57 protein-coding genes, 1 tRNA gene and 1 riboswitch (1 of these 59 cut by a window edge) are annotated in these 56,637 nt (G+C 35.6%); of the genes, 34 read left to right on the top strand and 24 right to left on the bottom strand.

Annotated elements, in window-relative coordinates; translation table 11 throughout:
• Positions 1–444: 444 nt before the first annotated feature.
• From P278_RS02590 to P278_RS02575, 4 genes are all read right to left on the bottom strand, one after another.
• A complete protein-coding gene (locus tag P278_RS02590) occupies positions 445–2,823 on the bottom strand; it encodes a glycosyltransferase (protein ID WP_200909592.1) in 2,379 nt (792 codons plus the stop codon).
• Positions 2,804–3,844 (bottom strand): glycoside hydrolase family 130 protein, encoded by a 1,041-nt coding sequence (locus P278_RS02585; protein WP_038261696.1) that lies wholly within the window; start codon positions 3,842–3,844, stop codon positions 2,804–2,806. Before P278_RS02585 ends, P278_RS02590 begins: the two co-directional genes overlap by 20 nt.
• A gap of 659 nt (positions 3,845–4,503) precedes the next feature.
• The gene (locus tag P278_RS16720; RefSeq protein ID WP_235444234.1) at positions 4,504–5,028 is read right to left on the bottom strand and encodes a cupin domain-containing protein; all 525 of its coding nucleotides are present in this window, start codon (positions 5,026–5,028) and stop codon (positions 4,504–4,506) included.
• Between the two features lie 94 nt (positions 5,029–5,122).
• Positions 5,123–7,093 (bottom strand): aconitate hydratase, encoded by a 1,971-nt coding sequence (locus tag P278_RS02575; protein WP_038261693.1) that lies wholly within the window; start codon positions 7,091–7,093, stop codon positions 5,123–5,125.
• A gap of 719 nt (positions 7,094–7,812) precedes the next feature.
• Between P278_RS02575 and P278_RS02570 the strand changes: the two genes are divergently transcribed.
• Positions 7,813–8,796 carry a fatty acid desaturase family protein gene (locus tag P278_RS02570; RefSeq protein WP_055725799.1) on the top strand — a complete coding sequence of 328 codons (984 nt, stop codon included), beginning with the start codon at positions 7,813–7,815 and terminating at the stop codon, positions 8,794–8,796.
• 337 nt (positions 8,797–9,133) lie between these two features.
• Here the strand turns inward: P278_RS02570 and P278_RS02565 are convergent, their stop codons facing one another.
• From P278_RS02565 to P278_RS02550, 4 genes are all read right to left on the bottom strand, one after another.
• Positions 9,134–9,493 (bottom strand): cupin domain-containing protein, encoded by a 360-nt coding sequence (locus tag P278_RS02565; RefSeq protein ID WP_038261691.1) that lies wholly within the window; start codon positions 9,491–9,493, stop codon positions 9,134–9,136.
• A 259-nt stretch (positions 9,494–9,752) separates the two neighbouring features.
• On the bottom strand, positions 9,753–10,313 hold the full coding sequence (locus P278_RS02560) for a helix-turn-helix domain-containing protein (RefSeq protein ID WP_038261689.1): 561 nt from the start codon (positions 10,311–10,313) through the stop codon (positions 9,753–9,755).
• A gap of 1,228 nt (positions 10,314–11,541) precedes the next feature.
• On the bottom strand, positions 11,542–12,792 hold the full coding sequence (locus P278_RS02555; RefSeq protein WP_038261687.1) for a site-specific integrase: 1,251 nt from the start codon (positions 12,790–12,792) through the stop codon (positions 11,542–11,544).
• A 215-nt stretch (positions 12,793–13,007) separates the two neighbouring features.
• A tRNA-Pro gene (locus tag P278_RS02550) sits at positions 13,008–13,082 on the bottom strand.
• Between the two features lie 156 nt (positions 13,083–13,238).
• On the opposite strand from P278_RS02550, the gene P278_RS02545 reads away from it, so the two are divergent.
• Positions 13,239–14,351: a PQQ-dependent sugar dehydrogenase gene (locus P278_RS02545; RefSeq protein WP_038261684.1), complete on the top strand. Its 1,113-nt coding sequence runs from the start codon at positions 13,239–13,241 to the stop codon at positions 14,349–14,351.
• A gap of 1 nt (position 14,352) precedes the next feature.
• Here the strand turns inward: P278_RS02545 and murQ are convergent, their stop codons facing one another.
• A complete protein-coding gene (gene murQ, locus P278_RS02540) occupies positions 14,353–15,165 on the bottom strand; it encodes an N-acetylmuramic acid 6-phosphate etherase (protein ID WP_038261682.1) in 813 nt (270 codons plus the stop codon).
• 73 nt (positions 15,166–15,238) lie between these two features.
• Here murQ and P278_RS02535 point away from each other — a divergent pair, with 73 nt between their 5' ends.
• The 9 genes from P278_RS02535 to P278_RS02495 all read left to right on the top strand — a co-directional run bounded on the left by P278_RS02535 (position 15,239) and on the right by P278_RS02495 (position 25,915).
• Positions 15,239–16,315: an anhydro-N-acetylmuramic acid kinase gene (locus P278_RS02535; RefSeq protein ID WP_082436064.1), complete on the top strand. Its 1,077-nt coding sequence runs from the start codon at positions 15,239–15,241 to the stop codon at positions 16,313–16,315.
• Positions 16,316–16,358: 43 nt separating this feature from the next.
• Positions 16,359–16,970, top strand: coding sequence for a uridine kinase (udk, locus tag P278_RS02530; RefSeq protein WP_038261677.1), 612 nt, complete (start codon positions 16,359–16,361; stop codon positions 16,968–16,970).
• 23 nt (positions 16,971–16,993) lie between these two features.
• A complete protein-coding gene (locus tag P278_RS02525) occupies positions 16,994–17,314 on the top strand; it encodes an FtsB family cell division protein (protein WP_038261675.1) in 321 nt (106 codons plus the stop codon).
• A 98-nt stretch (positions 17,315–17,412) separates the two neighbouring features.
• Complete coding sequence (locus P278_RS02520; protein ID WP_038261673.1) at positions 17,413–18,780, top strand: methylmalonyl-CoA mutase subunit beta; 1,368 nt, start codon at positions 17,413–17,415, stop codon at positions 18,778–18,780.
• Positions 18,781–18,827: 47 nt separating this feature from the next.
• Complete coding sequence (scpA, locus tag P278_RS02515; RefSeq protein ID WP_038261670.1) at positions 18,828–20,948, top strand: methylmalonyl-CoA mutase; 2,121 nt, start codon at positions 18,828–18,830, stop codon at positions 20,946–20,948.
• Between the two features lie 231 nt (positions 20,949–21,179).
• Positions 21,180–23,423, top strand: a complete 2,244-nt coding sequence (locus P278_RS02510) for a nitric-oxide reductase large subunit (RefSeq protein WP_038261668.1) — start codon at positions 21,180–21,182, stop codon at positions 23,421–23,423.
• Positions 23,420–24,151, top strand: a complete 732-nt coding sequence (gene ric, locus P278_RS02505; RefSeq protein WP_038261664.1) for an iron-sulfur cluster repair di-iron protein — start codon at positions 23,420–23,422, stop codon at positions 24,149–24,151. The genes P278_RS02510 and ric overlap by 4 nt, the downstream gene beginning before the upstream one ends.
• A 98-nt stretch (positions 24,152–24,249) precedes the next feature.
• Positions 24,250–25,482, top strand: a complete 1,233-nt coding sequence (locus P278_RS02500; protein WP_038261661.1) for a hypothetical protein — start codon at positions 24,250–24,252, stop codon at positions 25,480–25,482.
• Positions 25,454–25,915, top strand: a complete 462-nt coding sequence (locus P278_RS02495; protein ID WP_038261659.1) for a hemerythrin domain-containing protein — start codon at positions 25,454–25,456, stop codon at positions 25,913–25,915. The genes P278_RS02500 and P278_RS02495 overlap by 29 nt, the downstream gene beginning before the upstream one ends.
• Before the next feature lie 13 nt (positions 25,916–25,928).
• Here P278_RS02495 and P278_RS02490 read toward each other — a convergent pair whose 3' ends face one another.
• Genes P278_RS02490 through nirK form a run of 4 tightly spaced genes read right to left on the bottom strand, consistent with a single transcriptional unit; the run spans position 25,929 to position 30,234 of the window.
• Positions 25,929–27,188: an alginate export family protein gene (locus P278_RS02490; protein WP_038261654.1), complete on the bottom strand. Its 1,260-nt coding sequence runs from the start codon at positions 27,186–27,188 to the stop codon at positions 25,929–25,931.
• Positions 27,189–27,224: 36 nt separating this feature from the next.
• A complete protein-coding gene (locus P278_RS02485; protein ID WP_038261651.1) occupies positions 27,225–27,953 on the bottom strand; it encodes an SCO family protein in 729 nt (242 codons plus the stop codon).
• Between the two features lie 11 nt (positions 27,954–27,964).
• Positions 27,965–28,741, bottom strand: a complete 777-nt coding sequence (locus tag P278_RS02480; protein WP_038261648.1) for a formylglycine-generating enzyme family protein — start codon at positions 28,739–28,741, stop codon at positions 27,965–27,967.
• Between the two features lie 11 nt (positions 28,742–28,752).
• Complete coding sequence (gene nirK / locus P278_RS02475; protein ID WP_051413363.1) at positions 28,753–30,234, bottom strand: copper-containing nitrite reductase; 1,482 nt, start codon at positions 30,232–30,234, stop codon at positions 28,753–28,755.
• Positions 30,235–30,471: 237 nt separating this feature from the next.
• Here nirK and P278_RS02470 point away from each other — a divergent pair, with 237 nt between their 5' ends.
• The 8 genes from P278_RS02470 to P278_RS16715 all read left to right on the top strand — a co-directional run bounded on the left by P278_RS02470 (position 30,472) and on the right by P278_RS16715 (position 37,098).
• On the top strand, positions 30,472–31,353 hold the full coding sequence (locus tag P278_RS02470; RefSeq protein WP_038261645.1) for an SDR family oxidoreductase: 882 nt from the start codon (positions 30,472–30,474) through the stop codon (positions 31,351–31,353).
• Positions 31,354–31,458: 105 nt separating this feature from the next.
• Positions 31,459–32,232 carry a ParA family protein gene (locus P278_RS02465; RefSeq protein ID WP_038261642.1) on the top strand — a complete coding sequence of 258 codons (774 nt, stop codon included), beginning with the start codon at positions 31,459–31,461 and terminating at the stop codon, positions 32,230–32,232.
• Positions 32,232–33,131, top strand: a complete 900-nt coding sequence (locus P278_RS02460) for a ParB/RepB/Spo0J family partition protein (RefSeq protein ID WP_038261638.1) — start codon at positions 32,232–32,234, stop codon at positions 33,129–33,131. Before P278_RS02465 ends, P278_RS02460 begins: the two co-directional genes overlap by 1 nt.
• A gap of 32 nt (positions 33,132–33,163) precedes the next feature.
• Complete coding sequence (locus tag P278_RS02455) at positions 33,164–33,784, top strand: DUF5683 domain-containing protein (RefSeq protein ID WP_235444233.1); 621 nt, start codon at positions 33,164–33,166, stop codon at positions 33,782–33,784.
• Between the two features lie 4 nt (positions 33,785–33,788).
• On the top strand, positions 33,789–34,490 hold the full coding sequence (gene dapB, locus P278_RS02450) for a 4-hydroxy-tetrahydrodipicolinate reductase (RefSeq protein ID WP_038261633.1): 702 nt from the start codon (positions 33,789–33,791) through the stop codon (positions 34,488–34,490).
• A gap of 52 nt (positions 34,491–34,542) precedes the next feature.
• A complete protein-coding gene (gene lepB / locus P278_RS02445; RefSeq protein WP_038261629.1) occupies positions 34,543–36,135 on the top strand; it encodes a signal peptidase I in 1,593 nt (530 codons plus the stop codon).
• Positions 36,136–36,150: 15 nt separating this feature from the next.
• Complete coding sequence (locus P278_RS02440) at positions 36,151–36,771, top strand: WbqC family protein (protein ID WP_038261626.1); 621 nt, start codon at positions 36,151–36,153, stop codon at positions 36,769–36,771.
• Positions 36,772–37,098, top strand: coding sequence for a DUF6122 family protein (locus P278_RS16715; RefSeq protein WP_316930395.1), 327 nt, complete (start codon positions 36,772–36,774; stop codon positions 37,096–37,098).
• Here P278_RS16715 and P278_RS02430 read toward each other — a convergent pair.
• The 7 genes from P278_RS02430 to P278_RS02400 form a co-directional block, all read right to left on the bottom strand.
• Complete coding sequence (locus P278_RS02430; RefSeq protein WP_038261623.1) at positions 37,088–38,110, bottom strand: endonuclease/exonuclease/phosphatase family protein; 1,023 nt, start codon at positions 38,108–38,110, stop codon at positions 37,088–37,090. The genes P278_RS16715 and P278_RS02430 overlap by 11 nt on opposite strands.
• A 3-nt stretch (positions 38,111–38,113) precedes the next feature.
• Positions 38,114–38,980 carry a rhomboid family protein gene (locus P278_RS02425; protein WP_038261620.1) on the bottom strand — a complete coding sequence of 289 codons (867 nt, stop codon included), beginning with the start codon at positions 38,978–38,980 and terminating at the stop codon, positions 38,114–38,116.
• Position 38,981: 1 nt separating this feature from the next.
• Positions 38,982–39,785 (bottom strand): rhomboid family intramembrane serine protease, encoded by an 804-nt coding sequence (locus tag P278_RS02420; RefSeq protein ID WP_038261618.1) that lies wholly within the window; start codon positions 39,783–39,785, stop codon positions 38,982–38,984.
• Between the two features lie 3 nt (positions 39,786–39,788).
• A complete protein-coding gene (gene mutL, locus P278_RS02415) occupies positions 39,789–41,639 on the bottom strand; it encodes a DNA mismatch repair endonuclease MutL (RefSeq protein ID WP_038261615.1) in 1,851 nt (616 codons plus the stop codon).
• Complete coding sequence (locus P278_RS02410) at positions 41,639–41,932, bottom strand: hypothetical protein (protein ID WP_038261614.1); 294 nt, start codon at positions 41,930–41,932, stop codon at positions 41,639–41,641. The genes mutL and P278_RS02410 overlap by 1 nt, the downstream gene beginning before the upstream one ends.
• 120 nt (positions 41,933–42,052) lie before the next feature.
• A complete protein-coding gene (gene ribH / locus P278_RS02405; protein WP_038261611.1) occupies positions 42,053–42,535 on the bottom strand; it encodes a 6,7-dimethyl-8-ribityllumazine synthase in 483 nt (160 codons plus the stop codon).
• Entirely contained in the window at positions 42,535–43,299 is a 765-nt protein-coding gene (locus tag P278_RS02400) for a tetratricopeptide repeat protein (protein ID WP_038261608.1), read from the bottom strand. The genes ribH and P278_RS02400 overlap by 1 nt, the downstream gene beginning before the upstream one ends.
• A gap of 201 nt (positions 43,300–43,500) precedes the next feature.
• Here P278_RS02400 and recF point away from each other — a divergent pair, with 201 nt between their 5' ends.
• The 3 genes from recF to P278_RS02385 are packed head-to-tail and all read left to right on the top strand — an operon-like array spanning position 43,501 to position 45,289.
• A complete protein-coding gene (recF, locus tag P278_RS02395) occupies positions 43,501–44,580 on the top strand; it encodes a DNA replication/repair protein RecF (protein WP_038261605.1) in 1,080 nt (359 codons plus the stop codon).
• Complete coding sequence (locus P278_RS02390; RefSeq protein WP_038261603.1) at positions 44,577–44,996, top strand: hypothetical protein; 420 nt, start codon at positions 44,577–44,579, stop codon at positions 44,994–44,996. Before recF ends, P278_RS02390 begins: the two co-directional genes overlap by 4 nt.
• Positions 44,996–45,289: a DUF721 domain-containing protein gene (locus tag P278_RS02385; RefSeq protein ID WP_038261600.1), complete on the top strand. Its 294-nt coding sequence runs from the start codon at positions 44,996–44,998 to the stop codon at positions 45,287–45,289. The genes P278_RS02390 and P278_RS02385 overlap by 1 nt, the downstream gene beginning before the upstream one ends.
• Here P278_RS02385 and P278_RS02380 read toward each other — a convergent pair.
• Positions 45,286–45,930: an LON peptidase substrate-binding domain-containing protein gene (locus tag P278_RS02380; RefSeq protein WP_038261596.1), complete on the bottom strand. Its 645-nt coding sequence runs from the start codon at positions 45,928–45,930 to the stop codon at positions 45,286–45,288. The genes P278_RS02385 and P278_RS02380 overlap by 4 nt on opposite strands.
• A gap of 156 nt (positions 45,931–46,086) precedes the next feature.
• Here P278_RS02380 and lysA point away from each other — a divergent pair, with 156 nt between their 5' ends.
• The 4 genes from lysA (at position 46,087) to P278_RS02360 (ending at position 49,316) form a co-directional block, all read left to right on the top strand.
• Positions 46,087–47,331 carry a diaminopimelate decarboxylase gene (lysA, locus tag P278_RS02375; RefSeq protein ID WP_038261593.1) on the top strand — a complete coding sequence of 415 codons (1,245 nt, stop codon included), beginning with the start codon at positions 46,087–46,089 and terminating at the stop codon, positions 47,329–47,331.
• A gap of 237 nt (positions 47,332–47,568) precedes the next feature.
• Positions 47,569–48,096, top strand: coding sequence for a thioredoxin family protein (locus P278_RS02370; RefSeq protein ID WP_038261881.1), 528 nt, complete (start codon positions 47,569–47,571; stop codon positions 48,094–48,096).
• A 113-nt stretch (positions 48,097–48,209) separates the two neighbouring features.
• On the top strand, positions 48,210–48,722 hold the full coding sequence (locus P278_RS02365) for an SRPBCC family protein (RefSeq protein WP_161808331.1): 513 nt from the start codon (positions 48,210–48,212) through the stop codon (positions 48,720–48,722).
• Between the two features lie 9 nt (positions 48,723–48,731).
• On the top strand, positions 48,732–49,316 hold the full coding sequence (locus tag P278_RS02360; RefSeq protein WP_038261587.1) for an NUDIX domain-containing protein: 585 nt from the start codon (positions 48,732–48,734) through the stop codon (positions 49,314–49,316).
• Here the strand turns inward: P278_RS02360 and P278_RS02355 are convergent.
• Positions 49,311–50,045 carry a class I SAM-dependent methyltransferase gene (locus P278_RS02355; protein WP_038261584.1) on the bottom strand — a complete coding sequence of 245 codons (735 nt, stop codon included), beginning with the start codon at positions 50,043–50,045 and terminating at the stop codon, positions 49,311–49,313. The genes P278_RS02360 and P278_RS02355 overlap by 6 nt on opposite strands.
• 95 nt (positions 50,046–50,140) lie before the next feature.
• Here P278_RS02355 and P278_RS02350 point away from each other — a divergent pair, with 95 nt between their 5' ends.
• The 4 genes from P278_RS02350 (at position 50,141) to P278_RS02335 (ending at position 52,568) form a co-directional block, all read left to right on the top strand.
• The gene (locus tag P278_RS02350) at positions 50,141–50,707 is read left to right on the top strand and encodes a 2'-5' RNA ligase family protein (RefSeq protein ID WP_038261582.1); all 567 of its coding nucleotides are present in this window, start codon (positions 50,141–50,143) and stop codon (positions 50,705–50,707) included.
• Positions 50,700–50,879, top strand: a riboswitch (cobalamin riboswitch). It overlaps the preceding gene by 8 nt.
• 107 nt (positions 50,880–50,986) lie before the next feature.
• Positions 50,987–51,481: a PAS domain-containing protein gene (locus tag P278_RS02345; RefSeq protein WP_051413361.1), complete on the top strand. Its 495-nt coding sequence runs from the start codon at positions 50,987–50,989 to the stop codon at positions 51,479–51,481.
• A complete protein-coding gene (locus tag P278_RS02340) occupies positions 51,459–51,851 on the top strand; it encodes an acyl-CoA thioesterase (protein WP_051413360.1) in 393 nt (130 codons plus the stop codon). Before P278_RS02345 ends, P278_RS02340 begins: the two co-directional genes overlap by 23 nt.
• 51 nt (positions 51,852–51,902) lie before the next feature.
• Complete coding sequence (locus tag P278_RS02335; RefSeq protein WP_038261580.1) at positions 51,903–52,568, top strand: DinB family protein; 666 nt, start codon at positions 51,903–51,905, stop codon at positions 52,566–52,568.
• Between the two features lie 51 nt (positions 52,569–52,619).
• On the opposite strand, the gene P278_RS02330 is transcribed toward P278_RS02335, so the two are convergent.
• Positions 52,620–54,320 carry a sodium:solute symporter family protein gene (locus P278_RS02330; RefSeq protein ID WP_038261578.1) on the bottom strand — a complete coding sequence of 567 codons (1,701 nt, stop codon included), beginning with the start codon at positions 54,318–54,320 and terminating at the stop codon, positions 52,620–52,622.
• Between the two features lie 5 nt (positions 54,321–54,325).
• Complete coding sequence (locus P278_RS02325) at positions 54,326–54,589, bottom strand: DUF4212 domain-containing protein (protein ID WP_038261870.1); 264 nt, start codon at positions 54,587–54,589, stop codon at positions 54,326–54,328.
• Between the two features lie 285 nt (positions 54,590–54,874).
• Here P278_RS02325 and P278_RS02320 point away from each other — a divergent pair, with 285 nt between their 5' ends.
• The 4 genes in view from P278_RS02320 to P278_RS02305 are tightly spaced (at most 49 nt apart) and all read left to right on the top strand, a layout consistent with a single transcriptional unit that may run on beyond the window.
• Positions 54,875–55,318 carry a nucleoside deaminase gene (locus tag P278_RS02320; protein ID WP_200909591.1) on the top strand — a complete coding sequence of 148 codons (444 nt, stop codon included), beginning with the start codon at positions 54,875–54,877 and terminating at the stop codon, positions 55,316–55,318.
• A 49-nt stretch (positions 55,319–55,367) separates the two neighbouring features.
• The gene (locus P278_RS02315) at positions 55,368–56,174 is read left to right on the top strand and encodes a cyclase family protein (RefSeq protein WP_152973873.1); all 807 of its coding nucleotides are present in this window, start codon (positions 55,368–55,370) and stop codon (positions 56,172–56,174) included.
• A gap of 15 nt (positions 56,175–56,189) precedes the next feature.
• The gene (locus P278_RS02310) at positions 56,190–56,606 is read left to right on the top strand and encodes a hypothetical protein (protein ID WP_038261572.1); all 417 of its coding nucleotides are present in this window, start codon (positions 56,190–56,192) and stop codon (positions 56,604–56,606) included.
• Positions 56,607–56,631: 25 nt separating this feature from the next.
• Positions 56,632–56,637, top strand: partial view of a class I SAM-dependent methyltransferase gene (locus tag P278_RS02305; protein WP_038261569.1) — the beginning only. The gene runs 612 nt beyond the window's last position; 6 of the gene's 618 nt are visible here — the first part of the coding sequence; it begins with the start codon at positions 56,632–56,634; the stop codon falls past the right edge of the window.

Here is a 56,637-nt window from a genome sequence, read left to right as displayed (position 1 = left end):
CGGGCTTAAATTAAAACCTCCTTACACCCTATTCTTACTGTTATTCTTTAACTTTCAACTGTTTATGCACACCTAATTGCACACTAAAACCTAATAAAGAACTTAAGAGATATAATTTGATCTCTTTCAATCTTATAAAGATATGAAAATTATTAAATAGTGGTTTTATTCAAATATGTCTGTATTCGCTTTATGATTAAGAGGCTTTACTGAATTTATCAGTTCTTCGAAAAATAAAGTTGCATTTTGTATTGATGTTCAAATATTTATAAATCAAAACCTTAAAAGTTAGGGCAAAAACCTGACTTAGATTTTTTAATTTAAATCTTTAAATTATGCTCCAAACAGAAGCTAATACAAAGACATATAAGATGCTACACAACAAGGTTAAATCTGGAGGAATTGTATCTACGGTCTCAAAATCAATATCAATTCGACAAAGGTTTAGCGATTCACTTGCATAAAATATTCTTTTTGATACTGTTCTGCAGTGGTATCATCAAACGCTTTTGAAATTGTCAACCGAGCCAGTAAATAGCTTACGGTAGATTCAGCCCCTTGATTTAAGTTAACACAGGTTTGCTCTAAACCGTCATAACATCCCCCTGTGTGTGGATTATAAATAATCTGGCGTAGGTGATTTGCTCCCAAGAACCAATTGAAGGCTATTATCATTTTACTATAATATTCTTCTTCTTCAAAAACTTCATAAAACTTACTTAAAGCCAAAATGGTGTACGCAATATCAATGGGTTGCTCCGCACCAAACTTGTCTAAAACAAGTTCATCAGTTTTATTGATCCAACTCTTATTTGAAATTACCCTAATACTCTCCTTCTTAAATATATATGATATAAGAAAATCAAACGAAGACTTAGCTATTTCTTTATATATCGGATCTTTAGTTATCATCCAACTACATAAAAGAGCCTCGGGTATTACACTATTCGCATAAGAGAAATAGCTTTCAAACCAAAACCAACCGTCTCTTGATTCATGTCTATACATTTGAACCAATCTATCAGATAGTTTCCGTATAATCTCAACAGATGATAAATCTATATGCTCTGAATTACTATAATACAATCCCTTAATAATAAACGCCATAGATCGAGTTGATTTAATCTCAATTGCATTGGCTATCGCTTCTCTAAAAATCTGTTCTAATCTAGGACGTAAAATTTGGTAATTTGAAGGTAAAAGATGAATCATAGACATAAAATATCCCAAAGTCCATATTGCCCTCCCATTGGCATCATCCAGATTCTCAGTTTCATTTTGTTTAGAAAAAGTTCTATTGTACTTTACATAATTTAAAAACCGCCCATTTTTCTGGAAACAAAATTCAATGAAATTGAAATATATTTCAATTAAGTCTAATACTTTTTTATCAGAGCTTAACTTAAAGTATTGACATAGTACCAGTAAAGCCCTTGCGTTATCATCTAATGTATAGCCGGAAGTACTATCAGGTTTATTCATTATTGAAAATTGCAACATTCCAAAGTCAGTAGTCATCTTTTTAAGATGCTTTAAATTGATTGGTGGTATATTATAAATAAGTGAAATTTTATCTGAATCTATTTTTTCAAAAAGAAGAGCATGTTTAATAGCCGAATTTTCCCAAGCTGTAGATGCCATCTCATGTAATCCGTATGAACTGTAACTATCTCTTAGTTTTCTATCATCTAAAAGAGAAATCACGGCATTAGCCAATTGAGCTGGACTTTCAAAATCAACTATAATTCCCCCTCCACCTTTTAAGACCTCTTTAGCATGTGGTATAGGAGTCGAAACTATAGGGCATCCGCAACTGATGGCATAAGAGAAAGTACCACTTACAGCCTGAAATGGATCATTAGAAGTAAATAAATAAACATCTGTAAGTTGTAAATATTCAAGTAATTGATTTAAGTGTAAAAACTCATTTATAAACTTTACATGCCTGTGAATTCCAAGAGCAGAAACTTTCTTTTCAAGCATCAAACGATAATTGTCTCCCTCTTGCATTAAAACTGAGGGGTGTGTTTTTCCTATAATCAGAAAAATTACATCATGGTGAGTATTTATAATAGACGGAAGTGCCTCTAAAGTAGACTCTATATTTTTCCCCCTGCCCAAAAGTCCAAAAGTAGAAAGAACTTTTTTCCCTTTAAGCTCATATCTCTCTTTTAAAAGCTCCTTGTCAATATGATCTATTAAATGTGTTCCATGTGGAATAATCAATATTTTAGTTTGCATTAATCCATAATCACTTTGAAGAGTCTTTTCAGAAAATTTTGTCATTACAATAACCCACTCTGCCAATGATGCTATTCGTTTGACATTATTCCTTCGTATTTTATCCGGATTTGGCAAGACAGTATGAAAAACTACAATAATAGGTTTTGAAATTTTGTCTAATAGACGTATAAATTTTTCTTCCCTTTCACGAAATAAGCCAAACTCATGTTGTATAACTACAATAGAAACATTTATGTCCTTATTAATAGTTTCTGCCAAATTATTGAATGATGAATCTTCATGTGTATTAAGTTTATATTTAACATCAGAAGAATATCTGAATTTTTGATCTAATGTTTCTAAAGCACAAACACTTACAGAAAATGATTTATCAAACTTCCTATTTAAGGTTTGAACCAAATCTTTAGTATACGTTGCAATACCACATTCCCGAGGTGGGTAGGTTGATATAATTAATACTTCAGGAGGAATTGTCTTTTTAATAGAAGGATCAGTTATATTTTTTGACTTCATCCAGTTTAAATTATGACCTCTCTGATGTGATAGTTTATTTTTTTTATTAGTTGCTGTCGTTTTCATGATTCACTGTATTTAATAAAAGTTCATTTATCAATTGGGATAATTCAATCGAGGCAGTTGCTATTCTTTCATCAGCAGCACCGTAATAAATATATAATGTGCCATTTATAATTAAAGAACCAGATGGAAAGCATACGTTATTTACATTACCTTCCCTTTCCCAATCCAACTCCGGTTTAAACAATGGATAAGGAAGTCTAGCAATTTCTTTTTTGGGATTATCTATATCTAAAAGACTTGCACAAACCGTGTAAACATATCCGTTAATTGTATCGTAAACACCGTGATATATTACTAGCCACCCAAAATTAGTTTCTATTGGCGGACATCCCCCTCCAACATAACAAACCTCATGTGCATATTTAGGAGAAATAACTATAAATTCTCTAATATTCATAATGTAATACTTCCAAAATTTTTCAGCTAAATCTTCTATATTTTTTATTTCAACTATTTGTATATCTGGTTTTATACGATGTAAGAAGCATATTTTCCCATGAATTCTCCTCGGAAAAAAAACCACATTTTTATCCCACAAGTAATTTCTTTTGTGAACATAATCGAATTTATTATACCGAAAATACTTTTCATTAATGATTGCTTTAAACTTTATTAATTGGGTAAATAGATCGTAATTAATTTTTGGTACAATTATCCCTCTTTTAACCCATGTTTTCAAATCTTTAGAAGTAGCCAAAGCACCAAGAGCATTAATTCCATCATAAGCAGTATAAGATATATAATAAGTGTTTTTCAACTTCACAATTCTTGGGTCCTCTACACCATTTGACTCATACTGAAAGTTTGGTAAAATAATAGGGGTTTTCCTCCTTCTTTCTACTATTATTGGACTTCTTAATTTACAATATCCAATTGTTGAGTAATTAAATTGGTTTACTGCCCTGTAAAAAAGATGTATGCCTTTTTGATCTTGAATTACCGCTGGATTCATTACTCCTTTGTTTTCAAAATCAAGCGATGATTTTTCTAATAAGACACCCTCCCTTTTTACAGTTAACATGATTCGTTAGTTTTAAAATAACTTATAAATGTTACTTGGCTGGGAAGAAATTTGCCAGACTAAAACTCGTCATAGCTTGATTATTAAACAATTAATAGAGCCTGATCATATTTTTAATAGAACTTCAATCACTAAAAGATATTTCTGACATCTATCGCCTTTAATTTAGAACATCTCTTTCAAAACCAATTTTACTACACTTTCAATTTACCTTATGCGTTTTACATTCTTCGATGAAAACGTTCTTTTAATTTAATTTTCGAATCTTACTATTTTTATTGGGCTAACTAGCTTAAATTAATAACTATCAAAGGGGCCAAGTAGATATATAGATAGGCTTAACTCAATAATAGGGAAACACTCGCGCCTAACATGCATGCCTGAAAATCAATTAGTTACCAACAAAAACATTCAGATATCTATAATTTATATTCATTTACTTAAAGATCGGTAAAAAGATGTTCAAATTATTATATAATCTCGCAAATAAATTACATAACTAACTGATTTTTAACAAACTTAATCATTCTTTCCCTTTATGGGATATAACCGAACCAAACATGTCTAATCAATTAAATAACAGATGAATTTTTATCCATTTTAGCATGATTTTTTTATTAAGCCCTAGCATGAATGACACTTATATATAAAAAAAATGCTTAGGTAGTTAGTTCTCTTTCAAAATATACCTCTTCCTTATCCTCAGGAGAATCCTTTACAAAACAATAATATATTTTATTAAGAAAAGCTCGTACAATTAAAGGTTTCGTTGGATTAACTTTAGAATAAACTGTTTGCCCGGCTTTATAGCGTTTATTTTCAGTAGATTTTTTATTTAAATGTAATGTATTTAGCTCCAGGTTTAAATCAATAAAGAGCATTTTGAACCTTTGGGTTGCAATTATTAGGTAATCTGTATGTTTGGGTATCACCATAGTGTCTCCTAACTTCAAAAAAGTCACTTCATCATCTATTATTATTTTAGCATTTCCTTCTATAATCTGAAAAAATATGGAAGACGCAGACTTCTCTCCGGCCAATTCCATTCCTATATCAAAAGACATGGCTTTGATCTCCCCTGTTTTTTTCTTTAACACTGTAATCTTAGATATAGCGTTTGAAGTGTAGGTTAGTTTTTCTGCTATATCAAAAGAAATTAATTTTTTAAACTGTGAATCATTCATGACGTATATATTAAAATTAAATTATAGAACCATCCATGAAAACTGGTATAGCTACTATTTAAGGACTCTTTTACAGAGCCCCTGCTTACATTATTTAGCGGTTAAACTTTTCTTTAAACTCGCTAATAATCCCTCCCTTCAAAAGAATTTCTACCTGACGATTACTCATACTATGTCTGGTTTCAAATTCAAACAATTTTCCGGATACACTACTCACACTTATCAGAATCTCACTTCTGTTTCTTATAGAGGTTCTTAAATTTTTAAAACCTAATATATTTCCTTGTTCCATCCTACTATAATCTTGTTCATTTATAAATTCAAGGGGAAGTATTCCAAAGTTTATCAGGTTTTGCCATGCGATTCTTGCATACGACCTGGCTATCACACACACTTGACCTAAATATTTCGGGGCTAAAGCAGCATGTTCCCTACTCGATCCTTGTGCATAATTTTCTCCTGCTATTACAACATGTCCACCATATACAGGCTTAGACTTAATTGCTCTATTATAAAAAGTAACATCTATAACCGAATAAGTATACTTGCTTATTTCCGGTATATTACTCCGAAATGGCAAAACATCTGCTCCCGCTCTAAGAATTTCATCTGTGGATATATTATCTCCCATTTTTAATAATACAGGGATGTTATATTCATTCAATATAGATGAAAAATGAGGTAACTCTTTTATATTAGGACCTTTCTTTAACTGCACTTCAAGGCCGTTTTCTAAAGGAGGTGCCAAAAGATCTGTATTTATGATTTCTTTTTCCGGGCTTGTATATTTAGAATATGGTATGTTAAACAATTTGCCAAGATCTCTGGGGTCGGTAATCTTTCCTGTTAATGCTGATGCGGCTGCTGTTTCAGGACTACACAAATACACCTGATCATTTTCTGTTCCAGATCTGCCCGGAAAATTCCTTGGCATAGTTCTTAAACTTATGGTATTTGAGGATGGGGCTTGCCCCATTCCGATACATCCCATACATCCTGATTGGTGAAATCTAGCTCCTGCTTTAATTAAATTAGCAAAACTATGGTTCTTGATCATGTTTTGAATAAGCTGTCTCGATGTCGGATTTATATCCAATGATACCTGATTATTAATTGTTTTGTCCTTTACGATATACCCGGCTATCCAGAAGTCTCGTAACCCGGGGTTAGCAGACGACCCTATAACAACCTGATTTACAGATCTTCCGGAAACTTCTTTTACAGCAACTACATTTCCCGGACTGGAAGGTAATGCTATTAACGGTTCTAAATCATCTAGGATAATTTCTTCATTAAGATCGTATTCACAACCTTTATCTGAAATAATTTCAACCCAGTCTTCAGCCCTTCCTTGGGCTTTTAAATAACGGTATGTCCTATTATCGCTGGGAAAAACGGTACTGGTGGCACCTAATTCTGCTCCCATATTAGCAATAACATGCCTATCCATTGCACTAAGACTTTTTAATCCATCTCCATAATATTCTATTATCTTGCCAATACCTCCCTTTACTCCATGTCGCCGTAACATTTCTAAAATAATATCTTTAGCACTTACCCACTCGGGAAGTTTTCCTGTAAGTTTCACTCCCATAATTTCCGGCATTTTCACATAATAAGGTTCACCGGCGATGACTGAAGCCACATCTAGCCCTCCTGTACCAATGGCGAGCATTCCTAGGGATCCGGCTGCACAAGTATGGCTATCTGAACCTAGCAATGTTTTACCGGGGATTCCGAAGCGCTCCATATGAACAGGGTGACTTACACCGTTGCCCGGACGACTATACCATAATCCAAATCTTTGAGCAGCTGATAAGAGAAATAAATGATCGTCGGCATTTTTATGATCGGTTTGTAACAAATTATGATCTACATACTGAACTGCTATTTCTGTTTTAGCCTTTTGTAACCCCATCGCTTCCAATTCAAGCTGTACAAGGGTTCCTGTTGCATCTTGTAAAAGAGCTTGGTCTATCCTTATCCCAATTTCCTTTCCGGGAATAAGTTCACCTTTAATGAGGTGATCCTTGATTAGTTTTTGAGTTACATTGTTTGAATACATGCCTATCGATTTTTTTAGCAGATTGAATGTACAGAGAAAACTCTTCTTAGTAATTACTCCATAAACAAATGGATATACTAAAATGAGAGTGAAGGGCTCCTTTTAAAGTTAAGCAAAGTATATGAATGTAAATAATTTATTACCAGATATTTAGAAACAAAAACCAATCTTTTAACAAATTATTACACATAACCCTGTAAGAACCTTTATATTCTGAACGTAACTGTAATTTATATAAATCATTTCAGGAAATATATAACACTATTTATATTTTGTCTTTTAACTTTGTTAAGCATCTACTAATAAATAAAACCTCTTCAATTAAGCCAAAGAAGCCTTATATTGTTAAAATTTGGTCAGAATAAAAGCCCTTTGGTTGAATATAATAATGCGCTGAATTGATTTTAAATTTGTAATTGTAAATATCTTCTAAACATCAAACCTCTCTATTATCATAACAGAGATCAATTCAATCAATTTGTTGAACACACTCCTTGTTAAGAAAAATGTATCCACGATAGTTATCCAGGTATTTTAAAGCCAATTCAAGCACAGGATAACCATTTAAAAATATAATAATTGATTAATTCTTAAAACGTAATATTGTGAAAACTCCAAAATTCTATACAAATAAACCATCTCACTTTTCAAAAGTACTTAGAAAGAGGGTTAACCACTATTTTAATACTAATGATATAAGTAAACACGCAAACCATAGTATGGTATTCAAAACTATATTAATGCTTTCTCTTTATATAATTCCATTGACATTAATAAGTTTAGGATTTATCCATCAGGTATACTTCTTATTCATAATGTATATCATTAGTGGATTGGGAATGGCAGGTATAGGAATGGGGGTAATGCACGATGCTATTCACGGTTCGTATTCAAAAAAGAAAAAAATTAATAAATATCTGGGATACACCATGAACTTAATAGGGGCAAATATGACCGTATGGAGAATTCAGCATAATGTTTTGCATCATACTTATACGAACATACAGGGGGCTGATGACGATATAAATGTTCCGTTTTTTTTAAGGTTTTCACCTCATACAAAGAGAAATTGGCTGCATAAATTTCAATTTATCTATGTATGGTTTTTTTATAGCATATCTACTTTATTATGGATTACTGTTAAGGATTTTATTAGGATATATAGGTATTACAAAAAAGGCTTACTAGGCTCAAAAAAGGAATATCATAACGAACTATTTAAATTAATTTCATGGAAAATTCTATATTACTCTTATGCCCTAATACTACCAATTTTATTCACCCCACTACCTGCATGGATTGTTTTAATGGCTTTTATTTCCATGCACCTTGTTACAGGCCTTTTAATTAGTTGTATATTTCAGGTTGCTCATGTTATGCCTGATACCGCATATCCTATAGCTGACGAAAAAGGAATTATGGAAAATGACTGGATTGTGCATCAATTAATTACAACTAGTAACTTTTCTCCACGGAGCAAACTATTTTCTTGGTTGATTGGCGGATTGAATTACCAAATTGAACACCATTTGTTTCCCTACATTTGCCATATTCATTATCGAAAAATTTCGCAGATAGTATCAGACACGGCAAAAGAGCACGGACTCCCATATCTTACAAAAAAGACCTTTATAGCAGCCATTAAAGATCATATTAAAATGCTCCGTAAGCTAGGTGGTAAAAGTTTTGTTAGTCATTCTTAGTCATAAACAAGCTTAATATGCGGCTAAAAAAAAGGTCGCCAGTTTTTTTTACAAATCTAAAGTTCTTTTTTCCACATATTTTTCTTTTTAAGAACAACACCCAAAACCCCACATATTACACCATTCAAAAATGAAACATGAAAAATCATCTCAACCTTATAAATAAAAACACCTAAACACCATACTGATAAAAAAAATAGCGATAATAAATAAAAAAGATAACGCATAATTTTAGTGTTATTGTATTAAACATAAAGCTTAAACACTTTAACTGTCACATTGAGCATTGTGTCATTTTCTTGCAATAGTACATTTTGTCTAAACTGCTTTTTTTGAATTATTCGTACCCACTTTTAATTACAGTCATAATCATTTTAAAGCGTCCGTTTGGTCTTATGAGATTTGGTTTATGAGCCGGAATAATTACAGATTCTCCTGTATTAAGGGTTAAAGGTATTTCATCAATTATTATTTTGGCTTTCCCCTCTATAACTTGCACAAAAGTATCGAATGGGGACGTGCTTTCCATGAGCCCCTCCCCGTTGTCAAAAGACATTACACTAATATTTCCTGTCGTTTTTTTTAATATAGTTTTAATAACAACAGAATTAGGTATATACTCTATAATTTCCACGGTAATATATACTTTTGATCTTTCAATCTCCTGATTATCCGAAAAAGTTTTCTGGTCGTTCATTTTTGTGTTGTGAGTTACGAAAGAATTGGAAGTCTAAATCGAATATTCTATGTTGGTTGAGTAAATATGTAATCTACCCTATAAACAAAAAAGTCTTCTGATAGTCAGGCTGTAATTCTATATTTCTTAGAAAATACTTCCCTGGTTACTTAAATTAAAAGTGAGGATGTTTTTGGTAAAAAGTATCTAATACAAAGTTCAGTTATAAGAACTAAATACTATTACACTTTCCCTGAAATATATTATATAATTATGTGAATTACAGATCTTCTAACGGAATTCGCTTTTTTCGTTTTAACTTTTTGAAAAATGTGGGGGTCAAACCAGTAACTTTTTTAAACTGCGCAGATAAATGGGCAACACTGCTATAATTCAATTTATATGATATTTCAGTTAGATTAAGTTCATCATATAACAATAATTCTTTTACCCTTTCTATTTTATGTGCTATTATGTACTGTTCAACTGTAATTCCTGTAGCTTCAGAAAAAAGATTCGACAAATAAGTGTAATCATAATTTAACTTCTTACGTATATAAAGGGAATGTTTAATTTTCGGAAACTCCTCTTCGTAATGAACCATTTCAATAATTACTTTTTTTAGCTTTTCAATCAAAATAGATTTTTTATCGTCCATTATTTCCAACCCCGCTTTCAATAGAATGGCTTTTAACTGATTAAGCTTTTCTTTCTCTATAGAACCTATGATATCTACCTCTCCCAAATGAATTTGCCCATAAAGAATTCCTAAATTATCTAATTCTGCTTTTACAAGCATTTTACATCGAATGGAAACCATATACTTAATGAATAGTTTCATCTTTCAAATTTTATTATTTTTCTAACGCTGATCTAGATATATTAACAGACAAATAGTTTTTCAAACTAATTTCACGCTATTATTGGGTTCTTTCACCTTTAGCATTGCCATTGAAAATCTATTCACTAAATTCAATCTTAATCGCTTTACTTCTGAGTTTTAGATCTCATTGGATTCAACATGTTGATCATGATTTTTTCACAAAAAACCTTCAATGAATCCAACTCCGTCTATGTACATTTCGTAATAAAAAGGGTGTTTATCTTCCTTCTAAATGTAACAATATTTACTTGAAAATCATACTTTATTGATCAGATTGGCTAAAATCTGAAAAACTTAGCTGTCTCTTAAATTGGGTAAGGCTACACTTTTAGGGAAAGCTACAAACCGACATGGTTAAGAGGGTGCTTGTACACCCGCAAGGTGAGGTTACAATAACACTCACTAAATGCCATGAGCATATACAACAAGTGTCCAATTTAGAAATATAGGTGGGATTGGTAACAACCATTCACTAAATGCAAAAAAATTATACAAAGGTCGGGCTTCCTTATTTTGATTTTTCAGCACTCTTTTAATAAAAAAGAGCCCCCAAATCCTTACCGAAATAAACTGATCGCTAGGATATTCGCAGCCGTCAATCGCGGGACACCATATGTCAACGTATACGGACACGCCTCCTAACTATTATTTTTTCCTTCAATATTACCCCCCCACAAAATGACGGGGTATATTGATAGGGAAAAATAATACACAATATTGATCAAATTTAATTTGGAAAATTCATAGAATACTAATACTGCTTTGCTTGGTGAAATATCATTTTTCCGTGAAAAACTCGTTGATTTCACTGAGCTGAACATACTTTTCCGTGAAAAAGGTGGTATGATTTCAGCTACTTTAAAACCAAAGTGCTTGTGTTTTTTGATGCCATGGAATAACGTAGGTCACCATCCTAATTATGTTTTTTAGTAAAAAATGATCCATTTTTACTGGGCTCACGATGCTTTTTAGTAAAAAACATGAGAATTTCCATAATTTAAAATTTGTCCAAATCTCCTATTCACAAAGGGATTTGCGAAGCAAAATAAACTAGTAGCGCCGCATTTGCGCGCTACCCTCTTGCTATTCATTATAATCAGTCCCTACTAGTCATAACTCATACTAACTAGCTCAAAAATTTCATGCTTAACGGGTGCTTTTTCACACATATCACAATTATCAATTGCTAACTATTTATAGCCTTGTCCATTTCTTTTTCTTTAAACCGCTCCAACAATCTGTCAATATCGTCACTTATTTTAGTCTCGACAATCCTTGCATATATTTGAGTAGTAGTAAGCTTAGAATGTCCTAGTAATTTAGAAACCGTTTCTATCGGTACGCCATTTGATAGCATTACGGTAGTTGCAAAAGTATGTCTGGCTACATGGAAAGTCATATGCTTATAAATTTTACACATTCCTGCGATCTCTTTCAGGTATTTATTGGTCTTTTGGTTGGAACTTAAGGGCAATAAAGAATCTTCAAAACCTGCACTATTTAAGCCACTATACTTTTCAATAATTTCTAATGCCTTAGGTAGTAACGGAACTTTAACAGACTCATTGGTTTTCTCCCTTTTTGTATAGATCCAATACCTCCCGTCGATACCCTGAACTATATTGCTTAAAGTAAGATCCTTTACATCCACATACGACAAGCCTGTATAGCAAGAAAAAACAAAACAATCTTTTACCCGTTCCAACCGCTGACTTTTAAACTCCGTTCCTTCTAACAATTTTAATTCCCTATTAGTTAAATAAGCTCTATCGTACTTGTTATACTTTAATTTAAACTGACTAAAGGGATTCTTTGGCATCCATTCCAACTTCACCGCCAAGTTCAGTATTTTCTTGAAGCGTTCCAGATGCTTCATAACGCCATTATTAGACATCATTAATTCCTGTTTGGAATTTTTATAATGACGTAGATAATACTCAAAATCGGTAATAAGCTCATAATTTAATTGTTTTAGGTAGATATCCTTTGTCCTTCGCTTCCTTTGTAAAAACTTATAAAGATACTTTTCGGTGGTATAATAATTCTTCATGGTTCCTGGTTTGAGTACCATTCCCATTTTATCATGATGATAAGTTATCAGCTCCCGAAGTGTTTTACTAGTATTGTCCTCTCCCAGGAAACGAGACTTAATTGCTTCAGAAGATATGAGAGCCTCTTCAGACAACAATTCCTTATAACAGTTTAATAGTTTACTAAAAACTTCATCTAAATAAGCATTTAAAGCCCTTGATGTCGATGAACTACCTCTTGCCCTACTCCTATGACTATCCCAATCTTTAAAGTGAATAGAGCGTTTTAAACTAATTTCTGAACGTTTACCACTAACAGTGATTCGTGCATAGATAGTAAGTTGATTTGGATTACTTCTTGATTTTCTGGTAAAGAAAATGACGGTAAAAGTCTGTTTTGATTTCATTTTTAATGACTTTAGGTTAACAATGATTTGTTAAATCGAAAGCCAAATCATACCCGAAAGTCCTTTAAAGATAGTACAATTCCAATGAAACATTGCACACCGAATTGCACACCTATTATATGATTTTAAATGATATCAAATGAATGCATAAAAAACAAAAAACACTGAAAATCAAAAGATTAACAGTGTTTTGTCGTGACCTATTTCTAGGTTCGTCGGGGTGGCAGGATTCGAACCTGCGACCTCCTCGTCCCAAACGAGGCGCGATAACCGGGCTACGCTACACCCCGAAAAAATTTCAATATGTTGGTATTAATTTAATAAGGATTTAAACCATACCCCCGAGTCATTTTCGGAGTGCAAATATAGTACATTAATCGATAAAAAAAACTTTTCTGTTTAGTTTTTAAGAGACATTATTTGTAATTTTCCAAAAAAGCTTGGTTATGAATAAATTCCACCAATATATCATTCTGGGAATTACCCTGGTATCTTGCGCCCAAAACAAGGACACCGAAATAAAAACACCTGAGAATATTAACTATAAAACTGAGTTGGTAGTCTCCGACCTCACCAACCCCTGGGGTATGGCATTTCTTCCCGATAATAGCATCCTGATCACCGAAAAATCAGGAGAATTAATTCATTTTAAAAACGGAGAAAAAACCATCATAAATAACACCCCTACCATATACAACCGAGGACAGGGAGGCTTATTAGATATCGCTCTGCACCCTGATTACAGTGAAAACGGATGGATCTACCTATCATACGCATCTGAAATGGGAGAAGGTTCCGGTGGAAATACCGCGATTTTAAGAGCCAAACTACAAGGGAATTCTTTAGTAGAAAATCAACTCTTATATAAAGCTGAACCAAACTCCACAAGAGGACAGCACTTTGGATCCAGAATTGAATTCGATAATCAAAATTACCTATATTTCTCCGTTGGAGACCGAGGTAACCGAGATGTAAACCCTCAGGATATTACCAGGGATGGCGGTAAAATATATCGCCTTAACGATGACGGTTCAATCCCTACTGACAATCCTTTCTATGAAGACCCTACCGCTAAAAAAGCAATATTCAGCTATGGCCATAGAAATCCACAGGGCATGATTAAACATCCGCAAACCGGTGAGATATGGACCCATGAGCATGGACCCCAAGGAGGTGATGAAATCAATATCATTAAAAAAGGCGCTAATTATGGTTGGCCCGTTATCAGCTATGGTATCAACTATGATGGTTCGTCCTTTACCGATATTACCGAAAAAGAAGGTATGGAACAACCCCTATACTATTGGGTACCTTCCATTGCCCCCTGCGGAATGGATTTTGTAACCTCCGATAAATATCCCGACTGGAAAGGTGACTTACTGGTAGGCTCCCTGAAATTCCAATACCTGGAGCGACTTATTCTTGAAAACAACGAAGTCGTACAAAGAATTAAACTCTTTGATGGTATCGGAAGACTGCGAAACGTAAAGCAAGCACCTGATGGATATATATATGTCGCCGTAGAAAACGAAGGCCTCTATAGAATTGTTCCTGAATAAATTATTTTTCAGCGTCTATAGCCGCCTTTACAGAGCCATATTTTTTCAGTAATGCAAGAGCACGGTCTTTATCAATATGCAATTCCTCCATAATAAAACGGGCACCACGATCAACTAATTTATTGTTGTTAAGTTGCATATTCACCATTTTATTACCCTCTACCCTGCCTATTTTAATCATTAAGGCCGTAGAGATCATATTTAAAACCAACTTCTGAGAAGTTCCACTCTTCATTCGCGTACTCCCCGTAACAAACTCTGGCCCTACGTTCACCTCGATAGGAATGTCTACCGATGTTGCCAAAGGAGAGCCCGGGTTATTGGTAATACACGCTGTTAAAATCCCATTCGCACGAGCATCTTTAACACCTCCTATAACGTATGGTGTAGTCCCGGAGGCTGCTATACCCACCACCACATCTTTAGCTGTAATACGATGCTCCTTAAGGTCAATCCAGGCTTGCTTGGTATCATCCTCTGCAAATTCTACAGCCTTCCTGATAGCTGTATCCCCTCCCGCAATCAAGCCAATGACCCTTTCATGAGGCAGTCCAAAGGTTGGTGGAATTTCAGAAGCGTCTAAAATCCCCAATCTACCACTGGTTCCGGCACCTATATAAAAGAGTCTGCCCCCATCTACAAATCTAATGGCCAGTTCATCAACCAGTTTAGATATGGCAGGAACCACCTCGCGAACAGCAAGTGCCACCTTTTGATCTTCATTATTCATATTCAGAAGAATATCATCAGTCGACATGTTCTCTAACTGATCATACAATGATGTTTGCTCCGTGATTTTATGGTATGCGCTCATGAAATATAAAATTAGATTCTTTTGTTACAAAGTTATAAATTTGAAGAAAGCACTTTAATAAATTTATTTTCCTTTGAAAAACACCTATCATGTTATCGGATTAATGTCCGGAACTTCACTCGACGGACTCGACTTGGCTTATTGCAAATTCAATAAAAATGACCAGCAATGGAGTTTTGAATTACTCAAAGGGAAAAGTATCGCCTATAAAGAAGCCTTTAAAGCCAAACTTAAAAACACAATAAACCTTCCGGCTTCAGAACTATTACACTTTAATAATCAATATGGAACCTGGTTGGGAAAACAAGTCGATTTGTTTATTAAAGACCATAACTTGTCAGTAGATTTTTTAGCAAGTCACGGACATACCGTTTTTCATCAAACCAACATAGGCCTAACCTATCAAATCGGTTCAGGGCAACACCTGGCCAATACATCGGGTATAAAAACCATCTGTGACTTTAGAACAAATGATGTAGCCTTGGGAGGTCAGGGCGCTCCTTTAGTACCAATTGGCGATGCACTCTTGTTCTCTGATTATAAGTTTTGTTTAAATCTCGGAGGAATTAGTAATATTTCTTTTAATGTTAATAATGAAAGAAATGCCTACGATATCGCTCCGGTAAATATGCTTCTTAATTACCTGACCAATAAGATCAACCTCGACTATGACAAAGGTGGAGCAATCGCAGCAAAAGGAAATCTAAATACCGAACTCCTCGAGAAACTGAATGCTTTGGAATTTTATAAATTACCATATCCCAAATCCCTGGGCTATGAATGGTTTTCAGAACAAGTGTTGCCCATAGTGGAAAGCGTTAATGACACCTTTGAAAACCTCCTTAACACCGCCGTACATCATATTACCGATCAAATTGCCAAATCGATAAACATGATAAAATATACCCCAAAGCCTAAACTTTTAATTACCGGTGGAGGAGCAAAAAATAGCTTTTTAATTGAGGTATTAGCAAAGAAACTACCCCGGGTAGATATTGTCGTTCCAGACGAAAATATAATAGATTTTAAAGAAGCAATTATATTCGCCTTTATGGGCGTTTTAAGAGACCTTAATGAAATAAATTGCCTGAAATCAGTAACCGGGGCTCGTAAAGACTCCAGTTCAGGAGTTATCTTTTACCCGAGCTAATTATTAACCTCATTTTTTTACATTTGCAAAAACAAAACACTTTATGCTCATCATAGGTATTGCTGGAGGGACAGGTTGTGGAAAAACAACGGTTGTAAATCAAATTATTAATGAATTACCGGAAAATGAAGTCGGAGTTATTTCACAAGACTCTTATTACCAGGACACCTCGCATTTGTCTTACGATGAACGTACTAAAATAAATTTTGACCATCCAAGAGCAATCGATTTCGGTCTCTTGGTACAACATCTGAAAGAACTTAAAGAAAATAAACCTGTACATCAACCTGTATATTCTTTTGTTAAACATAACAGAACCCAGGACACCATACTTACCCACCCCAGAAAGGTTATGATTGTTGAAGGAATTCTTATCTTAACCAACAAAGAGCTAAGAGATATGTTCGATATAAAAATATTTGTACATGCAGACTCTGATGAAAGACTCATCCGTAGAATAAAAAGAGATATTAATGAACGAGGCAGAGATATTGAGGAAGTCCTTACGCGCTATCAAACAACACTAAAACCAATGCATCAGCAATTTATTGAACCAACCAAAGAATATGCTGATATTATAATTCCAAACAATAAATACAACACCGTAGCTGTTGATATTGTACGTACAATCATTAATGAGCGTATTTCATTATAAGAACACGGTAATACTTGAACACAGTGAAGTTTAAAAAGTTAAAAAATAAAAAGTGGTTTTCATTCGTAAGTAACATTTATGTACTTATACTTACCGTCTTTGTAATATGGATGCTATTTTTTGACGCAAATTCACTTTTGACACATATTGAACTTCAACAGGAAATTAATAAATTAGAGAAACAGAAGGAACACTTGCAAAAAGAGATTGCAAAAGATAAGAAGACTATAAATAAGCTTAAAAACGAACAAGAGCTGGAACGCTTCGGAAGAGAAGAGTATTATTTAAAAAAGGATAACGAAGAAATTTATATCATTGAAAATGCAGACAGCCTGAAAAAATAAAGCCCTGGTAAGGCTTGAGAAGGTTAAAAACACCTTCCTCCTGAAGTATCGTTCAACAGTATAGTCGACCTATCACAAACCATTAACACACACAACTAATGAGTAAAAAACTTTTTAACGAGTTTAGTGAGATAACTTCTAAAGAGTGGAAACAAAAAATACAGTTCGATCTTAAAGGTGCTGATTACAACGAAACTTTAATTTGGAATACCCCTGAAGGGATTGATGTAAAACCCTTTTATCACGCTGAAGATTTTGATCAGCTCCCTCCCACTTCGAATACAGATGTTACCAACTGGAATATAGGTCAAAAAATATATGCTGGCAATGAAAAATTAGCCAACGAAAAGGCGCTGGACATAATTGAAAGAGGCGCAGAAAGCCTGATCTTTACAATTCCATCGAAAGATATTGATTTTGATTTACTCCTTCAAAATATCAACTTAAGATCAATACCTGTTTATTTGGAGTTTGAATTCTTGTCCGTCGATGCGATTAAAAAGTTAAAGTCCTTTATCTCCGGAAAAGAAACTCAGATTTATCTCAATATTGATATCATTGGACACCTTGCCAAAACAGGAAACTGGTATCAAAACTTAAAGAATGATTTTAATACCCTTGAAGAGATTCTAACCATAAGCAAGGGCGTTTTTAAAAGTACGATTAATGTAAATCTGTCTTTATATCAGAATGCTGGTGCGAACATGGTTCAACAACTCGCATATACCCTGGCACATGCAAATGAATATTTAAACCGATTTCCTCAGGAAACAATTACGTTTAATACAGCCATAGGCAGTAACTACTTTTTTGAAATTGCCAAACTAAAAGCGCTCAGATTATTATGGTTGTCACTTGCTCCGGAATACAATAATCAATCGGAATGCCATATTATAGCTACGCCTTCAAAACGTAACAAAACCCTATACGATTACAATGTAAACATGCTGCGAACCACTACAGAATGCATGAGCGCTGTATTAGGAGGAGCAAATATGATTTATAATGCACCCTACGACAATATTTATCATAAGGATAATGAATTTGGGGAACGCATAGCAAGAAACCAACTCCTCATCCTTAAATCGGAAAGTTATTTTAATAAAGTCTCAAACCCTGCAGACGGGACTTATTACATCGAAAGCATTACGGATCAATTAGCTGAAAAAGCACTTGATTTATTTAAACAGATTGAAACAAGCGGCGGATTTTTAAAACAACTTAAAAACCATACCATTCAGAAAAAAATAAAAGAAGCTGCAGAAACAGAAGAAAACCTGTTTATCAATAATAAGGAAACTCTAATTGGCACCAATAAATATCAGAATCCGGAAGATCAAATGAAAAATGATCTTGAACTATATCCGTTCATGAAAAGACAACCCGGTAAAACTTTAATTGAACCCATTCTGGAAAAAAGATTGGCCGAAGCCCTGGAGCAGGAAAGATTAAAATCAGAAGCCTGATAGAATTCTATAAATAAAAAATTCTGTATCAACCACACACTAAAACAATGAGCAGAAAAGACATTCAACATATCACTATAAAAAAGGCTGCCAAACGCAAAGAAGTAGCCTACACTCCATTTAAAACTGCGGAAGGAATAGGAATTAAAAGCACCTACACCCCTGAAGATATTAAAGAGCTGGAGCATATTAATTTTGCTGCTGGAACCCCCCCTTATCTGAGAGGACCATACTCCACCATGTACGTAAGGAGACCATGGACGATCAGACAATATGCAGGGTTCTCCACTGCAGAAGAAAGCAATGCTTTTTATAGAAGGAACCTGGCGGCAGGTCAAAAAGGACTTTCAGTAGCTTTCGATTTGGCTACCCACAGAGGATACGATTCAGACCACGAAAGAGTGGTGGGTGATGTCGGGAAAGCAGGAGTTGCCATAGACACCGTAGAAGATATGAAAATTCTCTTCGATCAAATCCCTTTGGATAAAATGTCCGTGTCCATGACCATGAATGGAGCTGTATTGCCGATAATGGCCTTCTATATTGTGGCAGCAGAAGAACAAGGTGTAAAGCCTGAATTACTTTCCGGAACCATACAAAATGACATCCTGAAAGAGTTCATGGTTAGAAATACGTATATATACCCACCCAAACACTCCATGAAAGTCATTGCTGATATATTTGAATTTACCAGCAAAAACATGCCTAAATTCAACAGTATCAGTATTTCGGGATACCACATGCAAGAAGCTGGGGCAACCGCGGATATTGAATTGGCTTATACCTTGGCTGATGGTTTGGAATATATAAGAACCGGACTTAAAGCGGGTATGAACATTGACAAGTTCGCTCCTCGCCTATCCTTTTTCTGGGCGATCGGAATGAATCACTTTATGGAAATTGCCAAAATGAGGGCAGGAAGAATGCTATGGGCTAAACTGGTAAAACAATTCAACCCGGAAAACCCTAAATCACTGGCTTTAAGAACTCATTGCCAAACAAGTGGCTGGAGCTTAACAGAGCAAGATCCTTTTAATAATGTGGCAAGAACATGTATCGAAGCCGCTGCTGCAGCATTCGGCGGAACACAAAGCCTACATACCAATGCCCTGGATGAAGCCATTGCGCTTCCAACCGATTTTTCTGCTCGTATTGCCAGAAATACTCAACTATTCCTCCAGGAAGAAACTAAAATTACTAAGACGGTAGATCCTTGGGCCGGAAGTTATTTTATAGAAAATCTAACAGACCAAATAGCACGTAAAGCCTGGAAGCTCATAGAAGAAGTTGAAGAATTAGGAGGTATGACCAAAGCTATAGAGGCAGGTATCCCTAAAATGAGAATTGAAGAGGCTGCCGCTCGGAAACAGGCACGTATTGATAGCGGTCAAGACATCATCGTTGGGGTTAATAAATTTAGGCTGGAACAAGAGGATCCGCTGCAAATTTTGGAGGTTGATAACCAAGAGGTAAGAAGACAGCAAATTGAACGTCTTAACCAGCTAAAACAACAGAGAGATAATGATGCTGTAATTGCTGCACTCGAAGAATTAACCGATTGCACAGAAACAGGCAACGGAAATTTACTAGCTTTGGCAATAGATGCTGCAAGAAAAAGAGCTTCATTAGGCGAGATCAGCGATGCGCTTGAAAAAGTATATGGGAGATATAAAGCTAAAATTCAATCTACTAGCGGAGTGTACAGTAAAGAAATAAAAAACGACGAAAGCTTCGAACGAGCTCGGCAATTAGCAGATAAATTTGCTGAAATAGAAGGCCGTAGACCACGTATTATGATAGCAAAGATGGGGCAAGACGGACACGATAGAGGCGCTAAAGTAGTAGCTACCGGTTATGCAGACCTTGGGTTCGACGTCGATATAGGCCCCTTATTTCAAACCCCTCAGGAAGCAGCAAAACAAGCCGTTGAAAATGATGTGCATGTGCTGGGAGTTTCATCCCTGGCAGCAGGTCATAAAACATTGGTTCCTCAGGTTATCAGCGAACTAAAAAAATACGGTCGTGATGATATCATGGTCATTGTTGGAGGTGTAATACCACAACAAGATTACCAGTTCCTTTTCGATGAGGGCGCAGTAGCCGTTTTTGGACCTGGTACTAAAATTAGTGATGCAGCCATAAAAATCCTTGAAATTCTCATAGACTAACCTCCTGTTTTTCACAGGAGATTGAGAAAATAATTTTTTTACAATAATAATTAAGACAATTTTGTCCTTTTAATGTTTTGTTTATACCTTTGTCCAGATCTTTTAATTGAATCTTTGGAAAAAATAGCCCGTTGAAACAGCTACCAAAGTAAACAACAATTAGATCGTTAAAGACCGTACAAATTTTTTTACCAATAAACAGGATAAATTTATCCTAAATAATGTATTACTATGAACAGAGAACGTAAACTATGGATTGGATTTGCATTGGTGATGCTAATTTCCTTTAGTGTACTTGGCTACTACGGCTATCAGATTTATCAGGAATCACCCCCTATTCCTAAACTAATTGTTTCAGAAAACAACGAGGTCATCTTTACTCAAGAAGACATTAAAGACGGTCAGAATATCTGGCAAAGTATTGGTGGGCAAGAAGTGGGTTCAATATGGGGTCATGGCGCGTATGTCGCCCCAGACTGGACAGCCGATTGGTTACATCGCGAAGCACTATTTATTTTAAATAAGTATGCTCAAAATGATTTTCAAACTAATTATGATGAGTTAAACCCTGAACAACAAGCTGCTTTAAAAATACGTTTACAAAACAACCTCCGACCAAACACTTACGATGAATCAACACAAACAATTACGGTCTCAGAAGAGCGTGTAGAAGCAATAAAACATCTGAGTGATTACTACAAAGGACTATTTACAAACGACCCCAAGTTCAATCAACTAAGAAAAGACTATGCCATCCCAATAAACAGCATTTCAGATGAAACAAAAATGTCTAAAATGAATGCTTTTTTCTTTTGGGCCACCTGGGCTACAGTAACCGAACGTCCCGGCAGCAATATTTCCTACACCCACAATTGGCCCGCCGACGAACTCGTTGGTAACAAACCTACCCGAGACCTGCTGGCATGGTCCGGGGTTAGTATTATACTGTTAATACTATGCATAGGTATTATGGTATTCTACCATGTAAAATCAGGTGAAGATGAAAATATACCTGCTCCTGCTGAAGATCCATTACTAAAACAGGGAATTACGCCATCCATGAAATTGGTTAAAAAATATTTCTGGATTGTGAGTTTACTCATGGTACTACAAATGGTCTTAGGTATTGTAACTGCTCATTACGGCGTTGAAGGCGATGGATTTTATGGAATTCCATTAGACCAGATCCTACCGTACTCCATCTCCAGAACATGGCATACACAATTAGCTATTTTCTGGATCGCCACGGCATGGTTAGCTACAGGACTTTATATAGCTCCCGCCGTTTCAGGTAAAGACCCTAAATTTCAAACATTCGGAATCAACTTTTTATTCATAGCGCTATTAGTTATAGTCTTAGGCTCTATGGCCGGACAATGGATGGGCGTCATGCAAAAGCTAAATCTGGTTGATAACTTTTGGTTTGGACATCAGGGATATGAATATGTCGACCTAGGCAGATTTTGGCAAATATTCCTTCTTATCGGTCTCTTCTTATGGCTAGCGCTAATGACCAGACCATTAATCCCTGTCTTGAAGAAAAAAACAAAAGAAAAGAACCTCATCATCATGTTCTTGATATCCTGTACAGCAATAGCTTCTTTCTACGCAGCCGGACTCATGTGGGGAAGACAAACAAACATAGCCATCGCCGAATACTGGAGATGGTGGGTGGTACACCTTTGGGTAGAAGGTTTCTTTGAAGTATTTGCAACCGTGGTTATTGCGTTCTTATTCGTTCGTCTGGGACTCCTTAAAACAAAAACGGCTACACTTAATGTGCTATTAGCGACCATTATATTCATGTCAGGAGGAATTTTAGGAACCTTTCATCACCTGTACTTTACCGGAACCCCTACTGCTGTTATGGCACTGGGAGCAACCTTTAGCGCCCTGGAAATCGTACCCTTAACACTTATTGGTTATGAGGCTTACCATAATTATAAACTATCCAAAGCCACAAAATGGCTGGAAGATTATAAATGGCCTATTTACTTTATGATTGCCGTAGCATTCTGGAACTTCCTGGGAGCAGGTATCTTTGGTTTTATTATTAATCCTCCTATAGCCCTATACTATGTCCAGGGACTAAACACAACACCACTGCATGGTCATACCGCATTATTTGGAGTCTATGGCATGCTAGGTATCGGATTAATGCTATTTGTTCTGAGAAGTTTATATCGAAACATTCAGTGGAATGATAAACTGCTAAAAATTAGCTTCTGGTCACTTAATATTGGGCTCTTAGCCATGGCTTTACTAAGCCTGCTCCCTATTGGAGTCTGGCAAGCCATAGAAAGTATAGAACACGGAATGTGGTATGCCCGATCTGCAGAACTTCTCCAACACCCGACAATGAACATTTTAAAATGGATGCGTTCTGTAGGAGATATCATTTTTGCAGTAGGGATGGTAGCCACATGTTGGTTTGTATTTCAATTAACATTAAAAAATAAAAAGATTAGATCATGAAAACATTAGTAAACAAACAAATCGGAGAATATGTCGCAGAAGATTACAGAACCGCCGCAGTATTCTCAAAATACGGAATTGATTTTTGTTGCAGAGGAAACAGAACAATTAACGAAGTATGCACAAAAAAAGGCATCGATCAGGATATACTCATACATAGCTTAAATGAAGTGCTTAAAAACAAATCTGGCGAATCAATTGATTATAGGTCATGGCCATTGGATTTGCTTATTGACTATATTGAAAAAAAACATCACAGATATGTTGAGCAAACCATTCCGGTTCTTTTACAATATCTGGATAAATTAAGACGAGTTCATGGTGAACGTCATCCTGAATTATTTGATGTTTACAAACTCTTTTCAGGTTCAGCCGGAGATTTAGCCCAACACATGAAAAAAGAGGAATTAGTGTTATTTCCTTTTGTGAAAAAAATGGTCAAAGCTCAACTTACCGGCGAAGCTATCGAAGCTCCTCATTTTGGAACCGTAGGGAACCCGATTGAAATGATGAAACATGAACACGATAATGAAGGAGTACGTTTTAGGGAAATTGCTAAAATAACAGATAATTACACACCCCCAGCAGATGCATGTAACACCTACAAGGTTGCTTTTAAAATGCTTGATGAATTTGAAAAAGATTTACATCTGCATATACATTTAGAAAATAATATTTTATTCCCAGCGGCTACAAAACTTGAAAAGCTGTTCGCAGCAGAGGCTTGAATTTGATTGGTTTTAACTAATCCGGAGGGAATATTAGTAGTTCCCTCCGGATTTTATATTTTGAATAAGTACCTTTATCTGTTAAACCGTTGTTTTCCATGTTAAAAAAACTGACTGTAGTTTGTCTAATTAATTTTTTAATCGCTGCCTTAATGGGACTAACAATGCGCTTGGCATTTATATCCCCTCTTAACATTAACTATCGATTTCTGACACATGGGCATTCTCATGTCGCCATGTTGGGATGGGTATACTTAATGCTGTTTACGTTTATTGTCCATTTTTATATTCCGAATCCTAAAAAAGTTTACGGAAGACTATTTTGGTTAACTGAGATATCAGTAATAGGAATGATGATTAGTTTCCCGTTACAAGGGTATGCGGCAATTTCTATAAGTTTTTCGACCCTTCATATTTTTTGCAGTTACTTTTTTGTATATCGCATTTGGAAAGATCTGGGTGCAAAACCTTTTTTTAGTATTAAACTCTTAAAAACCGCTCTTATTTTTATGCTCATCTCAACCATTGGGGTTTGGTGCCTGGGTCCTGCAATGGTTATAGCCGGCCCTTCATCACCATGGTACCAGATAGCGATACAATTCTTTTTACATTTTCAGTTTAATGGCTGGTTTCTAATTGCCGTACTGGCACTTTTAATAAAACAGTTTGAAAAACTGGGACTACTGATAGACAATCACAACTTCAAAAAATTTTATCAACTATTGATAATCGCTACAATTTGTACAATATCATTACCCGTAAGCTGGTACTTAAAACATGTAATATTTAGCTGGATAAATGGCTTGGGGGTAATCCTGCAACTTGGGGCATTAGGGTATTTCATCAAATTCATGAGACCATTGTTAAAAGCCTTTTGGCTACGTACAAACTTAATAGCTAAGCATGGGTTGCGCTTTGCCTTAGCATGTTTTGTGCTTAAAATAATTATTCAATCCTTCTCTCTTATCCCCGAGATTGCCAGTATTTCTTTTCAGATTAAAAATTTTGTTATAGGGTTCATTCACCTAACCATGCTTGGAGTGATTACAGGTTTTTTATTCGCCTTTATGCCACAAACAAACCTTATTCGTAATACGCTGAAATGGTTCGGTTTTGGGTTTTATCTTTTTTTATATGGCTTTTTAGGTACCGAACTTATTTTATTTATCCAAGGGGTACTATTCTATCTTCAGATAGGTTTAATTGATTCATATTACCAAATTTTATTTGTCTTGAGTAGTTTCTTACCCGCCGGCATTTTTTGTATTCTTGTGGGAGTCTATAAAAATAAAATTAACAACAATGAAACGACAACCATTAAAACGACATAAGGCATTGCAACCACTTAGTCGGGAACATCATCAAGGATTACTGTTAGCATGGAAGATCAGAAATGGATTTCAAAAAGGAGTCTCACCGAAACGAATTAAAGTTTACGCAGACTGGTTTTATGAAAATCACTTGATTCCACATTTTAAAATAGAAGAAAATTATATCTTCCCTTTACTCGGATCTGAACATGAGTACATCGATAGAGCCATGGCAGATCATCAAGAATTACACCTGTTATTTGAACAAGAATACGATCTTGACAATGTACTTCATCGTATTGAACAAAAACTCGAGGAACACATTCGTTTTGAAGAACGTATCCTCTTCCCTGAAATTCAAAAAACCACCGATGAAGAAGAAATGAATAAAATTGAAAAAATTCATCATGAGATGCCCTTTCAAGACAATCCCGATGATGAATTTTGGAAATAATAGCTGCGTCTAATTAATTTTTGGCGGTATTAAATATAGTAGGGTTGAAATTAACACTTATCCACGCCCAATTTTGAGTGTTGCCAGAATCTCCGCCCTTTAAAAGCTCCATAGAATCACTTCCGAACATCTGTGAATATCCAAGTGCTAACCCAATATTTTTATGCACTTTGTAATTAGCCACCAAATCTACCTCTGTACCTAAATAATTATCGGCTTCCGAAACACCATCAAGAATAGTACCTGCCGACCAGAATAAATGTGGCTGAACCGAAATATCAAATCTATCTCTTTTATAGAAAATCTTAGCATACACATCAGTAAGCCCCACCGAATTAATATGATTTCCTACATAGAAATAATCCATAAATCCATTAAAAGCATGATTCGTCCCAAATAACGGGTTAAATGCATTATTATCACCTGAAGTATCATCCATGTCATTCCCTGAAAGATATTCACCTCCCAAACCTGCAATCCATGTATTTGTAATATTCCAATAGATATTGGTACAAAAGTTAAAAGCACTTACATCGGCATCATTGCGTTCTCCAAACTGACCATAAGCACCCAAATCACCATACCACGAGTCATATTTAAACTTATAAAATCCTCCCACTGTTTGCATATACTGTGTGGTTCGATCCCCGGAAGTGTTTTCTTCAAATTCAAATCCGGTATTTAAGGCAAGTAAACTTAATTGCGAAGAAGTAAAGTCTGTATGATACCATAACAATTGCATATTTTTAAAATTATTCAAGGTATAAGGAGTCTCCACTACAACCTCAGCTTCAGAACTTACGGAAAGAGCAAAATCTAACCTGCTTTTTTCGTTGGGTTTGAATGTAGTAAGAAAAGCATCATGTGAACGCCCTTGCTGCGCCCAGTCAACAGCCCCTAAAATCCTTTGGTTATCATATGACAATCGCTGACGCCCCAGTTTAAAACTCCATTTATCATTCATACGATAAATACCATAAGCCTCATAAACCATTACATTGTTTTGATCAGTAGAAGTCAAAGTAGGTACATCTCCCCAAACCCTTATATTTTGTAAGGATAATTTTAATTCGATTTGTTCTTGCTTGAAACCAAAATTTATTCTTGATCGTTGAGAAACAAGAGAAGTAGAATTTTGATCATCAGAAAGCAATGTTTTAAAACCATTTCTATATTCAAAACGAGGTCTTAATTGTATATCAGTCTTAAATTCTTGGGCAAAAAGCATGTGAGAGAACACACAAAAAACAAGAAGGGTAGCTATTTTTTTCATATATATCAATTTTACAATCAATGATTTACACTAAAGTTATAATTCTTTTTTTAATTTCAACACAGCATCGTTTATATGTTTCACAGTTTGATCCGAATTCACTCCAAGTCCCTCTTGCTGGAAAACCATTTCTCCATGCTGATCAAAAACAGTAATAATATTAGAATGCGAAAAATCTATAGGCGAAATTTCTTTATAGCTAACAGCCACAACAGCAGCAAATTCCCTGGTATTTTCTTCAGTTGATCGTAAAAACATCCAGGGATCGGCATCCATGTAGTTCTCTTTAGCAAAAACCTTTAAGCGCTCCGGAGTATCTATTTCAGGGTCAATACTCACAAAGATCATTTTAACCCTTTCCTTTGCTTCAGCGGTAAGACGCTTCTCAATATTCCGCATGTCAGCGACCAAACGAGGGCAGGCAGCCTTACACGACGTATAAATCATCACCATTACAAGAACTTCACCCTGTAAATCCTTTAAATGAAGATCTTGCCCATTTTGATTCGTCCATCTTGAATTTAAATTAAAAATAGACATCTCAGAAATTTTAACCGAAGCTGTTTCCTTAACAGAGTCTCCCTGAACCAACTTTAAGTCCATTTCACAAACCGGACAAACCCCTGCCTCCTCATACATCTTATTTCCTTCGCAATGCATAGGGCACTCATATACATTTACAACACCCTCTTGGACCTTTACATTATTTTCCTTGCAAGACACAAGAAGTAGTAAAATAATTGAAACTATATATCTTATTCTCATATGTGTTTAATTTAATTCACATCTTTTACGCATCTAAAACCCAGATTCTTAATCGCATATCGCGCCTTTATACTTCCTCTGAATGCGTAACGCATAAAGGCCGCATAATTCATAAGATCTGTGGCACCGATAGCTGCACTACCACAAAATAAATTACTGTCTTTATCTACATCTTTTCTTGATTCACCGGATATCAGTACCGAATTAAAATCAAGGGTCCACTCCCACACCAATCCGTGCAAATCATAAACTCCCCAAATATTTTTAGAGTTCTCACCTATAAGATTGTTATATGTTTTCGGAGTTTCATACCACGCTAAAATTTGCTGATTGTAAGATTTCTTCACTCTGGCATCTCGCAGTTCTTTATCGGCCATAGCTACATATTCCCATTCGTCAATAGTCGGCAATCGTTTGCCCATACATTCACAATAAGCCTTCGCCGCAAACCAGGACACATAAGTTACCGGACTTTTTAGATTTACCCCACTTTTAAGATCATGGTCATTTAACCAGTTGTTAAGGTAATTTTCCTCTGCAAATAGCTTTTTCACCTTAGATTTTTGCCATTGCGGGTTCAACGCTATAAACTTGAGAAACTCAGCATTGGTAACCGGAAAAATATCAATTTCAAAATCTTTAACTTCAACTACGATTGAATCACGCCCGTATAATGGAATATACCTGCTGCCCTCTATAAAAACCATACCCTTAGATTGACAACACACAATGCCATAATAAAACAAACAACCTATAAAAAATAGCCTTCTAAGGGTATTGATTTTCATATCTAAAACATTTATAAATTCGAATTACTTCTTACTTTATTCACCATTTCTGGGGTGACTACCTGCTCTGAATTATCCCAACTATTATATACATAAGTCAAAACATTGGCGATTTCCTCATCAGTTAAATTTTGACGGGTCATAACACTGTTATACTTTTCACCATTAACCGTAATCTCCCCTGTTAATCCATTTAATACTACACCTATGGCTCTATCCACATCAGCATTTAAATAATCTGACTTTGACAATGGAGGAAAAGCACCTGCCACTCCTTGTCCCTCAGCCTGATGACAAGCAAAACATGTTTGCATATAGGTTTGTTTACCAAATTTCAATTGCTCCGCTAAGGTTTTAGCTGTTACCTCAGCTTCAACAAATTCCTCCGTAGTTGGCATAGATTGAATACCTCCGCCTTCCGGCAAATAAATATCATCTCTCAATTCACCGGAATAAATAGTTTTATCCTTCTCTCCCTGTACCTTTAGCATCCCTAATGCTCCCTTATTGAAAGCTCTGAATATCGAATGATCTACCAGAATAAATGTTCCAGGCACATCAACCTTAAACTCAACAATAGCAGCTCCTCCAGCCGGAATCAGAGTGGTCTGAACATTTTCATTGATTCGGTTCCCTCCTTCAATATGAACTTTATCAAATATTTCACCGATTACATGAAAGGAAGAGACCAGGTTTGGACCACCGTTCCCGACAAACAACCTAATCGTTTCCCCTACATTAGCAGTTATAGCATTATCTCCCGTTAGAGCTCCAACCTTTCCATTAAACACTACATAGTCAGCATTCTCATTAACCGCCTTTTGCATATCAAAAGGCTGTAACCCCCTTTCACCATTCTTTCCTTCTGTATAAAAATCACCCTGCATGATGTAATACTCTTTATCCACCAAGGGTAGTCCCCCCTCAGGTTCCACCAAAATCAAACCATACATGCCATTAGCAATATGCATCCCCACAGGAGCAGTTGCACAGTGATAAACATATAGACCCGGATTTAAAACCTTAAATGAAAATACCTTTTCATGGCCCGGTGCAACAAATGATGATTCCGCACCACCCCCCGGACCAGTAACAGCATGCAGATCAATATTATGTGGTAATTTATTGTCCGGATGATTTTTTAAATGAAACTCAACTTCATCACCAACTCTGGTTCGGATAAAACTTCCAGGAACTGTTCCCCCAAAAGTCCAGTATACATAACGCACACCATTGGTCATTTCCCCTTCTTTTTCAAGAATTTCCATATCGACAATAAGCTTCTTTGCCTTCCGCTCTCCAACAGGTCTGGGAACTTTAGGAGGCGAGGTCAGCTCCGCTTGCATTTCCTGAAAAACAGGAATATCAATAGCACTGGCTAGTTCTTTTTTTTCATCATTAGCGCATGAAAATAAAAGAACACCAATAAACAACAGGACTCCAGGCCTTTTCAAAAAAGACACTGTAATAAATGATGTAATGAGATGATTCATAGATAAAATATTAGATTACTTAATTAAACAAGATTAAAAGACCTTTATGTCTTATTATCGAATCTGTTTTATTCATATTTACTCGGTAAAGATATTTGGTTTAAACAGACCTAAAGATGACATTTATCATTTATCACAAAAACAACAACAATATTTTTTTAGACGGTATATAGCAGTTACCCCACCCCAACAAACGGAAATAATTTCATACATTTAACTCTATAAAAACTATCAAAAATGAATTTTAAAAATAAAATGCTTCGCGATGGAGCACTCAAAGATAAAAGTATTGTGGTAACCGGTGGCGGAAGCGGATTGGGTAAAGCCATGTCTAAATATTTCTTAGAACTTGGAGCTCATGTCGCCATTACTTCAAGAAATATTGAAAAACTTAGAGATACTGCAAAAGAACTTGAAGCAGAAACAGGAGGAACGTGCCTCCCTCTGCAATGTGATGTAAGACATTACGATCAGGTGGAAGCCATGCGGAAAAAAGCCGTAGAAGAATTTGGTAAAATAGACGTTCTTCTAAACAATGCTGCCGGAAACTTTATTTCGCCTACCGAAAGATTGTCGGCAAATGCATTCGACACCATTATAGATATTGTTCTTAAAGGATCTAAAAACTGCACCTTGGCCTTTGGTAAACACTGGATTGACACTAAACAAGAAAACACCAACATCCTGAATATTGTAACCACCTACGCTTGGACCGGTTCTGCATATGTAGTTCCATCAGCTACTGCCAAAGCCGGTGTTTTAGCCATGACAAGAAGCTTAGCTGTAGAATGGGCTAAGTACGGAATTCGATCCAATGCTATAGCTCCGGGTCCATTCCCAACAAAAGGAGCTTGGGACAGACTGCTTCCCGGTGATTTAAAAGAAAAATTTGATCTCGCCAAAAAAGTACCCCTAAAACGAGTAGGTGATCATCAGGAATTAGCCAATCTGGCAGCCTATCTGGTTTCAGATTTTTCAGCATATATTAATGGAGAAGTGATTACAATAGATGGAGGCGAATGGTTAAAAGGAGCTGGTCAGTTCAACCTGCTTGAAGCAGTCCCTGATCAGATGTGGGATATGCTGGAGGCAATGATTAAAGCTAAAAAGAATAAATAATATAGTTTTTCTGTAAATTAACGTATCCGAAATTGAAGTGTTAATAAAATACATTTTCAAAACCCACAAATAGTTGTATTTTTACTGCTATAAATGAAGATATCCATGGGCAAAATTATTGCTATAGCAAATCAAAAAGGAGGAGTAGGTAAAACCACAACCTCCGTTAATCTAGCCGCTGCATTGGGCGTTCTTGAAAAGAAAGTTCTTTTAATTGACGCCGATCCCCAAGCCAATGCTACTTCAGGATTAGGTCTTGATGTGGAAACTATTGAAAAAGGTTCTTATCAACTTTTGGAACATACGCATTCTGCAGAAGAGACTATTGTTAAAACAAATTCTCCGAATGTAGATCTTATTCCGGCACATATAGACTTGGTGGCCATAGAAATTGAGTTAGTCGATAAAGACAAACGTGAGTACATGCTCAAAAATGCTATCGAAAGCGTTAAAGACAATTACGATTATATTCTTATTGACTGTGCCCCTTCTTTAGGCCTCTTAACCTTAAATGCACTTACCTGTGCTGATTCTGTAATTATCCCTATACAATGTGAGTATTTCGCTTTGGAAGGACTTGGTAAACTTTTAAACACTATTAAGAGTGTCCAAAAACTTCACAATCAAAATCTTGATATTGAAGGCTTACTCCTTACCATGTATGATTCCAGATTACGTCTGTCAAATCAGGTGGTGGAAGAGGTGCAAAAACATTTTAGCGATATGGTTTTCGATACCATTATTCAAAGAAATGTGCGCCTGAGTGAAGCTCCAAGTTTTGGAGAAACCATTATTAATTACGATGCAACAAGTAAAGGTGCTTCAAATTACCTAAATTTGGCGCATGAAATTATAAAAAAGAATAAGGAGACTGTTTAATGGCAAAAGCAACGAAAAAACAAGCATTAGGAAGAGGATTGTCAGCATTATTAAAAGATCCTGAAAATGATATTCAATCAGCTGAGGATAAAAATGCGGACAAAGTAGTTGGTAATATTGTTGAATTGGACGTTGAAAGTATTGAGCTTAACCCGTTTCAGCCAAGAACAAATTTTAACGAAGAAACCTTAACAGAACTTTCAACCTCAATAAGAGAATTAGGAGTTATCCAACCTATCACGGTTCGAAAAATAGACTTCAACAAGTATCAATTGGTCTCAGGTGAACGTCGTTTAAGAGCTTCTAAATTAGCCGGGCTGAAAACAGTACCTGCTTATATTAGAATAGCAAACGATCAGGAATCTTTAGAAATGGCATTGGTAGAAAATATCCAACGCCAGGATTTAGATGCTATTGAAATTGCTTTATCTTATCAGCGATTGATCGATGAGATTAACCTTACTCAGGAACAAATGAGTGAAAGAGTTGGTAAAAAACGTTCTACCATCACCAATTACTTACGCTTGTTAAAGCTTGATCCTATCATCCAAACCGGTATTCGGGATGGTTTCCTGTCCATGGGACATGGTAGGGCTATAATTAATATCGAAAATAAATCACTTCAGCTAGAAATTTACGAGCGAATACTTGGCGACTCCTTGTCCGTAAGACAAACTGAAGAACTGGTTCGTGCATACCAAAATAAAGACACATCAAAAAAGAGTAAATCATCAGAGTCCGAAAAGGTTCCAGAATATATTTCAGATAGCCTTGAAGATCTAACAGAATACTTTTCTACCAAAATAGACGTTAAAGTAGCAAAGAGTGGTAAAGGAAAATTAATCATTCCATTCCACTCTAAAGAAGATTTTTTACGCCTTAAAAAATTATTTGAGTAGTGCTAAAGCAGCTATTTTTTTTAACATTTCTCTTGTGCCTCTTTAACACGATCTCAGCACAAGAGAAAAAAACGGATACACTTCGTGTTTCTATAGATTCTGTACAAAAAACATTCAGTAAACGAGAACTTCGAAAGCAACGTCGGGATAGCATTAAAGATGCTAATTACAAACTTGATCCTTTATCTCCGAGTAGAGCTGCATTTTACTCCGCTGTACTTCCAGGATTAGGTCAGGCATATAATAAACGTTACTGGAAGATTCCTATTGTATATGGAGCCATAGGAACAGGCGTCTATTTTTATCTTGAAAACACCAAACAGTATGACCGTTACCGAGATGCATATAAAAGTAGACTTGCCGGCTTTAATACCGATGAATTCTGGGGAACAGATGCCGACGGCAACCCAAAAAACACCCCAGACCTTAGTGAAGATGCACTAAGAGATGCTCAGGAATTTTATCAAAAAAACAAAGACCTTTCCCTTTTAATAACAATAGGTCTTTATGCCCTGAATATTATCGATGCTAATGTCGACGCCCATCTAAAACAATACAACATGAGCGACGACCTTACCTTAAAGCCATACATGGAGATTAACGAAATCAATTTTAACAAAAATTACGGTTTAACCCTCACATTCAAATTTTAAACAAATGAAAATTGCATTACTAGGATACGGAAAAATGGGAAAAATGATAGAGCAAATTGCACTATCGCGAGGACATGAAATTGTCCTGAAAGTAGATGCAAATGACAAAGAATACGATATCGCTCTTGCTGATGTGGCTATAGACTTTAGCATTCCTACCTCAGCTTTCAATAATATTACGAATTGCTTTAAAAATAACGTACCAGTCATTTCTGGAACAACAGGCTGGTTAGATCAGTATAAAGAAGCTGTCGATATATGCTCCGCAAACAATGGAGCTTTTATTTACGCTTCTAACTTTAGTCTGGGAGTCAATGTATTCTTTCAACTTAATGAATATTTGGCCAAACTAATGAAAAACCTTTCTCAGTATAATGTGAGTATGGAAGAAATTCACCATACACAGAAACTAGATGCCCCAAGTGGTACTGCGATCACCCTAGCGGAAGGCATTATCAACAATACTTCGCTTTCAGGATGGAAGCTGGACAAAGCTGATGCAAACGAAGTACCTATAGTCGCTAAAAGAATAGTGAATGTACCTGGTACTCATACAGTATCATATCAAAGTGAAGTTGATTCCATCGACATTACTCATACAGCTCATAACAGAGAAGGATTTGCCCTTGGTGCCGTAATTGCCGCTGAATGGATTATCGGAAAACATGGGGTATTCAGTATGAAAGACGTGTTAAATATTGGTTAACTCCGTAACAAAACACCTTTAAAGTACACTAAGAACAATAAACACCTATATCATGACAATGACACAATGGTTTATATTTTTTCTGATTTTACAAGTAATTCACTTTGCGGGTACCTGGAAATTATATGTTAAAGCGGGAAGACAAGCCTGGGAAGCTATTATCCCAATATATAATGCGGTAATCTTAATGAAAATAATCAACAGGCCTAAATGGTGGGTTATTTTATTATTCATCCCCATTATTAACTTAATAATGTTTCCAGTGGTATGGGTAGAAACAATTCGAAGTTTCGGCAGACACAACAAAGCTGATACTTGGCTTGTAGTATTGACTTTAGGACTTTACATTTTTTATATAAATTATGCCACAGATGTAAATTACATTGAAGAAAGAAGTTTAAAACCAAGAACAGCAACTGGAGAATGGATAAGTTCTATTTTATTCGCAGTGGTCGCTGCTACACTGGTACATACCTATTTCATTCAGCCTTATGTTATCCCTACGTCTTCTCTCGAAAAAACACTATTGGTAGGTGACTTTCTTTTTGTAAGCAAATTTCACTATGGTGCCAGAACACCAATGACTACGGTTTCATTACCTATGGTGCACGATACCATACCAAAACTTGGTATTAAATCTTATGTTCATGAAAATGATGCTAACAAAGCAGAAAACTCTTTACTTAATAAATTACAATTACCGTATTTCAGACTTCCGGGATTTCAGGATGTAAAGCGAAACGAAATTGTCGTTTTCAATTGGCCGGCAGATACAGTTGAACAATTTTTCAAACACACCAACAAAAAAATACGTAAACCAATTGATAAAAAATCAAATTACGTAAAAAGGTGTGTTGGTATTCCAGGTGATTCCTTGGAAATCAAAGACGGATACATATACATAAATGGAGAGAGAACAGTTCTTCCGGAAAGAGCAAAACCTCAATTCACATATTTTGCTAAGGTAAAGCAAGGAAGTAACATCAACCCGCAATACATGTACGAACGCTACGGTGTTACCGACCCTATCTTTCCCCAACAAAATGGCATTTATGCTTTTACAGCCTTAACAGAAGATGCAGCAGACCAATTAAAAAACAATCCCAATATAGAGAGTATTCAACGGTATGTAGAACCAAAACCAGAAACGAATCAAGGTGTCTTTCCAGGCGCTCCACAGTTCGCTTGGAATCAAGACCAATTCGGCCCAATCTATATCCCTAAAAAAGGACAAACCATTGATATTTCTCTGGAGACCTTACCACTCTATAAAAAAATCATTGAAGAATATGAGGGGAACGAATTAAAAGTCTCTGGAAATCAAATCCTCATAAATGGTAAGACAACCACTCAATACACATTTAATCAAGACTATTACTGGATGATGGGTGACAACCGTCATCGTTCGGAAGATAGCCGCTTTTGGGGATACGTACCCGAAGACCATATAGTAGGAAAACCTGTTTTTGTATGGATGAGCTGGGACAGCAATGCTTCAGGCCTTGATAAAATTCGATGGGAACGTCTCTTTACTACCGTTAATGGTGATGGCAAGCCGGTTTCTTATTTTAAATATTTCGTAATACTGCTCGTAGGTTATTTAATCTTTGCTGAGATCAGAAAAAGAAAAAAGAAAAAAGCGTAACACTATAAAATAGTCGTGAAAGCATTATTGCACCCAACATACTTCCCGTCAATTTCCCATTTTGTAACCATTGCAAATAAGGAAATTATATTTGAGGTTGAAGACAATTACCAAAAGCAAACCTATAGGAATCGAACCTTCATATACAGCCCAAACGGAAAGCAGCTATTAAGCATACCTATAAAACATGCTAAAGGCACGGGAAGACGAAAATATAAAGATGTTCAGATAGATAATGGTTTCAGTTGGAAGAAGCAACACTGGAAGTCGATAGAAACAGCCTATCGCACCTCACCATACTTTGAATTTTATGAAGATGAGATTGCTCCGATCTTTCAAAAAAAGCATCGGTTCTTAATGGATTTAAATTTCGAGACTATTGAACTGATATCCGAATGCCTTCAATTTGAAATAGAAATTCAAAAAACTGACACCTTTCAAATTAACCCTGAAAACAATATTATAGATTTCAGGTCTCTGGTTGAATCGAAAAAGGAACCTATTTTTAATTTCGACAATTATATACAAGTATTCGGCGATAAACATGGCTTCATAGAAAACCTTAGCATTATTGATTTACTGTTCAATGAAGGTCCTAATGCCATAAGTTATTTAGAATCACAACCTTCTCTTTAATTGGAAGCTATTCGTTTTATTATTCATTATGGAATTCACTTTTTAGTACCGATTCTGATTGCATTTATTTTTTATAGATCAAATTGGAAAAAGAGTTTAGTAATCCTAATAAGTGCAATTATTATAGATATTGATCACGTATGGGCAAATCCTATATTTGACCCCAACCGCTGCAGCATAAATTTTCACCTGTTACACTCCTATCCATTTATATTCATGTATACCCTGCTCCTTTTTAACAATAAATCAAGGATTTATGGAATTGCATTACTTTTACACATCCTGGCAGATACTACAGATTGCATACTTTCAAAAACTATAATCTAATTGTGCTTTTTATAGGATAGTGATCAGAAAGCTTCTGATCATAATTTTTATGCGATAAAACCTCAATCGTATCATCTATCAAAATAAAATCTATTCGAAGTGGAAAAAACTTAAATACAAAGGTCCTTCCTAAACCTTTACCCTGCTCTTCAAAAGTATCTTTCATGTCTCCTCGAATAAGTTTAAAAATATTTGAAGAAGAAGTATTATTAAAATCGCCACAAATTATTTTCTTATAATGACAGAGTTTTTTATGCTCCGCCACCATTTCGGCCTGTGTTTGTTGCATGGCAAATGTATTACCAATACGTTTGAATAAGCGTTCTGAATTTTTTTTTGTAAGTGCTTCCTCATCAGGATTGATTCGATGCGATTCCAAATGAAGATTGTAAACACGAATGGTATCATTACCTTTCCTCAAATCAACATACATACCGTTATTCCCATTCCCCGGAAAATCGAGCACACCCTTGTTTATTATTGGATACTTGGAAAAGACAGCATTTCCATTTTTGTTTTTTCGGTGTTTATAAACTGTATACTTGTATGGGTAATTCACAAAAACCTCTTCTTTATCCTTGTGAAAATCCTGAAAACAAATCACATCCGGAGCCTCACTATTTACAAAGTTGATAATATCCTGATCCACATCATCACCAGGAATCCACTCATACAAATTAAACAACCTTACATTAAAACTCATTACTTTGAGTACCCCCTCACGAACAGAACTTTCTTCATTTCCTGAAAATCTGTAAAATGCCTTGAGATGTCCATACCCCATTAACAGAATTATTAAAGACAGTAAGAATTGCCTTTTAAACTGTAAAACCCAATAGCAAACAAAAACAATATTTATTGTAATGAAAATTGGAACAGACAAACTAAAGACAGATAGTGTAGGAAAGCTTTTTGGAAACACATAAGGCAAGGCATATGAAAGCAACAACAATGCCGCAAAAAGAGAATTTATAAGGAAAATAAACCTATTAAACCAGTTCAGCTTTTTCATACACTACTCTTTTCCCGCACGGAACAGAAAGTCTTTTTCTTCCTTGGTTAAACTATCATAGCCACTCTTGCTAATCTTATCTAGAATTTCATCTATCTTTCGTTGATACTCATTCTTACTTATAGTCGATTTATTTTGGGCAGCTGATTTATTCTTATGAACCGTTTTTAAAGGAGATTTTTTAGATCTTTTGAAGAAATTTACCATCGAATCCACTCCTTTTTCAAATCCACTACCTATATCCTTACCCTCTCCCAACTTTTTTGCATACACAAATCCTAATAAGGCCCCACCTAAATGGGCTATATGGCCTCCGGCATTACCCATCGGAATTTGAATTAAATCCAGTAAAACGAAAAAAGCACCTAAATGCCATAGTTTAATATTGAAAAAAATCACTCTTACCTCTTGATAAGGCATATAGGTACAAATAAATATCAATACTGCCATCACTGCAGCAGAAGCACCTATTAGAGCAGTATTAATGCCCGAAAAGGCAGGAAACAAATTATAACTCAATAAAAACAATAAACCTCCCGTAATAGCCCCTAGGAAATATACATTTAAAAACATTCGAGGTTTAAACAAATTGAGAAAAATTCTACCGGTAAAATACAACAGAATCATATTCCAGAAAATATGCATAAAACCAGCATGAAAGAAGGCATACGAAACAATAGACCAAGGCTGAAGAATAAAGTCAGAAAAACTTTTTGGCAACTGAAACCACTGAACAATTACATCCTGTCTTTGCTGCATTAAAAAAACAAACAAAGCATTAAGTATAAAAATAGCAACATTGATGGCTATCAACTTCTCAGCAATCGATAAGGTCTTAAACTTGTATTGTATGTCTTTTGTTATACTCATCCTATCTATCCCATCTGTTTTTATTAAATTGATTTCGCTTCCAGTACCACATCATTATAAAGCCAAACAAAGCACCCCCAACATGCGCAAAATGAGCAATTGGACCTATAGAATACTGTGTGAAACCAAAGAATAAATCTCCTAGTATTAAGATAGGAACAAAATATTTAGCTTTAATAGGAATTGGGAGGAAAATTAACATTAATTCGGCGTTTGGAAACATCATTGCGAATGCTACAAGAATCCCATAAAGGGCCCCTGACGCACCAACAGCCACAGAATTAAAGGCAAAATATCCTTCATCGTAAATTTCTTGTATACGATCCAACCTCAACCCGTCATATACTCCCGAATTCAATGTAGATACCACTTGGTCGTGAGGCAAACTAAGTAAAGCCTTTATCTGATCGTTGCTAAATCCAAGTCCGTGCATAATCTCCGAAGCTTGAAAAAATTGGTAAAAATTAAAGGCCGTATATACGATTGCAGAACCTACACCCGCAAAAATGTAAAAAAAGAGAAATTTATTCCTACCCCACATTTGCTCCAGCGGGGTACCAAACATCCATAAACCAAACATATTGAACAAAATATGCGCAAAAATAATACCTCCATTAGCGGTAAAGGTTGCATGCATAAACATATGCGTTATAACTTGCCAGGGTTTAAACGTATCATTTAATGGAAAATGTAACGCTAATATTGCATCGAGATCTATTCCAGATTTTCTGAGCACTATGGTAGCCACCCAGAAAAGGGCATTAATAATTATTAGATGTTTTACAGTTTCTGAAATTCTTCCCATGTATTACATAAATTTTTTATCGAGATCGTTTGCTGTCATTGTTACAAAGGTCGGCCTGTTAAAAGGAGATAAGTTAGGCTCCTTACAGGCAAATAAATTATGAACTAACGCTTCTTGAGAAGCCTTATTTAAAACATCTCCTGTTCGTACAGCCAAAGTCTTACTCAAGGTTTTAGCCAATAAGTCTGTTTGAGAAAACCCATTTTCTGGCACCTCTTCTTTGAAATCAGCCAATAATTGATCCAAAACACCTCCAACTTCGCTCTCTGAAACATTCATTGGAATTCCCCCTACTTCTACTGAATCCTCTTCAAAGTTAGAAAACATAAAACCAGTATTCTCCAGACTTTCTTTTAACTCCTTCAACAATCCAATTTCCGACTTAGAAAACTTAAGATTCAACGGAAATAACAATTGCTGACTAACAGCTTCTTTAACGGTTATATCTTTCAAAAATTGTTCGTATAAAACCCGCTGGTGCGCCTTCGATTGATCTATAACAACCATTCCTGATTTTATAGAAGTAACAATATATTTCCGCTGTAATTGAAATGTAACCGCCGAACTTTCCTCTTCATTGGTTTCATCAAAAAGTGATCCGGTTACTACCTCTGACTCCATTTCAATAGAAGAAAAATCATCTTGACCAGAACCCTCGTCAAGTCCTACAAATAAACTTTCCCAATCACTACTTTTCTCTTTTTTAAATGATGAAGGTTTATGGTTTGATCCTCCATTAACCTCTTCCTCAAACGGATTAAAGTTAGCATCCACCTCAATGGTCGGCATATCTGCTTTTTTACCTTCAAAATCATAAGGAGTGTCAAGATTAGGATCTCTTTCGAAATCCAGGATTGGCGCAACGTTAAATTGTCCTAAACTATGCTTGACCGCCGATCGCATGATAGCATATATAGCATGCTCATCATCAAATTTTATTTCTGTTTTGGTCGGATGAATATTAATATCGATAGATGAAGGATCAATAGCTAGATATAAAAAATAACTTGGATGAACCTGATCTTTAACTAACCCCTCGAAGGCTGAAGAAATAGCATGATTTAAATAAGAGCTCTTAATAAACCGATTATTCACAAAGAAAAATTGCTCTCCTCTTGTTTTCTTGGCAAACTCAGGTTTGAAAACAAATCCTGAAAGTTTCACAACTTCAGTATCCTCTTCAACGGGAACGAGTTTTTCATTAGTCTTATTACCAAAAATATGAACGATTCGTTGTCTTATATTGGTACTTGGCAAATTAAATATTTCACCTCCGTTATTATACAATTCGAAATGTATATCCGGGTGGGTCAAAGCAACACGATGAAACTCATCTATAATATGCCTTAACTCAACATTATTCGATTTAAGAAAGTTCCGTCTTGCCGGAATATTAAAAAATAAATTTTTCACGGCTATAGAGGTCCCTTTTGGCATTACATTAACCTCTTGATCAACAACTTTACCACCCTCAATATGAATATAAGTCCCTACCTCCTCATCCGAACGTTTCGTGTTCATATCCACATGAGCTATGGCAGCAATTGAGGCTAAAGCCTCACCCCTAAAGCCCTTGGTTTGTAATTGAAATAAATCTTCTGCAGAAGCAATTTTAGAAGTAGCATGTCGCTCAAATGAAAGCCGTGCATCCGTTGCACTCATTCCAACACCATTATCAATAACTTGAATAAGCGTTTTTCCGGCATCCTTAACGATTAATTTAATTTCAGTAGCTGAAGCATCTATGGCATTTTCCAGCAACTCCTTTACGACCGAAGCTGGTCGCTGAACCACCTCACCTGCAGCAATTTGATTAGCAACATGATCAGGTAAAAGTTTAATAACATCTGCCATTAAAACAAGGTATCGAGGTTAATATTCTTTAAGGCCACATAGGCGAACATCAGTAACAATATAAGAATTACTACAAATCGAACTCTTGAATTGTTATTTGATTTCACTCTTCGGTTTGCTTTCCAGTCTTCACGAAAGCTTTTCCTTCTGTAACCCTCAAAATATTCTCTATCCGATTTTTTTGAATGTTTCTCCTTTAATTTTTCCAAACGCTCTTTGCGCTCATCATAATATCGAGGAGTGTAAGAATATGATTTATTACCTTGTTGTTTAAAAAGAGTTGGAAGCCTCATCGTCTATCTACTTATACTATTCTCAAAAATACTTAAAATGAAATAGAATACCCGGTTATATCTGCTAAAAATTGTTAACAAATAAAAGCGATGCTGACTATGAGAAGTTTAATCAGGTAATTAATTTCCTAAAGCAGCCATTTTAACAGCTGCTATAGCTGCTTCCGTTCCTTTATTCCCATGTTTACCCCCACTTCTGTCTATTGCCTGCAGAAGGGTATTATCTGTTAAAACACAGAAAATAACGGGAACATCATAACGAACATTTAAATCCTTGATACCATTGGCAGTAGCACTACAAACAAAATCAAAATGTTTCGTCTCTCCTTGTATAACACTCCCAATAGCAATTACAGCATCTAAGGCCTGGGTTTCTATCATTTTTTTTGCTCCGAAGGTAAGCTCAAAACTACCAGGAACATCCCACTTCACAATATTAGACTCCAATGCTCCACAATCAATCAACGCCTCTTTCGCCCCTTGATACAAAGCATCTGTAATTTGTTCGTTCCATTCAGAAACAACAATCCCAAACCGAAATTCCTTCGCGCTTGGGATTGTTGCTTTATCGTAATGTGATAAATTTTTATTTTCAGTAGCCATTATTTTACACTTTCTACCTTACCTATGAAAATATCTATAGTCCTACCTTCTTCAGAATTAGGATATTCCTCCTTGATTCTTTTGAAGTATTTTAAAGCAGTCTTATGGTCTCCGCTACTCAAGGCTAAAGTTCCGGCCTTGAATAAAAAACGCGGAGTGGTAAAATCATTAGCATTATGTGCAATTGCTTTTTCATAATATCCCAAAGCATCCTCTGCTTGATTCAATTGAACAAAAGCATCACCAATTCCTCCTTTTGCTAATGCACCCAAAATAGGATCGTCAGATTTAAAGTTCTGTAAATGAGCTATAGCTTCCTCATATTTATTCATGTTCAGATAAGCCATTCCCGAACTGTATTCTGCCAAGTTAGCTGCCTTTGTACCCTTATATTTATCTATAATATCCAAAAGCCCGTACTTACCATTTGCTCCATTCAATGCAATATTAAACAAAGAATCCTTGTCTATAGCATTTACGGCCTCATCAAAATATTGTTGTGCAAAAAACATCTCATTTGAAGCTTCCGTTTCTTTCGGAGCATGTATAAATTGCTGATAACCTAAAACTCCTAAAGCTATAATAACTAGCCCAACGATACTTCCAAAAATATACTTCTGGTTTCTCGCAACCCATTCTTCAGTTTTAGAAGCTCCCTCATCTAACGTATTAAAAACTTCCGCAGTTGTGCTTTCCATTTCTTCTAGTTGAGCTTCTTCCTCTTTGTTTTTAGGCTTGTATCCTCTTCTTTTATAAGTTGCCATAATTATTATTTTTCTTCTAAATAACACAGCTGAATTTAATCAACCTGCATATATGATCTTTATTATAACTTTACGCATTAAGCGATGTGCGGCAAAAATATAATATTTATTGAAATGTAAAAGCGATTTTATTTGATATTTTTCGAATAATTTATAGCATATTTGCAAGTTCTGATCCGACAAACAAGTGAATCTTTATAAATGCATTTAAGAAAACTTTCTCTCATTAACTACAAAAACTTCGCGAGTCAGTCTTTTGAATTTGACAGAAAGATCAATTGTTTTGTTGGTAATAACGGTATCGGGAAAACAAATGTTTTAGACGCTATATACCACCTCTCTTTTGGTAAAAGTTACTTTAACCCTATTGCTACCCAAAACATTAAACACGGTGAGGATTTTCTTGTTATAGACGGTGACTTCGAAAAAGATGATCGAGCAGAAAAAGTTATTTGTAGCTACAAAAAAGGGCAAAAAAAAGTTATCAAAAGAAACAGTAAAATTTACGATAAAATTTCCGATCACATAGGCTTTTTACCATTAGTTATAATATCTCCTGCTGATCGCGATCTTATCATCGAAGGTAGTGAAACACGAAGAAAGTTTATCGACAGCGTGATTTCTCAAAGCAACAAAACCTACCTCACCAACCTCATCAACTATAATAAGGTTTTAGCACAACGAAATTCCTTACTGAAATATTTCGCAGCAAACAACACCTTTGACAACGAAACCTTAAGCATTTATAACGAACAACTTCACACTTTAGGAACCGAAATTTTCAATACCAGGAAAGAATTTCTTCAGAGTTTTATTCCGATTTTTAAAGCCCGTCATGCTGCCATATCAGGAAGATCCGAGGCTGTTAACCTTAATTACCAAAGCCAACTTTACGATAAACCACTGAAAGAGCTTTTTGAATCAAACCTTCAAAAAGATCGTGCACTGCAATATACAACTGTTGGCACACACAAAGATGACTTAAACTTTGAAATAGAAGGATTCCCCATCAAAAAGTTCGGAAGCCAAGGCCAACAGAAATCATTTCTCGTAGCTCTCAAACTTGCACAATTCGATTTTCTAAAAGAACAAGCTAAAGTAACCCCTATCCTACTACTTGATGACATATTCGATAAGTTGGATGAAGAACGAGTTGGTCAGATAATAAAACTTGTGGATAACGATGATTTCGGTCAGATATTTATAAGTGATACCCATGCAGACCGAACAGAGGCTGTAGTTAAAGAAACCCATCAAACCTATAAAATTTTTAAACTATGAGATCATTTCTGTATCTAATAGCTTTCATTTTTCTTTTTACTAATTGTACCACTCCGGTTAAAGAACAAATAAATAGCTTAAACGGCTATTGGGAAATCCACAAAGTTGAATTCCCGTCTGGAGAAACTAAGACCTACGATATTAACAAATTTGTCGATTTTATAGAATTAAAAACTGACACCTCCGGGATTCGCAAAAAACTAGCACCCAAAATTGACGGTTCTTTCTCATCGAATAATGATCATGAAGATTTTCGCGTATCAATCCAAAATAAACACCTTTATCTAATATACAGTACTCCCTTTGCTGAATGGAAAGAAGAAGTATTGAAAGTAAATAAAGATCAACTGATAGTGATTAACAAAGAAAAATTAAAGTACTTTTATAAAAGATACAAAAAACTTACCCTGAATTAATGGCCCGACGTAACGAACATATTTCATTAGCTGAAGCACTTAAAAGCTTTGTTGAAAACAGCAAACTTGAAAAAGGACTCGACAAACATAATGTAGAAGACGCCTGGGTAAACCTAATGGGACCGGGAGTAAATAACTACACATCCAACGTCCAACTAAAAGGTTCCGTTCTATACGTAACCCTGTCATCTTCGGTTCTCCGAGAGGAATTAAGCTATGGGAAAGAAAAAATAATCAATATGATAAATGAAGAATTAGGCAAAGATATTGTAGACAAAATTGTTTTGCGCTAAAGCTTAAAATCCTTAAAGTCCAATTCGTTAAAATTCTTAAAATGCCCATTCATCTGAATACGCTCTTTTGTAAGATTTAACTGGGTCACCACCGGTATAACCATCTTTAAGTGCGAACGCAAAAAGTGCAAACGTTGTCGTTCGGTTTTAATTTGAAGTAATTGATATTCCTGGGCAAGACTCAACCCTATTTTATGAGCAAATAAAAAGCTATTAAAACTATCTGTATCTATAGGATCCATTAAAACACCTAAATTCTTGTATAGCTCATTAATCAATACTACAACATTTTCCTTCTCCTCGCGTTTAGCTTCCCTGTCTATCTCCCGAAACTCCACAAGCCCACCAGAATACATTTTTCCGGGTAATGGATTTTCAAAACTTTTTAATTCAAAAATTCGATGTGCATTACATATAATATCCATCTCACCATTATCGTATTCCTTTACCACCTCCTCTAAAGTAACCTCCGTACCAAGTTTCAAATTCTTTTTATAGAAAATAGGTATCCCAAATGCCTTCCCTGTAACCTTACAATCATCAATGAGCTGCTTGTAACGATCTTCAAAAACATGAAGTAACAATCGTTCCCCGGGAAAAACAACAACTTCTAAAGGAAAAAATGGAATGGTAGTTTGCATGATGCTTTTTCTTAAATTTACAAAAAAAATAAAAGCTACAATTGATCGATGTTTGTTTTATAACAACTTGTTGTATTTTTATATTTTTTTTCAGTTTTATTTGTAATAACTCAATCTGTAAATACTTTTGTACTTTGAATAAAACTAATCAGAAGTATGAGATCGCAGGATTTATTAAACATTGCAAAAGAATATGGGAGTCCGGTGTATGTCTATGACGCCGAAAAAATCGCTTCTCAATATGAGAGGCTTACTTCTGCTTTTAAAAAAGTAAAACATCTCAAATTAAACTATGCTGCGAAGGCATTAAATAATATATCAATCCTTAAGTTTATGAACAGTCTGGGAAGCGGTTTAGATACCGTTTCTATTCAAGAAGTTCGCTTAGGGCTACTCGCAGGATTTAAACCGGAGGATATCATTTACACTCCAAACGGGGTTTCTCTGGAAGAAATTGAACAAGTCGCTGCATTAGGAGCACAAATAAACATCGATAACCTATCCATATTGGAGCAATTTGGTACCAAACATCCAAATGTCCCTGTATGTATCCGTATTAACCCGCATGTAATGGCTGGGGGAAATAGTAATATATCTGTAGGTCATATCGATTCAAAATTCGGCATAAGCATCCATCAAATACCGCACCTCTTGAGGATTGTAGAAAACACCAACATGAAGGTTAATGGTATTCACATGCATACTGGTAGCGATATTCTTGATATCGAAGTATTTTTATATGCCTCTGAAATACTGTTTGAAACCGCAAGAAATTTTAAAGATTTAGAATTTATAGATTTTGGTAGCGGATTTAAAGTGCCTTATAAAGAAGGTGATATTGAAACCAACGTTGAAGAGCTCGGTAAGAAACTTAGCAAAAGATTCAACGACTTTTGTAAAGAATATGGTAAAGACCTGACACTCGCTTTTGAACCGGGTAAATTTCTGGTAAGTGAGGCAGGACATTTTTTAGCATCAGTAAATGTTGTGAAGCAAACTACCTCTACCGTCTTTGCTGGTATTGACACCGGATTTAATCATTTAATTCGTCCAATGCTATACAACGCCCAGCACGACATTCAGAACATCTCAAACCCGGATGGTAAAGCGCGATTCTATTCTGTTGTGGGATACATTTGTGAAACAGATACCTTTGCCAATAATAGAAGGATTAATGAAATATCCGAAGGGGATATACTATGTTTTAAAAATGCTGGAGCTTATTGTTTTACAATGTCTAGTAATTACAATTCCAGATTCAGGCCAGCCGAAGTACTTTGGTATAAGAATGAAGCACATTTGATAAGAAAACGTGAAACTTTTGATGATTTAATTCGCAATCAGGTAGAGGTTAATTTTAACACACCTTCAGAAACCGATAAAGAATTGATTAAACCTTAATTTTAATTAGTTTCCAAATAAACCCAAAGCGCCAAATGTAAGTTTGGCGCTTTTTTTATGACTGAAACTCCTAAAGGTTTTTATTATCTTTGAAAAAATACAGCTTATCATTGCTTTTGAAAAACTATCATCTGCTGTGATCAAAATCTGTATTCTTTTTATAAATCTAAAAATCACTCAAATGTGAAGAAACAATTAATCTCTTCACCCCATATTGAAAAAACTATATAAATGAAAATGAAATTTATACTTACAGCTTTTCTAACCTGCTTCATTGCACTCTCAACTTCTTCATTTAAAAACAATGCTACTGAGATTGAATGGATGAGCTGGGAAGAAGCTATCAAAAAATCTGAGACCGATAAAAATCCTAAAAAAATATTTATTGATGTTTACACCGATTGGTGTGGATGGTGTAAAAAAATGGATAAAGACACCTTTAATCATTCCGAAGTAGCAAGTTATATGAATGATAATTTCTATATGGTTAAATTAGATGGTGAAGGAAAAGAGGATATTGAATATAAAGGCAACACTTTTAAATATGTTTCTTCAGGAAAAAGAGGCTATCATGAATTAGCCGCTTCCCTGCTACAAGGAAGACTAAGCTACCCCACAGTGGTCTTTCTGGATGAAAATCAGAAAATGCTATCACCGGTACCGGGCTATAAAAAACCAAAAGAGTTTTTAATGATTGCTAAATTCTTTGGCGATAATATCTATTTGGATAAAACATGGGAAGAATATCAAAAGGAATTTAAATAATGTGCTAACGAACTTAATGTAACTTTTTTAATCAAGTCCCTTTGTTTTTCCTGCATAAAAATCCGTATCTTTAAGTTCTTCCCCAATTGATAGAAGAACATAAAAAAATGATCATGAAAAAACTTTCTTTCGATCAATTCACAAAACGGATTTACATAAAAGCAAACCTGAAAAAGCTTTACTGGTGCTGGGCCACAGAAGAAGGCATTACAGCATGGTTTCTGCACACTTCTATTTACTCCAGAAATGGAAACAAACTAAAACCATATGAGTTTGTGGAGGCAGGCGATAATTACACTTGGAAATGGCATAATTGGGATGGAGAAGAGAATGGCCATATCATAGAAGCGAATGGAATTGACAAAATTGTTTTTTCCTTTGCTGGTGAATGCGAAGTAGAGGTAACACTTAAAAAGAGTGATGGTGCCACTTTACTCACCCTTACCCAATCTAAGATCCCTTTAGATGAGGATAATAAACTTAAAATTCATTACGGATGCAGTAATGGATGGACATTTTGGTTGGCAAATCTAAAAGCCTTTCTTGAATATGGAATTCATTTAAATGAAACCGAAATTGATCTCCGCAATAAAGATTTAGCAGGTTATGAATTTGTTAATATGTAAGTAATCGCTATGAGCAATCCCAATGTTAAGATCAGTAGTGTACAAATTCTTTCTAACGATTGGTATACCCTAAAAAAAGTACATTTTCAATATAAAACAAAAGACGGCATAACTCAATCCCAAAGCCGAGAGGTTTATGACCGTGGTAATGGAGCGGTAGTTCTTCTTTACAACAAAGGAACAAAAAACATCATACTTACTAAACAATTTAGAATGCCAACCTACCTCAATGAAAATCCCGATGGCATGATGATCGAAGCTCCGGCAGGCGTGTTGGATGAAGACGATCCCTCAGATTGTATAAAAAGAGAAATTGAAGAAGAAACAGGATTTCGTGTCAAAAAAGTAAAAAAACTTTTCGAATCTTACACCTCTCCCGGAGCGGTAACTGAGATACTTCATTTTTTCATAGCATATTACACATCCGACATGAAGGTTAATGAAGGAGGTGGAAAAGAAGATGAGCACGAAGACATCGAAGTACTTGAAATCTCTTTTCAAAAAGCACTGGATATGCTACACTCCGGAGAAATTAAAGATGCCAAAACTATGATGCTATTGCTTTATGCGAAAGCCTACAACAACCTCTTATAACCTCCCTAAACGCATATACATCGGAAAAGAAACCTTTTCCTTTTTCTGCCAAAAAGAAGCTAAAGAAGCTATAATCTCCTCAGTCGGATCCTTATGGCAATTATCAATATAACGCTGCACAGCCGACCATGAATAAAAATACCCCCTTAAATCATCCAAACTCCAGGTGTAAACCGATTTAAACTCCGGGCATACAATTTCGTTAAAAGGAAAATCAATATCCCTGTAGCCATGATCTAAAAGCTTTCTGTTTGAGGCAAAGAAATTCGAAAACATTAATTCATAAAATCGATCTATCTGCTTTCTTGCCTCATTGTCTTCAACTTTCACCCTACCATACCATATCACCGCGATCAACCCATTAGGCCTTAACACCCTTTTAACCTCTTTAAAAAATAACTCCGTGTCAAACCAATGTAAAGCCTGTGCCACAGTAACCAAATCAAAAAAGGCATCATTGAAAGGAATTGTTTCTGCCGGAGATAGACTGTAGCAAATATTATTTCTCTCAACAGCATTACTCAATTGTTTAACACTTACATCAATGGCATAAACCCTTTGGAAATATTCTGTAAGTTTTTCGGCAAAAATTCCAGTTCCGGTACCACAATCACAAGCACGCATATTGTCCGAAACATAACGCATTAGAAATTCGTATAAGGTATCCGGATACCTGGGTCTGTATTTAGCATATAAATCACTTTGTTTCGAAAAAATCTGAGAATTCATCTCATAAAGATACATGCTCTTTAATAGAATTTATATCTTAATGTCAGAAATAAACGTATGTAGTATTACAAAATCACTTCCTAAGCAACAGAAGCATGCAAGAACAGTCCCTCTATTATATAGCTGTTGTCCCCCCTGAGAATGAAGCAAATCAGGTAAAATCAATCAAAGAAGAATTGAAGTGTCGATATGGAATTCAACATGCACTGAAATCACCGGCGCATATCACACTTCAGATGCCCTTTCGAAGAAGCAGCACTGATGAAAATTTAATGATAAATACCCTTAAGGCATTTGCTGCAAAGAGACTTAGCTTTAATGTGAGCCTTAACGGCTTTAATCACTTTTCCAATCGGGTAATCTTCATTAGCGTTGAAGATCACCAACCGCTTATTACCCTGCACAATGTTTTAAAAAATACGCTAATTGCTTCCTTAAGCTTTACTGAAAAAGAAACCTCCGGCCCATTTCATCCCCATGTTACCATTGCCCACAGAGACCTTACACCTGAAATTTTTAATGCGATTTGGGCCACCTATAAAGCAAAAGATTTTACTATCACATTTAGAATAGATTCGCTTTGCCTGCTCAAACACAATGGAAAGAAATGGGATATATTCAAATCATTCCCTTTTAAATCAGATATAAAATCTTATTTTTGATTTAAATTAAGGTTTAGCTTGAAGCTAATTAAAAAGGAATTGTGTGAAAATCACAAGCTGACGCGCAACTGTAAATAACCATTTTTTTATGAAGATGTCACTGTTATTTTAATAATGGGAAGACCTTAAAAAAGTTATAAGCCAGGAGACTTGCCTTTACAAATAAAAACCAAAGTGCTTTCGCGTTTTAAAGCCAGGTCTGTGTTTTAAACCTTCCTGTACACTATAATTTAGTGTTATTGCTTTGATTCCTGCTGCACATAAAAAACATTAAAGGTGATGAAAACTTTAAAGTCATCAGGAGCTCCCTTGGTATGTTGGGATATTTATGGATCATTTATGAAAGACCAAACAAACCTGATCAACAAACAAAACGATCTCGAAGTACTTTCCTATTTGAAGAAATTAAACCGTTGGAAAACCGATATCCATTCAATAGTAGATCAAGTCCATTACGATGCATTAGTACTCACTGACACAAAGCAGGAAATAAAATGGATAAGTAAAGGCTTTAAACAGATGACCGGGTATTCTATAAAAAACACCATAGGAAGAAAACCTAAATTCCTTCAAGGTAAAGACACCTGCCCTACCACTCTAAACTTTATAAGAAGAATGTTAAGAGAACAAGTTCCGTTTTCTGCAAAACTTACGAACTACAGAAAAAATGGAGAAGCATACCATTGCCAAATTAATGTTATTCCACTAAAAAACAACCAAAACAGAACCACACATTTTATAGCGCTAGAAAATGAAACCCAATATAATAGATAATAGAAAAGTCACATCTGAAACAAGAATTTTCAAAGCTGTTTTCCCCAATACAACCAACCATTACGATACTCTTTTTGGTGGCACAGCTATGCAGCTTATGGACGAAACGGCATTTATTACTGCTACTCGATTTAGCAGACAACGCATGGTTACTGTAAGTAGCGACCGAATTGATTTTAAAAAACCTATACAAGCCGGAACGATTGTTGAACTTATCGGAAAAGTAAGCTCAGTTGGTAATACTAGTCTAAAAGTAAGAGTTGATATTTTCACGGAAGAAATGTATTCAGAGAAAAAAGAAAAATCTGTTTCTGGTGAATTTACCTTTGTAGCTATTGATGAAAATAAAAAACCAACCAATATTCTATAGCAACCATACATTTCCGTATCTTGAATTCAAATCACACTAAACTAAACAGATATGAATCAAGACAAAAATTTTCTGAACAGAAGGCGGTTCATCAAACAATCTTCAATATTTGCAATAACCGCAGGGTCGGCAATAACCTTCCCGGTAAACAGCTTTGCCAACTCTAGCATTAACACCTTCAATAATGATTTTAACATCATAGGTCCGAAAACAGGCTTCTCACCTCAAGTCGGAACCCTCGTTTCCATGCTCAACTGGATGCGTCATGTAATTTTGATGCCGGTACAAGGGATGAGCATAGAAGATCTTGATTATATCTATGATGAAAATTCAAATAGTATCGGAGCTATGTTACTCCATTTAGCAGCTACCGAACGATTCTATCAGATACACACATTTGAAGGGAAGAAATGGGGAAACTGGTCAAAAGAAGATATTAAAGAATGGTCCGTTGCTTCGGGGTTGGGAGAAGAAGCAAGAAAAACTATAAAAGGCCATGAACTTGGTTACTATTTAGACAAATTAAACAAGGTTAGAGAAAACTCACTTTTAGAACTGGCAAAAAAAGATGATGATTGGCTATTAACCGTCGATGATGATTGGCCATGGGGTCCTACCAATAATTACTGCAAATGGTTTCACGTATGCGAACATGAATCTAACCACAACGGACAGATAAAATGGATAAAAAGCCGACTTCCATCGCAATCCAAATAGTATCGACACCTAACCAAAAGATCAGGACTTATACATCTTAAACCTGTAAATTTAATGATTCGAAATCGATTTAGAGGCCCCTTTTGGATATCTGATGCTTTCAACTATCTCTCCGATTTCATCTGGTGGCCTTTTGGTCACTCTGGAAACAATGATGGCAACAATAAAATTGAGCAACATACCCACAGTACCAAATCCCTCTGGTGAAATCCCAAACCACCAGTAATCCGCTCCCGAAGTCGCCGGATCACCGATCCATTTTAACCTGAATTTGGCTATATAAAAACAAGTCACAAGGAGCCCCAAAACCATTCCTGCAATGGCTCCCTCTTTATTCATTCGTTTTGAAAATATACCGAGCACAATAGCCGGAAAGAAGGAAGCTGCTGCTAGGCCAAAAGCTAAAGCCACAACAGAGGCTACAAATCCAGGAGGATGAATTCCAAAATACCCGGCAACACAAACCGCCACCAACGCTGATCCCCGCGCTGCCCACAGTTCTGTTTTCTCAGAAATATCAGGCATAACCATCTTCTTTAATAAATCGTGAGAAACAGAAGATGAAATAACCAGTAATAAACCCGCAGCAGTAGATAGCGCTGCAGCCAATCCCCCGGCAGCCACCAGAGCTATTACCCAATTTGGTAACTTCGATATTTCAGGGTTTGCTAAAACAATAATATCCCTGTCAATATACAATTCATTAGCCTCCGGATCTGCCAAATATTGAATTTTACCATCATTATTTTTATCACTAAACTCCAACAAACCCGTTAACTCCCACTTTTTAAACCACCCGGGCATTCCCTCATAAGGTTGCTCACTCACCGTTTCTATCAAATTAGTCCTTGCAAATACCGCTATCGCAGGAGCTGTAGTATATAGAATCCCTATAAATATCAAGGCATAAAGTGCAGACTTACGAGCATCCCTTACTCTTGGAACAGTAAAAAACCGGACAATAACATGAGGAAGGCCCGCCGTACCAAGCATTAACGCCGCTGTTATAAAAAACACATCCGTAGTAGACTTACTGCCACTTGTATATTCATGAAACCCCAACTCCCGATGCAAACCATCCAACTTATCCAATAAAAAAGATCCGTCAGCTCCAACGTCACCGAAACCAAACTGAGGTATTGGATTACTGGTCATCTGAATAGACAGAAAAAATGCAGGAACCATGAAAGCAAATATCAAAACGCAATATTGAGCAACCTGGGTATAGGTTATTCCTTTCATTCCCCCCAATACTGCGTAGAAAAGCACAATAGCCATCCCAATAAACACTCCCGTATTTACATCAACCTCTAAAAACCTTGAAAATACAACCCCAACACCTCGCATTTGCCCGGCCACATAAGTGAAGGACACAAACAAAGCAGATATAACAGCTACAAGTCGTGCAATATTCGAGTAGTAGCGATCACCAATAAAATCAGGCACCGTAAACTTCCCGAATTTTCTTAAATAAGGAGCCAATAACAAGGCCAGTAAAACATAACCTCCGGTCCACCCCATCAAATATACAGAACCGTCATATCCAGCAAAAGAAATCAAGCCGGCCATCGAAATAAAGGAAGCTGCAGACATCCAGTCAGCTGCTGTGGCCATCCCATTTGCTAACGGTGATACGCCACCTCCGGCAACATAAAATTCCTTAGTAGATCCAGCTCTACTCCATATAGCAATACCAATATAGATCGCAAATGTAATAGCAACTAATAAGTAGGTCCAGGTTTGAACATTCATAAAAATCAGTCTTCGTTAAGTTCGTATTTTTTGTCAAGCTTATTCATTAGATAGACATATACAGCTATCAATATCACAAATACATAAATAGAGCCTTGTTGGGCAAACCAAAAACCTAACTTAAACCCCCAAAGACGGATGCTATTAAGTTCTTCAACTAATAAAATACCAAACCCATAAGAGACCATAAACCATAGTGTCAGAAGTATAAATAGGTACTTTAAATTATGCCTCCAATATTTTTTTAAAAGTTCATTATCCCTAACCATCTTTAATTTAAATTTTGATTTACCATTTAACAATAATAAAAAACAATATTCAAAAAATATGATTGACCCTTGTGTTTTTATCAAATTACACCAAAAAAACTACAAGATGCAATAGCACATAAAAATCAATAACTACAGCAATTGACAAAATTAAGCGTCCCCTTTTTTTAAACACAATCATTCCCCCCTCAAATCATGAAAAATTTATTGACGAAGCACCTAAAACCGATTGGTTAATTCACTAATATCATGTATCTTATAGTCACTTTCTAAAAGATCTTCATCATGATTGACAAATTTATGGAAGAAGCTATAAAACAGGCTCAAAAAAGTGCTCAGGAAGGAGGAATCCCTATAGGAGCTGTACTAGTATTAGATGAACAAATAATAGGTCGAGGTCACAATCAACGTATCCAAAAAGGAAGCCCGACTTTACACGCGGAAATAGACTGTTTGGAAAATGCTGGCAGATTATCTCCTGAGGAATACAAAAGATCTAAACTATATACCACGCTTTCCCCATGTCACATGTGCAGTGGGGCAGTTTTATTGTATAAAATTCCCGAAGTAATTATTGGTGAAAATATTTCATTTTTGGGTGCCGAAGAACTGCTAAAAAAAAACGGTGTGAAACTTTATGTCTTTAACGATGAGCGTTGTGTAAAAATAATGAAAGATTATATCGAAGATAACCCGAAACTCTGGAAAGAAGATATCGGAGAAAAATAATTCAATTATGAAATACTTCAGCATCATAATTTTATTAATCTCAGCTAGCATGACCTGCTGTAAAAGCGAGACAACTCAAAAAAACAACTCCGAAGGCACAGTGTTTTTGAATGAACTTCAAAATCAAAAAATCATTGACCTCACTTATTCATTTTCTAACAAATCAATATACTGGGTTACCGCAAAAGAGTTTGAATTACAAGTGGTTGCACAAGGACAAACTGACAAAGGGTTTTATTATGCTGCTAATAATTTCTCTACTGCAGAACACGGTGGAACCCATATCGATGCTCCCAGACATTTTTATGAAACCGGACAAACTGTAGACCAAATCCCCTTGTTCAATCTAATCGGCAATGCCATTAAAGTTAATGTCGTTCATAACACAAAGAACAACCCAGATTATCAGGTAAGTATTGATGACTTTAAAAATTGGGAACAACAGCATAATCAACCAATTCCGAATGGATCTATAGTAATTATTGAAACGGGTTTTGGAGCCTTTTATCCCGATAAACAAAAATATTTAGGAACCGTAAACAGAGGACCAGAGGCAGTTAAAGAGCTACATTTCCCTGGCTTATCACCAGAAGCTGCCTCCTGGCTTATTACAGAACGTAATATAAAAGCCGTTGGCTTAGATACACCAAGCATTGATTATGGAAAATCACAAGATTTTAAAAGCCATGTTATTCTGATGAGTAAAAATATTCCGGTTTTTGAAAATGTCGCTAATGTTGAACAACTACCGGATAGGGGATTTCAAATTATAGCACTACCCATTAAAATTGAAGGCGGTAGCGGTGGACCGTTGAGAATTATTGCCATTTTGGATGAACAAGCACCATATTACTAGTGGTAAAAGAATAAAATGAATGATTCAGGTAAAAAATCGATAGTTTATAAAAGCCCGGCATGGATAATAGCTGTAATTACAGCCTTAGTTTCTTTTATTCTCCCATTCATCTTTGCTGGAATGCTATTCCTGCTTGGAAAGCTCATCGGAATTTCAAATGAAGAAACAGGAAACTTTTTAGCCTACCTTCTAACTGGTATGGTAATAGCTCTAATGTGTTTCTTAATATGTAAGGCCCATCCCAAAGCTATTTGGTATGCACCAGTTATTTGTAACGCCATAACACTATGGATTGGTATTGGTCACCTTCTTAAAGGCAACTCCGCTATTACCATTCCGTTTGCAATTGGATGGTTCATTTCTATTGTGGCCGGAATCGCAGGCAAAAATGCAGGTAATACGAGCATCCCTGAACAACTAAATAAACCATGACATCAATCATTAAAACAATATAAACATGAAC

It is taken from the genome of Zhouia amylolytica AD3, from assembly GCF_000511935.2.
Classification (GTDB): domain Bacteria; phylum Bacteroidota; class Bacteroidia; order Flavobacteriales; family Flavobacteriaceae; genus Zhouia; species Zhouia amylolytica.
Note: the sequence above shows the minus strand (reverse complement) of the source record. Positions and strands in the feature narration are given on the sequence as shown.

Coding starts and splice junctions, on each gene's coding strand:
- P278_RS02370 (WP_038261881.1), top strand. CDS start 47,569: ATGAAATTTATACTTACAGCTTTTCTAACCTGCTTCATTGCACTCTCA.
- P278_RS02585 (WP_038261696.1), bottom strand. CDS start 3,844: ATGTTAACTGTAAAAAGGGAGGGTGTCTTATTAGAAAAATCATCGCTT.
- P278_RS02335 (WP_038261580.1), top strand. CDS start 51,903: ATGAATCAAGACAAAAATTTTCTGAACAGAAGGCGGTTCATCAAACAA.
- P278_RS02495 (WP_038261659.1), top strand. CDS start 25,454: ATGAAACGACAACCATTAAAACGACATAAGGCATTGCAACCACTTAGT.
- P278_RS02510 (WP_038261668.1), top strand. CDS start 21,180: ATGAACAGAGAACGTAAACTATGGATTGGATTTGCATTGGTGATGCTA.
- P278_RS02325 (WP_038261870.1), bottom strand. CDS start 54,589: ATGGTTAGGGATAATGAACTTTTAAAAAAATATTGGAGGCATAATTTA.
- P278_RS02315 (WP_152973873.1), top strand. CDS start 55,368: ATGACCTGCTGTAAAAGCGAGACAACTCAAAAAAACAACTCCGAAGGC.
- udk (WP_038261677.1), top strand. CDS start 16,359: ATGCTCATCATAGGTATTGCTGGAGGGACAGGTTGTGGAAAAACAACG.
- P278_RS02560 (WP_038261689.1), bottom strand. CDS start 10,313: ATGAAACTATTCATTAAGTATATGGTTTCCATTCGATGTAAAATGCTT.
- recF (WP_038261605.1), top strand. CDS start 43,501: ATGCATTTAAGAAAACTTTCTCTCATTAACTACAAAAACTTCGCGAGT.
- lepB (WP_038261629.1), top strand. CDS start 34,543: ATGACAATGACACAATGGTTTATATTTTTTCTGATTTTACAAGTAATT.
- P278_RS02570 (WP_055725799.1), top strand. CDS start 7,813: ATGGTATTCAAAACTATATTAATGCTTTCTCTTTATATAATTCCATTG.
- P278_RS02345 (WP_051413361.1), top strand. CDS start 50,987: ATGAAAACTTTAAAGTCATCAGGAGCTCCCTTGGTATGTTGGGATATT.
- ribH (WP_038261611.1), bottom strand. CDS start 42,535: ATGGCTACTGAAAATAAAAATTTATCACATTACGATAAAGCAACAATC.
- P278_RS02430 (WP_038261623.1), bottom strand. CDS start 38,110: ATGAAAAAGCTGAACTGGTTTAATAGGTTTATTTTCCTTATAAATTCT.
- scpA (WP_038261670.1), top strand. CDS start 18,828: ATGAGCAGAAAAGACATTCAACATATCACTATAAAAAAGGCTGCCAAA.
- mutL (WP_038261615.1), bottom strand. CDS start 41,639: ATGGCAGATGTTATTAAACTTTTACCTGATCATGTTGCTAATCAAATT.
- P278_RS02470 (WP_038261645.1), top strand. CDS start 30,472: ATGAATTTTAAAAATAAAATGCTTCGCGATGGAGCACTCAAAGATAAA.
- P278_RS02575 (WP_038261693.1), bottom strand. CDS start 7,093: ATGTATTCAAACAATGTAACTCAAAAACTAATCAAGGATCACCTCATT.
- P278_RS02565 (WP_038261691.1), bottom strand. CDS start 9,493: ATGAACGACCAGAAAACTTTTTCGGATAATCAGGAGATTGAAAGATCA.
- P278_RS16720 (WP_235444234.1), bottom strand. CDS start 5,028: ATGAATGATTCACAGTTTAAAAAATTAATTTCTTTTGATATAGCAGAA.
- P278_RS02380 (WP_038261596.1), bottom strand. CDS start 45,930: ATGCAAACTACCATTCCATTTTTTCCTTTAGAAGTTGTTGTTTTTCCC.
- P278_RS02360 (WP_038261587.1), top strand. CDS start 48,732: ATGAGCAATCCCAATGTTAAGATCAGTAGTGTACAAATTCTTTCTAAC.
- P278_RS02490 (WP_038261654.1), bottom strand. CDS start 27,188: ATGAAAAAAATAGCTACCCTTCTTGTTTTTTGTGTGTTCTCTCACATG.
- P278_RS02410 (WP_038261614.1), bottom strand. CDS start 41,932: ATGAGGCTTCCAACTCTTTTTAAACAACAAGGTAATAAATCATATTCT.
- P278_RS02485 (WP_038261651.1), bottom strand. CDS start 27,953: ATGAGAATAAGATATATAGTTTCAATTATTTTACTACTTCTTGTGTCT.
- P278_RS02385 (WP_038261600.1), top strand. CDS start 44,996: ATGGCCCGACGTAACGAACATATTTCATTAGCTGAAGCACTTAAAAGC.
- dapB (WP_038261633.1), top strand. CDS start 33,789: ATGAAAATTGCATTACTAGGATACGGAAAAATGGGAAAAATGATAGAG.
- P278_RS02390 (WP_038261603.1), top strand. CDS start 44,577: ATGAGATCATTTCTGTATCTAATAGCTTTCATTTTTCTTTTTACTAAT.
- P278_RS02365 (WP_161808331.1), top strand. CDS start 48,210: ATGAAAAAACTTTCTTTCGATCAATTCACAAAACGGATTTACATAAAA.
- nirK (WP_051413363.1), bottom strand. CDS start 30,234: ATGAATCATCTCATTACATCATTTATTACAGTGTCTTTTTTGAAAAGG.
- murQ (WP_038261682.1), bottom strand. CDS start 15,165: ATGAGCGCATACCATAAAATCACGGAGCAAACATCATTGTATGATCAG.
- P278_RS02340 (WP_051413360.1), top strand. CDS start 51,459: ATGAAACCCAATATAATAGATAATAGAAAAGTCACATCTGAAACAAGA.
- P278_RS02330 (WP_038261578.1), bottom strand. CDS start 54,320: ATGAATGTTCAAACCTGGACCTACTTATTAGTTGCTATTACATTTGCG.
- P278_RS02355 (WP_038261584.1), bottom strand. CDS start 50,045: ATGAATTCTCAGATTTTTTCGAAACAAAGTGATTTATATGCTAAATAC.
- P278_RS02520 (WP_038261673.1), top strand. CDS start 17,413: ATGAGTAAAAAACTTTTTAACGAGTTTAGTGAGATAACTTCTAAAGAG.
- P278_RS02460 (WP_038261638.1), top strand. CDS start 32,232: ATGGCAAAAGCAACGAAAAAACAAGCATTAGGAAGAGGATTGTCAGCA.
- P278_RS02420 (WP_038261618.1), bottom strand. CDS start 39,785: ATGGGAAGAATTTCAGAAACTGTAAAACATCTAATAATTATTAATGCC.
- P278_RS02590 (WP_200909592.1), bottom strand. CDS start 2,823: ATGAAAACGACAGCAACTAATAAAAAAAATAAACTATCACATCAGAGA.
- P278_RS02500 (WP_038261661.1), top strand. CDS start 24,250: ATGTTAAAAAAACTGACTGTAGTTTGTCTAATTAATTTTTTAATCGCT.
- P278_RS02480 (WP_038261648.1), bottom strand. CDS start 28,741: ATGAAAATCAATACCCTTAGAAGGCTATTTTTTATAGGTTGTTTGTTT.
- lysA (WP_038261593.1), top strand. CDS start 46,087: ATGAGATCGCAGGATTTATTAAACATTGCAAAAGAATATGGGAGTCCG.
- P278_RS02400 (WP_038261608.1), bottom strand. CDS start 43,299: ATGGCAACTTATAAAAGAAGAGGATACAAGCCTAAAAACAAAGAGGAA.
- P278_RS02545 (WP_038261684.1), top strand. CDS start 13,239: ATGAATAAATTCCACCAATATATCATTCTGGGAATTACCCTGGTATCT.
- P278_RS02555 (WP_038261687.1), bottom strand. CDS start 12,792: ATGAAATCAAAACAGACTTTTACCGTCATTTTCTTTACCAGAAAATCA.
- P278_RS02350 (WP_038261582.1), top strand. CDS start 50,141: ATGCAAGAACAGTCCCTCTATTATATAGCTGTTGTCCCCCCTGAGAAT.
- P278_RS02465 (WP_038261642.1), top strand. CDS start 31,459: ATGGGCAAAATTATTGCTATAGCAAATCAAAAAGGAGGAGTAGGTAAA.
- P278_RS02320 (WP_200909591.1), top strand. CDS start 54,875: ATGATTGACAAATTTATGGAAGAAGCTATAAAACAGGCTCAAAAAAGT.
- P278_RS02310 (WP_038261572.1), top strand. CDS start 56,190: ATGAATGATTCAGGTAAAAAATCGATAGTTTATAAAAGCCCGGCATGG.
- P278_RS02425 (WP_038261620.1), bottom strand. CDS start 38,980: ATGAGTATAACAAAAGACATACAATACAAGTTTAAGACCTTATCGATT.
- ric (WP_038261664.1), top strand. CDS start 23,420: ATGAAAACATTAGTAAACAAACAAATCGGAGAATATGTCGCAGAAGAT.